The 57,671-nt window shown below is 41.5% G+C and carries 51 protein-coding genes (2 of these 51 running past the window's edge); 31 read left to right on the forward strand and 20 right to left on the reverse strand.

The genetic code is table 11. The features are described 5' to 3' along the window. From SY85_RS18875 to rsfS, 6 genes are all read right to left on the reverse strand, one after another. Positions 1-734, reverse strand: the 5' portion of a protein-coding gene (locus SY85_RS18875) for a mechanosensitive ion channel family protein (protein WP_066406502.1). 346 nt of this gene lie to the left of the window's left edge; the window shows 734 of its 1,080 coding nt (coding positions 1-734); its start codon is at positions 732-734; the stop codon falls past the left edge of the window. 46 nt (positions 735-780) lie between these two features. Next, positions 781-1,590 carry a hypothetical protein gene (locus SY85_RS18880; protein ID WP_066406503.1) on the reverse strand — a complete coding sequence of 270 codons (810 nt, stop codon included), beginning with the start codon at positions 1,588-1,590 and terminating at the stop codon, positions 781-783. After that, on the reverse strand, positions 1,587-2,372 hold the full coding sequence (locus tag SY85_RS18885) for a UDP-2,3-diacylglucosamine diphosphatase (RefSeq protein ID WP_066406504.1): 786 nt from the start codon (positions 2,370-2,372) through the stop codon (positions 1,587-1,589). Before SY85_RS18885 ends, SY85_RS18880 begins: the two co-directional genes overlap by 4 nt. A gap of 8 nt (positions 2,373-2,380) precedes the next feature. After that, positions 2,381-3,004 carry a LutC/YkgG family protein gene (locus SY85_RS18890; protein ID WP_066406505.1) on the reverse strand — a complete coding sequence of 208 codons (624 nt, stop codon included), beginning with the start codon at positions 3,002-3,004 and terminating at the stop codon, positions 2,381-2,383. Then, entirely contained in the window at positions 3,001-5,091 is a 2,091-nt protein-coding gene (gene ftsH / locus SY85_RS18895) for an ATP-dependent zinc metalloprotease FtsH (RefSeq protein WP_066406507.1), read from the reverse strand. Before ftsH ends, SY85_RS18890 begins: the two co-directional genes overlap by 4 nt. An 87-nt stretch (positions 5,092-5,178) precedes the next feature. Further along, positions 5,179-5,580, reverse strand: coding sequence for a ribosome silencing factor (gene rsfS, locus SY85_RS18900; RefSeq protein WP_082886600.1), 402 nt, complete (start codon positions 5,578-5,580; stop codon positions 5,179-5,181). A 95-nt stretch (positions 5,581-5,675) separates the two neighbouring features. Here rsfS and SY85_RS18905 point away from each other — a divergent pair, with 95 nt between their 5' ends. Continuing rightward, positions 5,676-6,431: a biotin--[acetyl-CoA-carboxylase] ligase gene (locus tag SY85_RS18905; protein WP_082886602.1), complete on the forward strand. Its 756-nt coding sequence runs from the start codon at positions 5,676-5,678 to the stop codon at positions 6,429-6,431. Positions 6,432-6,485: 54 nt separating this feature from the next. Here the strand turns inward: SY85_RS18905 and SY85_RS18910 are convergent, their stop codons facing one another. The 3 genes from SY85_RS18910 to SY85_RS18920 form a co-directional block, all read right to left on the reverse strand. Beyond that, positions 6,486-6,896, reverse strand: a complete 411-nt coding sequence (locus SY85_RS18910; protein ID WP_066406509.1) for a hypothetical protein — start codon at positions 6,894-6,896, stop codon at positions 6,486-6,488. Between the two features lie 30 nt (positions 6,897-6,926). Continuing rightward, on the reverse strand, positions 6,927-7,382 hold the full coding sequence (gene bcp, locus SY85_RS18915; RefSeq protein ID WP_066406510.1) for a thioredoxin-dependent thiol peroxidase: 456 nt from the start codon (positions 7,380-7,382) through the stop codon (positions 6,927-6,929). Between the two features lie 518 nt (positions 7,383-7,900). Then, positions 7,901-9,622 carry a peptidoglycan DD-metalloendopeptidase family protein gene (locus tag SY85_RS18920; protein WP_158513005.1) on the reverse strand — a complete coding sequence of 574 codons (1,722 nt, stop codon included), beginning with the start codon at positions 9,620-9,622 and terminating at the stop codon, positions 7,901-7,903. A 366-nt stretch (positions 9,623-9,988) separates the two neighbouring features. Between SY85_RS18920 and SY85_RS18925 the strand changes: the two genes are divergently transcribed. The 3 genes from SY85_RS18925 (at position 9,989) to SY85_RS18935 (ending at position 13,872) form a co-directional block, all read left to right on the forward strand. Then, on the forward strand, positions 9,989-10,213 hold the full coding sequence (locus tag SY85_RS18925) for a hypothetical protein (RefSeq protein ID WP_066406512.1): 225 nt from the start codon (positions 9,989-9,991) through the stop codon (positions 10,211-10,213). Positions 10,214-10,485: 272 nt separating this feature from the next. After that, positions 10,486-13,308, forward strand: coding sequence for a carbamoyl-phosphate synthase large subunit (gene carB, locus SY85_RS18930; protein WP_066406514.1), 2,823 nt, complete (start codon positions 10,486-10,488; stop codon positions 13,306-13,308). Positions 13,309-13,389: 81 nt separating this feature from the next. Further along, complete coding sequence (locus SY85_RS18935; protein WP_066406515.1) at positions 13,390-13,872, forward strand: DinB family protein; 483 nt, start codon at positions 13,390-13,392, stop codon at positions 13,870-13,872. 229 nt (positions 13,873-14,101) lie between these two features. Here SY85_RS18935 and SY85_RS18940 read toward each other — a convergent pair whose 3' ends face one another. The 5 genes from SY85_RS18940 to SY85_RS18960 all read right to left on the reverse strand — a co-directional run bounded on the left by SY85_RS18940 (position 14,102) and on the right by SY85_RS18960 (position 17,610). Continuing rightward, positions 14,102-14,524, reverse strand: coding sequence for a hypothetical protein (locus SY85_RS18940; RefSeq protein WP_066406517.1), 423 nt, complete (start codon positions 14,522-14,524; stop codon positions 14,102-14,104). A 27-nt stretch (positions 14,525-14,551) separates the two neighbouring features. After that, the gene (locus SY85_RS18945) at positions 14,552-15,292 is read right to left on the reverse strand and encodes a hypothetical protein (RefSeq protein ID WP_066406519.1); all 741 of its coding nucleotides are present in this window, start codon (positions 15,290-15,292) and stop codon (positions 14,552-14,554) included. A 35-nt stretch (positions 15,293-15,327) separates the two neighbouring features. Next, a complete protein-coding gene (locus SY85_RS18950; RefSeq protein ID WP_082886605.1) occupies positions 15,328-15,882 on the reverse strand; it encodes an RNA polymerase sigma factor in 555 nt (184 codons plus the stop codon). 145 nt (positions 15,883-16,027) lie between these two features. Next, positions 16,028-16,987, reverse strand: a complete 960-nt coding sequence (locus SY85_RS18955; RefSeq protein WP_066406521.1) for a transketolase family protein — start codon at positions 16,985-16,987, stop codon at positions 16,028-16,030. A gap of 206 nt (positions 16,988-17,193) precedes the next feature. Then, positions 17,194-17,610: a response regulator gene (locus SY85_RS18960; RefSeq protein WP_066406522.1), complete on the reverse strand. Its 417-nt coding sequence runs from the start codon at positions 17,608-17,610 to the stop codon at positions 17,194-17,196. Between the two features lie 344 nt (positions 17,611-17,954). Between SY85_RS18960 and SY85_RS18965 the strand changes: the two genes are divergently transcribed. The 5 genes from SY85_RS18965 (at position 17,955) to SY85_RS18985 (ending at position 21,016) form a co-directional block, all read left to right on the forward strand. Continuing rightward, on the forward strand, positions 17,955-18,329 hold the full coding sequence (locus SY85_RS18965; RefSeq protein ID WP_066406524.1) for a hypothetical protein: 375 nt from the start codon (positions 17,955-17,957) through the stop codon (positions 18,327-18,329). Between the two features lie 20 nt (positions 18,330-18,349). Further along, a complete protein-coding gene (locus SY85_RS18970) occupies positions 18,350-18,997 on the forward strand; it encodes a hypothetical protein (RefSeq protein ID WP_066406526.1) in 648 nt (215 codons plus the stop codon). After that, positions 18,958-19,704: a sensor histidine kinase gene (locus SY85_RS18975; RefSeq protein ID WP_066406527.1), complete on the forward strand. Its 747-nt coding sequence runs from the start codon at positions 18,958-18,960 to the stop codon at positions 19,702-19,704. Before SY85_RS18970 ends, SY85_RS18975 begins: the two co-directional genes overlap by 40 nt. Then, positions 19,701-20,366: a response regulator transcription factor gene (locus SY85_RS18980; protein WP_066406528.1), complete on the forward strand. Its 666-nt coding sequence runs from the start codon at positions 19,701-19,703 to the stop codon at positions 20,364-20,366. The genes SY85_RS18975 and SY85_RS18980 overlap by 4 nt, the downstream gene beginning before the upstream one ends. Before the next feature lie 215 nt (positions 20,367-20,581). Further along, positions 20,582-21,016, forward strand: coding sequence for a hypothetical protein (locus tag SY85_RS18985; protein ID WP_066406530.1), 435 nt, complete (start codon positions 20,582-20,584; stop codon positions 21,014-21,016). 174 nt (positions 21,017-21,190) lie between these two features. On the opposite strand, the gene galE is transcribed toward SY85_RS18985, so the two are convergent. The 3 genes from galE to SY85_RS19000 all read right to left on the reverse strand — a co-directional run bounded on the left by galE (position 21,191) and on the right by SY85_RS19000 (position 24,288). Next, complete coding sequence (galE, locus tag SY85_RS18990) at positions 21,191-22,246, reverse strand: UDP-glucose 4-epimerase GalE (RefSeq protein WP_066406531.1); 1,056 nt, start codon at positions 22,244-22,246, stop codon at positions 21,191-21,193. A gap of 120 nt (positions 22,247-22,366) precedes the next feature. Continuing rightward, positions 22,367-23,575: an inorganic phosphate transporter gene (locus tag SY85_RS18995; RefSeq protein WP_335583206.1), complete on the reverse strand. Its 1,209-nt coding sequence runs from the start codon at positions 23,573-23,575 to the stop codon at positions 22,367-22,369. Between the two features lie 68 nt (positions 23,576-23,643). Further along, on the reverse strand, positions 23,644-24,288 hold the full coding sequence (locus SY85_RS19000) for a DUF47 domain-containing protein (RefSeq protein WP_066406539.1): 645 nt from the start codon (positions 24,286-24,288) through the stop codon (positions 23,644-23,646). A 148-nt stretch (positions 24,289-24,436) separates the two neighbouring features. On the opposite strand from SY85_RS19000, the gene SY85_RS19005 reads away from it, so the two are divergent. The 4 genes from SY85_RS19005 to SY85_RS19020 all read left to right on the forward strand — a co-directional run bounded on the left by SY85_RS19005 (position 24,437) and on the right by SY85_RS19020 (position 30,646). Beyond that, a complete protein-coding gene (locus tag SY85_RS19005; RefSeq protein ID WP_099459397.1) occupies positions 24,437-25,777 on the forward strand; it encodes a porin in 1,341 nt (446 codons plus the stop codon). Positions 25,778-25,905: 128 nt separating this feature from the next. Continuing rightward, a complete protein-coding gene (locus tag SY85_RS19010; protein ID WP_066406542.1) occupies positions 25,906-28,689 on the forward strand; it encodes a TonB-dependent receptor in 2,784 nt (927 codons plus the stop codon). 33 nt (positions 28,690-28,722) lie between these two features. Then, the gene (locus SY85_RS19015) at positions 28,723-30,171 is read left to right on the forward strand and encodes a hypothetical protein (protein ID WP_066406544.1); all 1,449 of its coding nucleotides are present in this window, start codon (positions 28,723-28,725) and stop codon (positions 30,169-30,171) included. Between the two features lie 76 nt (positions 30,172-30,247). Next, entirely contained in the window at positions 30,248-30,646 is a 399-nt protein-coding gene (locus SY85_RS19020; RefSeq protein WP_066406545.1) for a hypothetical protein, read from the forward strand. Between the two features lie 151 nt (positions 30,647-30,797). On the opposite strand, the gene SY85_RS19025 is transcribed toward SY85_RS19020, so the two are convergent. Both SY85_RS19025 and SY85_RS19030 read right to left on the reverse strand, forming a co-directional pair. Next, positions 30,798-31,850, reverse strand: a complete 1,053-nt coding sequence (locus SY85_RS19025) for a sensor histidine kinase (protein ID WP_066406546.1) — start codon at positions 31,848-31,850, stop codon at positions 30,798-30,800. Next, positions 31,844-32,527, reverse strand: coding sequence for a response regulator transcription factor (locus SY85_RS19030; RefSeq protein ID WP_066406548.1), 684 nt, complete (start codon positions 32,525-32,527; stop codon positions 31,844-31,846). Before SY85_RS19030 ends, SY85_RS19025 begins: the two co-directional genes overlap by 7 nt. Positions 32,528-32,847: 320 nt before the next feature. On the opposite strand from SY85_RS19030, the gene SY85_RS19035 reads away from it, so the two are divergent. The 18 genes from SY85_RS19035 (at position 32,848) to SY85_RS19125 (ending at position 56,632) form a co-directional block, all read left to right on the forward strand. Next, positions 32,848-33,261 (forward strand): DUF7793 family protein, encoded by a 414-nt coding sequence (locus tag SY85_RS19035; protein ID WP_066406549.1) that lies wholly within the window; start codon positions 32,848-32,850, stop codon positions 33,259-33,261. A 602-nt stretch (positions 33,262-33,863) separates the two neighbouring features. Continuing rightward, entirely contained in the window at positions 33,864-36,098 is a 2,235-nt protein-coding gene (locus SY85_RS19045) for a hypothetical protein (protein WP_082886607.1), read from the forward strand. Between the two features lie 19 nt (positions 36,099-36,117). Continuing rightward, positions 36,118-37,887 (forward strand): ABC transporter ATP-binding protein, encoded by a 1,770-nt coding sequence (locus tag SY85_RS19050; RefSeq protein WP_066406552.1) that lies wholly within the window; start codon positions 36,118-36,120, stop codon positions 37,885-37,887. After that, a complete protein-coding gene (locus SY85_RS19055; RefSeq protein WP_066406554.1) occupies positions 37,887-38,075 on the forward strand; it encodes a hypothetical protein in 189 nt (62 codons plus the stop codon). Before SY85_RS19050 ends, SY85_RS19055 begins: the two co-directional genes overlap by 1 nt. 5 nt (positions 38,076-38,080) lie before the next feature. Further along, entirely contained in the window at positions 38,081-38,578 is a 498-nt protein-coding gene (locus SY85_RS19060; protein ID WP_066406558.1) for a nucleotidyltransferase, read from the forward strand. 57 nt (positions 38,579-38,635) lie between these two features. Continuing rightward, positions 38,636-39,802 (forward strand): F0F1 ATP synthase subunit A, encoded by a 1,167-nt coding sequence (gene atpB / locus SY85_RS19065; protein ID WP_066406559.1) that lies wholly within the window; start codon positions 38,636-38,638, stop codon positions 39,800-39,802. A gap of 111 nt (positions 39,803-39,913) precedes the next feature. After that, positions 39,914-40,162 carry an ATP synthase F0 subunit C gene (gene atpE, locus SY85_RS19070; RefSeq protein WP_066406560.1) on the forward strand — a complete coding sequence of 83 codons (249 nt, stop codon included), beginning with the start codon at positions 39,914-39,916 and terminating at the stop codon, positions 40,160-40,162. Between the two features lie 228 nt (positions 40,163-40,390). Beyond that, a complete protein-coding gene (gene atpF / locus SY85_RS19075) occupies positions 40,391-40,885 on the forward strand; it encodes a F0F1 ATP synthase subunit B (protein WP_066406561.1) in 495 nt (164 codons plus the stop codon). 72 nt (positions 40,886-40,957) lie between these two features. Then, complete coding sequence (gene atpH, locus SY85_RS19080) at positions 40,958-41,521, forward strand: ATP synthase F1 subunit delta (RefSeq protein WP_066409996.1); 564 nt, start codon at positions 40,958-40,960, stop codon at positions 41,519-41,521. Between the two features lie 304 nt (positions 41,522-41,825). After that, positions 41,826-45,014: a SusC/RagA family TonB-linked outer membrane protein gene (locus tag SY85_RS19085; protein WP_066406563.1), complete on the forward strand. Its 3,189-nt coding sequence runs from the start codon at positions 41,826-41,828 to the stop codon at positions 45,012-45,014. 21 nt (positions 45,015-45,035) lie between these two features. After that, positions 45,036-46,556 (forward strand): SusD/RagB family nutrient-binding outer membrane lipoprotein, encoded by a 1,521-nt coding sequence (locus tag SY85_RS19090; RefSeq protein ID WP_066406564.1) that lies wholly within the window; start codon positions 45,036-45,038, stop codon positions 46,554-46,556. A gap of 223 nt (positions 46,557-46,779) precedes the next feature. After that, positions 46,780-48,357, forward strand: coding sequence for a F0F1 ATP synthase subunit alpha (atpA, locus tag SY85_RS19095; RefSeq protein ID WP_066406565.1), 1,578 nt, complete (start codon positions 46,780-46,782; stop codon positions 48,355-48,357). 272 nt (positions 48,358-48,629) lie between these two features. Beyond that, on the forward strand, positions 48,630-51,986 hold the full coding sequence (locus SY85_RS19100; protein ID WP_066406566.1) for a T9SS type A sorting domain-containing protein: 3,357 nt from the start codon (positions 48,630-48,632) through the stop codon (positions 51,984-51,986). A gap of 96 nt (positions 51,987-52,082) precedes the next feature. Then, positions 52,083-54,329 carry a TonB-dependent receptor gene (locus tag SY85_RS19105; RefSeq protein ID WP_082886609.1) on the forward strand — a complete coding sequence of 749 codons (2,247 nt, stop codon included), beginning with the start codon at positions 52,083-52,085 and terminating at the stop codon, positions 54,327-54,329. A 140-nt stretch (positions 54,330-54,469) separates the two neighbouring features. Then, positions 54,470-55,126, forward strand: a complete 657-nt coding sequence (locus SY85_RS19110; RefSeq protein ID WP_066406575.1) for a tetratricopeptide repeat protein — start codon at positions 54,470-54,472, stop codon at positions 55,124-55,126. Positions 55,127-55,146: 20 nt separating this feature from the next. Further along, positions 55,147-55,722, forward strand: a complete 576-nt coding sequence (locus SY85_RS19115; RefSeq protein WP_066406577.1) for a hypothetical protein — start codon at positions 55,147-55,149, stop codon at positions 55,720-55,722. A 6-nt stretch (positions 55,723-55,728) separates the two neighbouring features. Beyond that, positions 55,729-56,349 carry a hypothetical protein gene (locus SY85_RS19120; protein ID WP_066406579.1) on the forward strand — a complete coding sequence of 207 codons (621 nt, stop codon included), beginning with the start codon at positions 55,729-55,731 and terminating at the stop codon, positions 56,347-56,349. Continuing rightward, a complete protein-coding gene (locus SY85_RS19125; protein WP_066406580.1) occupies positions 56,342-56,632 on the forward strand; it encodes a winged helix-turn-helix domain-containing protein in 291 nt (96 codons plus the stop codon). The genes SY85_RS19120 and SY85_RS19125 overlap by 8 nt, the downstream gene beginning before the upstream one ends. Positions 56,633-56,707: 75 nt before the next feature. On the opposite strand, the gene SY85_RS19130 is transcribed toward SY85_RS19125, so the two are convergent. Continuing rightward, positions 56,708-57,671, reverse strand: partial view of an Ig-like domain-containing protein gene (locus SY85_RS19130; protein WP_066406581.1) — the 3' portion only. It continues 413 nt past the right edge of the window; only the last 964 of its 1,377 coding nucleotides appear in the window; its start codon lies off the right edge, out of view; the stop codon is at positions 56,708-56,710.

Raw genomic sequence — 57,671 nt, forward strand, 5'->3', positions numbered from 1 at the left:
ATTTGTTTATTGGGAACAGTTACATAGGTTTTTTGTTCCGTACGTATACGTGTGCTGCGTAAGCCAATGCGTTCTACGTTGCCGGTAATGTTTTGCACTTTCACCAGGTCGCCGGTAGTAAAGGGCTTATCAAAGAATATGACAAACGAGGCTATCAGGTTTTCCAGGCTTTCTCGTAAGGCTAAGGCTACCGCCGCACCCACTATACTCAGGCCGGTAAGTAATGTTCCAATGTTGTAACTAAATGCAAAGTGCAGTACCATTAAAAAACCAATGATTCCCACCAATACTTTAAAGAAGTCTTTAAAGAAAAGAATCAGCTGGTTATCACTTTGATCTGCCGATACCATAGCACGTCGTTCCAGCACTGATGCAAAGAAATCAATCAGGCGGATAAGCATCCAGATGAAAGTGATAATCATTGCCGCGGTGCCAATGGTTTGAATAATTTGGGCAAGCGTATATTTATAAATGGTAACATTAATGCTCTTAGGAAACTCAAGCCTATAAAGAGCAACGATTGATGTAAACACCACTAGAAAACGACTTAGGGGCTTGACCACTAAGGCTACAAATGTTTGCTGATCAAACGCTTTCCAGTTGCGTTGAAAAGCTTGAAAAGTAAACTGTGCTATATGACGCGAGAGAACACGGTTACTTAATAAGATCAGGAAAATAATGCCTGCCGTTATTATATACTCTTCTACCGGATTATTTAGAAAAACCTCTTTCATAGCTGATCGCCTTCAAATGGTTCATAAAATTAGGAACCCATATGCACTAAAATTGAAAAGAATACACCTGTACACTCTCTTTCCCCAAGCCAAACAACGCTGTATTACCAATGATATACTGTGAAAAGGAGCCAAATGAAGAAGGAAACTGATACTGTTGCTGTAATAATGTAGATGTATTAAAAGCATGCAGAGCGCTACCCGTAATGCCCACAATATGCTTACCTACAACAGCAATGTTTTGCCACTTGGTAATTGGATATTTCTTTTGAAATGTACCAAAATGATCAAACTGATAGACACCTATTGCCGGATCGTACAGATATAAACTGTTGTTTTGGTCAATGATAGTGGTGGGTTGAAAGCTGGTATTAAACAAGGCTCTGAAATCTTCAGTCTCCATGAGTTGATTGCCTTGCTCGTCTACTTTTTTCAGTTTATAATTCAGTGCATCAAATACCCATATATTGTTATCGTAGGAAAGACCAATAGCGCTAGCCTGTTGAATATTATGGCGTCGCAGGTCAAGGCTGGCGCGTAGGCCTAGCACACGATCTAAAATAACAACGGTTGCAAAATCTTTGTAATAAAGCAATAGCTTCAGTGGGTTGGTGGCATCCAGGGTATGTAGCTTGCCAAAGCGCTTTACCTCATTGTAAACAGCAATGGAATCTCCATTGGGACTATACTTCTTTAATTGCTCATTGTTGCTTAGTACATAAAGATTATCCAGGTTATCGACAGCCAGTTGTGCTCCGGTAATCTTTAATGTTTTACGCAAACGAAACAGGCTGTCCTGTGCTTTAACAGTACTGGTACAGAGCAGGAAAAGAAATATGTAGGAAAGCGTTCTCAATTAACGGTTACTATTTTATGATCCAAACCTGTATATGACTTAAGGCTGATATCCAAACCATCAAATACCGCATAGGTGAAATAGTTGATCCAGTCTCCTAAGTTAATATACCGGCTGTTATTGGGTAGACGAAAATCAATGGGTAAATGTCTATGACCAAACACAAAGAAGTCAACTTTCTTTTGCTCCAGTACTTCTTTACTATATATAATTAACCATTCTTTGTCTTCACCGTGGAATTCTTCCTCGGAGTGACCTGTTGCTTTACGGCTGCGACGGCTAAAGTAATCGGCCGTACCAATGCCAACTCGAGAAGGCACAATACCAAACAGCCACTGGCACACTGGGTTACGGAAGATCTTTTTTAGAAACTTGTATTTATGGTCACCTGGTCCTAATCCATCACCATGGGCTACATGAAACAGTTTGTTGTTAAATATAAATTCATGTGCCTCGTAATACACTTGAATATTGAGTTCTTTCTGGAAGTAATCCCGCATCCACATATCATGGTTGCCTACAAAGAAGTGTACAGGAATACCAGCATCTGTGAATTCAGCCAGTTTACCAAATAAGCGTACATAACCGCGGGGAACCACCTTCCGGTATTCATACCAGAAGTCAAACATATCTCCAACAATGAACAGAACGGCTGTTTCATGTTGAATTTCATTCAGAAACTTTATAACCAGGCGCTCCCGCTCCAAGCTGGCTTCAGCATTGGGGGCACCCAAGTGAAAATCAGATAAGAAATAAACTTTTTTGCCGGCCGGAATTTGCATGCGCAAGATTAGGATATATCATCTACCAAAAAAACATAAACTTCTTTAGGGCCGTGCACGCCAACTACCAGGGTCTTCTCAATATCGGCCGTACGGCTAGGGCCTGTAGCCAGCGTAATAAACGAAGGCAGCTTACCCTTATACTTCTGTTTAAGTTGTACCAATCCATCCTTAATATCGTACACAAGCTGTGAAGTAAAGGCAATACAGATGTGTACAGGAGCATAAACACTGGTAATGCGGCCGCTATTTTTGCTGCTCAAGATTATACTGCCAGTACGGGCTACTAATAATTCGCAGGAAGTAATAGAGGCGTCGCAGGTAACGATATCATCGGTCCACACGCGTTCCTGTACCAGGCTTTTCCATTGTTCATCTTCACAATACACTTTTGTCCACTCATGTTGCGTCACTAAAACAGCAAGATTATGATGTAGCTCCGATGCATCCGTACAAAACTGGAATTTGCCTTGGAGGTTGGTAAACTGCTCGGCAAATTCAACTACGATGTCTTGTTGTAAGGGCTGTACTACAGGGCTTGTGCCCTCACTTTGCGGAAAAGGAATTGGCGTTGAGTGTGTCAACGCCAATCGTATTTTTTTTAAGATGTTGTTTTTTGAAGTGGTGCTCATTTAGCAGCGGGTTGTTGATTTAAAACATCCGGATCGTATGGTGGAACGCCCTCGCTGATACCACCACTGTGTGGGTGTGGAATATCATCATCTACATCCAAGGATTTTTTCTCTTCAAATGGGCGTTTGCCAATCAGCGCTTCCACATCGCTTTGGAATAGTACCTCTTTATCTAATAAGGCTTCTGCCAGTTTCTCCACGTCGGCGCGCTTTTCAGTCAGCAGCTTAATGGTGTTAGCATAAGCATCATCAATCAAGGCACGTACTTCTTCATCAATGATCTTAGCCGTTTCATCTGAATAAGGCTTAGTGAAGGAGTTGTCTTGTTGAGGATCGTAGAAACTGATGTTACCCACTTTATTGTTCATACCGTATACCGTTACCATTGAATAGGCAATGCGGGTAATCTGCTGCAGGTCGTTCTGTGCACCGGTAGAAATCTTACCAAAGAAGATCTGCTCAGAAGCACGACCGCCAAGGGTCATACAAATCTGATCCAACAACTGGTCTGTGTTATACAGGTATTGCTCTTTTGGAGTGTATTGCGCATAACCCAACGCCGCTGTACCTCTTGGTACGATTGTTACTTTCAGCAGCGGATAAGCATGTTCCAGGTACCAACCACAGATCGCGTGACCCGCTTCGTGATAAGCAATGATCTTTTTCTCTTCTGGAGAAATGATCTTGTTTTTCTTTTCCAAACCACCTATCACACGATCAACCGCATCCTGGAAGTCGCTCATATCTACAGCGCTCTTTCCTTTACGTGCGGCAATCAGGGCTGCCTCGTTACATACGTTGGCAATATCAGCACCAGCAAAGCCAGGTGTTTGTTCTGCCAGTTTATGAATATCTACATGTTCAGAAACCTTAATAGGCTTCAGGTGTACTTTAAAGATCGCTTCACGGCCTTTTACGTCTGGTTTATCAATAGAGATCTGTCTGTCAAAACGACCAGGACGCAGTAAGGCAGTATCCAATACATCTGGACGGTTAGTAGCCGCCAGAACGATGATGCCACTTTCACCGCTAAAGCCATCCATTTCTACCAGCAACTGGTTCAGGGTGCTTTCACGTTCGTCATTGCTCATCATCATGTTCTTACCACGGGCACGACCAATTGCATCAATTTCATCGATGAAGATTACGCAAGGTGATTTTTCGCGGGCTTGTTTGAACAGGTCACGTACACGGCTGGCACCCACACCCACAAACATTTCTACGAAGTCTGAACCACTCAAGCTAAAGAACGGAACCTGGGCTTCACCAGCCATAGCTTTAGCCAAAAGGGTTTTACCAGTTCCCGGAGGGCCTACCAATAAGGCGCCTTTTGGAATCTTACCACCTAAGGATGTATATTTTTTAGGATTACGCAGGAAGTCTACGATCTCCATTACTTCTACTTTGGCTTCATCTAGACCAGCTACGTCGGCAAACGTAATATTTACACGAGTGCCTTTGTCGAAAAGGGTAGCACGAGATTTACCAATATTAAAAATGCCTCCGGGGCCGCCACCACTGGCAGCACCACCACCCATCTTGCGCATCAGCAGAATCCAGATACCAATAAAGATCAGGATCGGCAGAATGGTTTGCAGAATAGGACTGAACCAGTTGGTTTCATTCTCTACATCTGAAGAGGGCTGATTTTGCACGGGTATGTTAGCCTGAGCATAATAATCGCTCATTTCTTTTCTAACATCCTCGTTAGAAGCTATTTTAAAATACAATTGCGGGCCTTCTTCGTTGAGCTTGCCGGAAGAGGTGTTGCTATTGTTGGCGTATTTGCTAACACGGTCTGGTTTTAAATAAACCCGTACCATATCGCGGTTATCTACGATGACATATTTTTCTACATCACCAGCCGCTACCATTTGTTTGAACTGCTCAATATTGGTTTTACCAGAAGTAGCACCAAATGGGTTCATGAACTGAAAGCCAATCAATACAGCAAAGATGATAGCGTATACCCAATAGATACTGAACTTCGGACCTTTGCGAGATCCGTTGTCGCCGTTTTCGCCGCTAGGACGCGAGAACTTAGGAAGCCGGGATCTGTTGTCTTGTTTATATGGATCTTGTGACATTGTGCTAAAAATAATTGAATGCTTCTAAATAATAACTTTTATCTAATACTAGGATCGTCTGTGTATGTAATTAACAATTCTGAGTTGTTAATCCTTATGCTCTTCTAACGCGGCATCACTCCACATATCTTCCAACTTGTAAAACTTACGGCTATCCGGCAGCATGACGTGTACCACAACGTTGACATAGTCGATCAGCACCCACTGAAGTTTATCCTTTCCTTCATGGTGATAAGGATATTCTCCACATTGGCTTTTTACTTCATCTTCTATATTGTCGGCTATGGCTCTTACTTGTGGTTGGTTAGTGGCTTCGCAAATGATAAAGAAGTCGGCTACTGCTTCCGGAATTTTACGTAAGTCCAGTGAAACAATGTTTTCGCCTTTTTTATCCTGTATAGCGTTTATAATAGTTTTAATAATCTTAGAACTGCGGGTTAACCGGGTAACACCTTTTTTTCTTTTCGATAAAACACCTATTCGTTCCAAATACTACTTCATTTATGGTTTAAAAATGGGCTGCGGTTCTTTAAAAGATATGGAATAAAATGGAATTATAGCTTTGTGCCAAAAGTAAGTACAAATTGGCACCTATCAACACTACTACTATTGGTAATCCATTTATAGAACTGCAACAGGTAGATAGCACCAACAACTATGCCACCGCCCTAGCGCATGCGGGTATGGCACAATCAGGTACCGTTGTGCTGGCACACCATCAAACTAAGGGCAAGGGGCAGCGCACAAAAGCCTGGGAAACGGCTGCCGGGCAGAACATAACGCTCAGTATTCTTCTGCAGCCGCAGGGCTTGGTTTTATCGGAAGCTTTCTTTCTAAGTATGGCTGTGGCATTAGGTGTGCAGCGCTTTTATAGCCGCTACGCTATAGAAGATGTATATATTAAGTGGCCCAATGATCTATACTGGCGTGACAGAAAGGCAGGAGGGATATTAATTGAGAATATATTAACAGGTGCCACCTGGAAATACGCCATAATTGGGATTGGTATAAATATTAATCAAACCGATTTTGGTGAATTGGGCCTGCGGGCTACTTCTTTAAAGCAAATCACCGGCAAACAGTATGACATCGTGGCCTTGGCCAAGGAACTATGTAGCTCCATTGAGGCAACTGTCAGGCAATTGCAGGTAAACAAACAGCAAGTGGTGGATGATTTCCATGCCGTATTATACAAGCGATTTGAGAAAGTAAAGCTGCGCAAAGATGCCCGTGTGTTCGAAACTTACATTCAAGGGGTGTCTACTGCTGGTGAGCTCATCACCGGGCAGGCTGTAGAAGAGCGCTTTTCAGTAGGGGAGGTGGAATGGGTGTTTGAGTAAGGGAAGCTGCAAGCTATACGCTGCACGCATAAGGCCAATAGGAGTTATTACATCTCAATATTTTCTAGCAAAAAAGTCAGAACAGCCTTCGCGACAGTACAGCTGATGAATTTTTAGCTCTTTACCTAGTTCAATATCACAAATGAATTCCTCTTTGTTAGTGCTGCTATAAAAACGAATTTGATTATTAGGAAGTAATTGATATCGGTCATAGTGATCTTCATTTAACCTAACTTGAAAAGAGGTTAAACGAGGTAGTTCATCTATAAAAAAAGAACCGTCCTTTCTAAATAACAATTTTACCGGATGAGCTGGATCTGCCTTGATTGGTGTAGTGGGAGGGCCTCCCGTACCATATATTCCTTCTTTAAAAAACCAGGTACCTGTTACCTGGCCTTCAGTGGATTGGTCTTTCTTACAACCAAGAAATACAAATAGAATCAGTAAATAGAATATTGTTCTCATAGCAGTATAGGATACCACCAAGATACTCCATTACTTCATGATTTCTTCTGCATGCATCTTCGTCCTGGGCTTTTTAAAGATCTTATGTATAATACCTTTTTCATCTATGACAAACGTGGTGCGGAGTAGACCCATGAACTTGTTGCCATACATATTTTTTTCACCCCAAACACCGTATTGGTTAATTATGGTATGATCCGGGTCGGCAATAAGGGTATAAGGCAATTGGAATTTGGCTTGAAACTTTGCATGGCTGGCGCTATCATCTGGGCTGACGCCAATCACTACATAACCTTTCTCTTGCAACACCTCAAAATTATCGCGCAGGTTGCAGGCCTGTACCGTACACACTGGAGTATCGTCTTGAGGGTAGAAGAAGACCACTACTTTCTTTCCTTTGAAATCGGTAAGGGATACTTTGTTACCGTTTTGATCTTTTCCTTTGAATACCGGTGCTTTCTCACCCACTGTTAAATGCGTAGCCATATCATCTAATAATTAAGGATCGCAAAGATAATCGCAGATTAAGGGATTTGAGATTTGAGGTTTAGAATTTGAAATTGGTTTGAGATCGGGATAGCTTTTTGTATCTTTATCGTCTTCTCTTTCAGAGCAATTTCGGCTCTTCTTATTACACTTTTCTTTACTATTTCTGATTGGATTTCTACCGGCTTTGGGGTGGGATGATACGGGTGAGGTATCGGGTGGGGAGGGGGTGATATACGGGTGAGGTACGGGTGAACCTACAGGACACCCACAGGTTAGTATGACGTTACTGGGAAGAGTCCCTGAAGGAACCATGAAGAAAGAACGGTAAAAGGGAGAAATTTAAGGGAAATATTAGGGGTGTTGGTCCTGTAATAGATTGGGGTTGTCTATAAAAAAAAGCACTCCTTTTACGGGAATGCTTTTTTATTTTAAAGCGGTTGATCTACGGGTTGCGTGCGCTGGGCCCCTTTTCACGTTTGACGTTTGACGTTTCACGTGTAGGAGCTGCTTAGCCTTTATCGAGTCACTTGCCAGCTTTGTGTAGTCACATTACCTGCTTCATCTTCCACAGTTACTTTTAGCTCGTGCTGACCGGCAGGGAACTTTTCGTCAAACTTGTAGCTCCACACCTTACCCTTATCGTTAGTAAAGCGTAGCCATTGGCCATCCACTTCGGCGCGGAAGCTCTTGATCTCATTAAAGTTGTCCTTAGGTGTAAATACCAAACGCGTAGCACGGGAAAGATCGGCCTGTGGCGCATTGATAGTAGGAGGAATGGTATCCAGAAATGCCTGGAACGTACCAAACTGCCGGAACTTGGCTGAAACCCAATCCCCTCGTTGGGGCAAGGCTTTAGCTACGTACGTACGGCTGCCCGATACATTCTTGATCACAATGCGGTCCATGGCTTCACTACTAAGTGGAGAAGTGATCTTTAGCCGCACAGTGATATTGTCGTGCGATGGGATCGAAGGTTGTAAAAACGTATGTAACGGAGAAATAGAGGCACTGCTAGAAGCATAGGTCGCCGTGTTAGCATTATAGGCTACGTTCACGGTATCATATAATGTGTTTTCTGTAGAAAAAACCTCAAAGTCAGTGGCCTCAAATACATTCACCTGTTGCGGGTACCATTTTTCACCTGTAACAGCGGTAGTCCTGGCAAGGCGGGCATCGTACTGCACATCAAAGTTTAGTGTAGAAAGATTTTGTGCAGCATCGCGCACTTCTATGCGTACAGTATGTACTGCTGTATCATTCAGCTGCAGTACACCTTCTGTTGGGGTAACTGTATAGATGTTTGTGATATCGCCCGGCATGCGGCTTAAGTGCTGCAGGTAAGGACCCACTAAAGCTTCGTAACGATAATCTATATGCGCATTCATATAGCGCGTGTCATTATAGCTGATAGTGTCTAGAATAAATTCTGACTGCAATACATTATCTAATAAAATGCGGGCACTATAAATACCATTCGGGTTGGTAGAACCTGTAAAATAATCGACTGCGCCCAAAGCAAAGCTGATTCTATCCGTGCCCACTTTAATGGGAGCTGCTTTTACCAGGTTATAGAGTCCTGTACCTGTTTTGCGCAAGCCAATCAATTGCGGTGACTGGGCATATACACTACGATTGCGGTCATACATACCCAACCGTACCAATGATGGTGGTACTGCGTCGGCAATGGGGAAACCAAACAACAAAGGATTCAAACATTTTTCAGTAGCTGTCTCACGGATCTCAAAATGCACATGTGGCCCTTGAGAGCCACCCGTATTACCACTATAAGCAATAAAATCGCCTTTGGCTAATTTAAACAGAGAGGGAGGAGGCGTTAACTCTACCGCCCAGCTTTGTTGCTTATACTGTTGTTCTTTTACCCATTGCTCAATAGCGGGCGCAAAATCGTTCAGGTGCGCATACAAGGTGGTCAACCCATTGGGGTGATTAATATAGATGGCCCTTCCAAAACCAAAGGGTTCAATCTTAATGCGGGCAATGTAGCCATCGGCAGCAGCGTATACTGGTAAGTTTTCCTTTTGCTGCGTACGTATGTCTAGCCCCATGTGCCAGTGGTTGGTGCGCAACTCTCCAAAGTTGGCTACCAGCTGCATGGGTATATTCAGTGGGTTTCTAAAATAACCCTTTGGATAATTGGCAACCTGGGCCTGTAAGGTAGCCGAAAATAGAAGGCAACCTGCCAAACAGCTTTTCAACATCGTCATCATCGTTTTCATACGTGTGGACCTCATTTTGCGAAGCCTGAAAATTACACTAACAAACGCTATTCCAGCGGAGGTTGGCCTAAGATTAAAAGGATTTTAAGAACTAGGATTAGCGGGATTGTATAAGATTAGGAGGAGAATGGAGATGAATGCTTGATGAAAATCATGATGAATTAATGGTAGAGCTTAAATAAAATGGGGTAAAAAAATAAGTGCCATTTAAGCTGTGGTCAGAAATGCGGCAAATGCTACCCTAAAGCTGAAAAGCAAATTGGAGTTATCGGCAAATGCCAATTTTAAAGCCCTGCTGAATACGGTACGATATTTTATTGCTAATAGATGTAGATAATAATTTTATAACCTAATAAACGTATAATTATGGCACGTAGAGGATTAGGCATCGGCTCATTATTGGTAGCTGGTGCGGCTGCTTATGCTTACTACAAGTATTCTCAAATGAGCGAACAACAAAGAAAGGATATGGTCAGTAACTGGAAAGAGAAAGGACAAAAATTGTACGACGAGTATGTTCCAGACAACATTAAAAATATGGTAGCTAAAAAGCAGGGAGCCGGTAACGGACATCCGCATGCAAGTGTATAAGCTTAATGTTTCAAATATAGATGAAGGCCCTGCTTAGCAGGGCTTTTTTGTTTGAGAAGTTGAAGGCGTTAGTGGGCTAGTTAAAAATAAAGCACAGGTATTAACGAATTTCTCTACATAAAACAATTTCAATTCATTTACATTTGCACCCCGGGCATCGTCCCGGTTTTTTTGTATCTACTAATTCGAGTTTACGGGTTTATAAGTTTGCAAGTTTGCAAGTTCACCATGAGAAAAAACGGAAAGCCCGTGAACAGTAAACTTACTATTCAATGCCAAAAGACGCATCTATCAAATCAGTTCTCATTATTGGTTCCGGTCCTATTATTATTGGTCAAGCTGCCGAATTTGATTATTCCGGTACGCAGGCTGCCCGCAGTTTACGGGAAGAAGGTGTAAAAGTGATTTTGATCAACAGCAATCCCGCTACGATCATGACCGACCCAATGATGGCGGACCGTGTGTACCTCCTGCCATTGACCGTTGAGAGCATAGAGCAGATCTTGGAAGAAAACCAGATCGATGCCGTGCTGCCTACCATGGGTGGTCAAACAGCCTTGAACCTGGCTAAAGAAGCCGAGGATCTGGGTATATGGGAGAAGTATGGTATACGCCTGGTAGGTGTAGATATTAAAGCAATTGATAAAGCGGAAGACCGTGAGAAATTCCGCCAGTGGATGATTGAGCTGGGTGTACCTGTAGCGCCGGCCCGTACCGCTAACTCCTTCCTGGAAGGAAAGGAATTTGCACAGGAAATCGGCTTCCCGCTGGTCATTCGTCCTTCATTTACCCTGGGTGGTACAGGTGGTGGTTTTGTACACGGACCAGAAGATCTGGATGAAGCTTTGCAGCGTGGTTTACAGGCCTCTCCAATTCATGAGGTGCTGGTAGAAAAAGCAGTACTGGGTTGGAAAGAGTATGAGCTGGAGTTGTTGCGCGATGCAAATGACAACGTAGTTATCATCTGTACAGTAGAGAACTTTGACCCAATGGGGGTGCATACCGGCGACTCTATTACAGTAGCGCCAGCTATGACACTGAGCGATACTGCGTTTCAGCTGATGCGTAATACCGCTATTAAAATGATGCGCGACCTGGGCAACTTTGCCGGTGGTTGTAACGTGCAGTTCTCTTTAAATCCTGATACTGAAGAGATCATTGCCATTGAGATCAACCCTCGTGTGAGCCGTTCTTCAGCCTTAGCTTCTAAAGCAACTGGTTATCCAATTGCCAAGATTGCTGCTAAGCTGGCTATTGGTTATACACTCGATGAATTAAAGAACCCTATTGTACAAACTACCTCTGCCTACTTTGAGCCTGCGCTGGATTACGTAATTGTAAAAATCCCTCGCTGGAACTTTGATAAGTTCAAAGGTGCTAACGATACACTAGGCTTGCAAATGAAGAGCGTAGGTGAGGTAATGGCCATTGGCCGCAGCTTCACAGAAGCGGTACAAAAAGCTTGTCAGAGTTTAGAAAACAACGCTGTTGGTTTGGGTTATTATGGAAAGAGCCAAATGCATGCAGAAGCGTTGTTGGAATATATTAAAACACCGAAATGGGATCGCATCTTCCGTATTAAGGATGCACTTATGTTAGGTGTGAGTGTCAATACCATTGCAAAAGCTACTGGTATTGACCGTTGGTTTATCTATGAGATCCAAAAGCTCTGCAACATTGAAAAAGAGCTGGATAAATACTACCTGGGTGATGTACCTGCTGAGTTGCTGAAAGAAGCAAAAGTGCATGGCTTCAGCGATGAGCAGATTGCCCGCATCATTACAGATGGTGATGAGGAAGAAGTATATGAAAAGCGCAAGGCTTTGGGTATTACCCGCGTATATAAAATGGTAGATACGTGTAGTGCTGAGTTTGAAGCTCAGACACCCTACTTCTATAGCACTTTTGAGGAAGGACATAGCAATGAATCAAAAGTTACAGACAAGAAGAAAGTCATAGTATTAGGCTCTGGTCCTAATAGAATTGGTCAAGGGATTGAGTTTGACTACTGCTGTGTACATGGCTTACTGGCTATTAAAGAGTGTGGTTATGAAGCTATCATGATCAACTGTAACCCAGAGACCGTGTCTACTGATTTTGACATGGCTGACAAGCTCTACTTTGAGCCTGTATTTTGGGAGCATCTGTGGGAGATCATTGAACTGGAGAAGCCTGAAGGTGTTATTGTACAGTTAGGTGGCCAAACAGCCCTGAAACTGGCGGAGCGCCTGCATGAAAAGGGTATTAAGATCATGGGGACCTCTTTTGACAGCATGGACATTGCTGAAGATAGAGGCCGTTTCTCTGACCTGTTGAAAGAACTGAATATTCCTTACCCTGCTTATGGTACAGCCTATAATGTAGATGATGCAATAGAGGTAGCCAACAAAGTAGGCTATCCTGTACTGGTGCGCCCAAGCTATGTATTGGGTGGTCAGCGCATGCGGATTGTGATCAACGACGAAGAGGTAGAAAAGGCAGTGATCAGCCTGTTGAAACATATTCCGGGTAACAAGATCCTTATTGATCACTTCCTGGATCGCTGCCAAGAGGCCGAGATCGATGGCATCTTTGACGGTGAGAACTTCCACGTAATGGGTGTAATGGAGCATATTGAGCCTGCCGGTATACACAGTGGCGACAGTAACGCTGTATTGCCAGCCTTTAACCTGCCGCCTATGACCGTTACAACCATGGAATACTACGCTGAGAAGATTGCTCGCGCCTTGAATATCAAGGGTTTGATCAATATTCAGTTTGCTATTAAAGATGGTAAAGTATATGTAATTGAAGCGAATCCAAGAGCTTCCCGCACTACGCCATTCATAGCCAAAGCGTATGGCATTCCTTATCTGAACATTGCTACTAAAGTAATGTTGGGTGTAAACAAACTGACCGACTTCAAATTTGAGAAAAAGCTTGACGGCTTTGCCATTAAAGAGCCTGTGTTCTCATTCAATAAATTCCCGAATGTTAATAAAGAACTGGGCCCTGAAATGAAGTCGACCGGTGAGGCTATCCGCTTTATCAAAGATCTGCGTGATCCTTACTTCCGTCAATTGTATAAGGACAGAAGCATGTATTTGAGCAAGTAGTCTGAACCGGGATTTGGGTAGATGAAAGGATTAGGAAGAGAAGAAAGAAGGGAGGATACGCTCAATAATCTATAATGGGTAATGAATAATAAAGAGCTATCAAATATCATCAGCCAGCTAAAGGACGCCTATGAAGGCGATCCTTGGTTTGGCAGGGCGGTGTTGAATATACTGGCAGAGGTAGATGAACGTATTGTTTTTGAAAAGCCGGGTGGACAGCATAGTATAGTAGAACTGCTGTGGCATATGATCACTTGGCGGGAGTTTACCATAGATCGGTTACAGCACTCTCCACAGATGACCTTGGCTTATTTTGAAGAAATGGACTGGCGCGAGCTGGATCATTCGGATAGGACACTCTGGAAGCAAGGTCTGGAACGTTTACAAGAGACCCAGGCGCAGCTTCTAGCCCTATTAAAAGATTGTACAGATGAGTTGCTGGATCAGGACGTAAGAGAGCGAAATTATCCGTTTAGGAAGCTCTTATACGGCATTATCCAGCACGATATCTACCACTTGGGGCAGGTTGCCTATATTCAAAAATTGCTGAAAGCAACCGCTTAAAACCTGAAGAAATAAGCTTTTATATTGTTGAGCTGATTAAATGTGAAAAGGCTGGAACGTAGTTCCAGCCTTTGTTTTATAGGGATAATATTTTAAAATTCGTTTTAATAGTAGAGTCGCAAAAACAAAAAAGGCCTGCCCTAAAAAGAGCCGGCCGTTGCTAACCTATGAAAAACACCAAGCTCAAATATAGAAGAAATTGTGATTCCCAACAACTTGGCATTCTTTTTTAGGGCAACAGGCCACCTCCACGGCGTCCGGGAGCCTTGTCAAATTTGTTTTGCATGCGGTCTTGGCGTAGACGTTTTAGCTCTTCAACAAAATCGTGCTCATAATTAAAAACATCATTACTACGCTTTTCACCCATAATAGGCTTAAACTGATCGCGGTAACGAAGTCTTAGATCAACGATCTTTTGTTGCAATACCAGGCGATCGCCACGGTATTGTTGGTTGGTTTGTCTCAGTTCCTTGAAATAGTTCAAGAAAACCGGAGAAAAACGCTCGGCTTCAGACTTGCTTAAATTCAGTCGTTTTTGGATATACTCGTTCATCCGCTCCTGAATGCGATCACCAGGTTGTTCTGCATCCTGGGCAAACACAGCAGTTGTGAATGTCAAGAAAAATCCAAGTATGTATAAAATACGTTTCATAAGTAATACGATTTCCCAAGGGTTAGCTTAATTAATAATAGATAATTCTTCGTCGTCTGTTGGTATCTGGGCTAAAAATGCGTCTATCTCTTTTACCGACACATCAGTCAGCATCTTGCTAACCTCAGCAGAGTTTGTTTTGGCTATCTGTTCTGTTGATGTAGCGTCTGTAGACTCAATAAACGAATCCAGATCTTTATTGCTGATGTTTTTCAGCTTGCTGGCAATCCAGGCTTCAGGAGACGAGGACGGATTAATGCTACTGGGGCGGCTGTTGTAGTAAACCAAGCCACTGATTGCGATGACACCGGCTACTAAAGCGGCGGCAGCCACCCTCATCCAGCGGGTACGGTTAAAAGAAACAACTTTTGCTTGCTTCGGAGCTACTTTAGACAATACCTGTGCGGGTAAGTTGTCAAAATAACCCATTGGTATGTCATAGGGGTTTGTTTTCGGATGCTCTGCTAAAATAGCAGGTAATTCATCTTCCTGAATCAAAGTCGGAACATCACCTGATAGGGTTGAGAAATAGTTGGAAGGTAGATCGTACGGCATCTTTTTGGAAAGACCAGCCAGTAAGGGCGATAAAGAGGCCAGCTCATCTGCCGCTGAATCCACTGCTTCCTCTTGTTTTAGCCTCATAAGTACGGATGCGGCAAAGTTTTCAAAATAACCTTGAGGCACGCTAAAAACGGGCTCCTTTACGTGTGAGGGTAGGGTACTGTTAAGTTCCCTCAATTCATCGTGTATGTACTTACGGCTGCTCATTTTCAAGATTTAAGACGAAAAAAGAGAGATAAGGTTTAATGATTCTTTATATATTCTTCAATTTTTTTTACGGCATGGTGGTAACTGGCTTTAAGCGCTCCTTCACTGGTTTCCAGCACCTTGCTCATCTCTTCATAAGGCATTTCATCGTAGTAACGCAGGGTAAATACAAGACGTTGCTTTTCAGGGAGTTGTTGAATAGCCAATTGGAGCTTCCATTCCAATTTGTTAGCATCAAAGCTCTGATCGGCCTTTACTTTGTTTTCCAGCCCGCTTTCCACATCACTAAGGCTTATAGCTCCGCGTTTTTTGGCGTTGTCTAAAAAGGTCAGGGATTCATTGGTAGCAATACGATAGAGCCAGGTATACAGCTGCGATTCTTCCTTGAAATTCTCCAGACCTCGCCATACCCTTATAAAGACATTTTGTAGTACATCATTGGCGTCATCGTGGTCTACCACCAGCCGGCGAATGTGCCAGTACAAGCGCTCTTGGTATTTTTTTATGATCGCTGTATAGGCGGCTTCTTTGGTGGTTGGCTCCCGAAAACGTATTAAGAGTTCGGCATCATCTAGTCCTGTCAAAGCCATTCGTGTTTGTTTAATTAAGAAGTAAAGATACTTGGTAAGCTACAAAGAATCGTGCCTTGATGAGCTTTACCAAACCGTTAAAAACAATAATAGCCTCCTTAGAGGCTATTATTACGATAAGTTGAAAAGAGAATAGTTTGACCTATTATCCGTTTTTACGGGCAATTACCTTTTCAGCGGCTGCAATGATATCAGGAACATCCAGACCGTATTTTTTTAACAATTGGTCTGGTGTACCGCTTTCACCAAAAGTGTCTTTAGTGCCAACAAATTCAATTGGTACAGGGAAATTACGGGAAGCTACCTGGGCAATGGCATCGCCTAGGCCACCGATAATATTGTGCTCTTCTACAGTAACCGCGCAACGGGTTTTGCGTAGGGAGTTTATTACAGCCTCATCATCTAAGGGTTTGATAGTGTGAATGTTGATCACTTCTACACTCAGACCTTTCTCTTCTAATGCTACACCGGCTTGAATGGCATTCCATACCATGTGACCGCAGGCAAACAGCGTTACATCGGTACCTTCAGAGAAATATTGTGCTTTCCCAATTACAAAGTCTTCGGGCTTGCTAAAGATGGGCCAGGCCGGGCGACCAAAGCGCAGGTATACAGGACCATGGAATTCGGCAATAGCCATGGTAGCAGCCTTGGTTTGGTTGTAGTCACAAGGTACAATCACGGTCATGTGAGGCAGCATTTTCATCAGTCCTATATCTTCCAGGATCTGGTGAGTAGCGCCATCTTCACCCAAGGTTAAACCTGCGTGCGAAGCGCAGATCTTTACATTTTTACCGCTATAAGCCACACTCTGACGTATCTGGTCGTAAACGCGGCCAGTAGAGAAGTTGGCAAATGTGGTAGTGAAGGGAATCTTGCCGCCAATGGTCAGTCCTGCTGCAATACCAATCATATTGGCTTCAGCAATACCGCATTGGATAAAGCGCTCTGGAAACTCTTTAATAAATTGATTCAGCTTTAAGGAGCCTGCCAGGTCGGCGGTCAGGGCTACTACATCGCTATTCTTACGGGCTGCTTCTACGATACCGTCGCCAAAGCCGCTACGGGTATCTTTTTTTCCGGTGGATTGAATATCTTTCAGCATACGCTTTATTGTGCCGCAAAAGTAATTCTCTCACAAATAAGATAAAAAAGATAAATAATAAGCGGTTGTTTAAAATCCCAAGTGTTTGAATACTATAGTTTTAAACGAACTCCTGTGGGGTGATTTTCTCATATTATTAAACTGATTACAACTTAACCAAGTATGTTCACACAAACTAGTGTTGTGAAGTAACATTGGTAATTAGCCTATTGCGGAGGACAATAGCTTAGTAGCTCGGAAGCAGCCGCCAGCAATTGCTCAAAACGGATAGGCTTGGTAATAAAAGCTGCTCCTTTACTTTGAAAAAAAAGCTTATCCATAGCGGAGGAGGAAGTGGAGAAAACAACAACGGGTAATTTTGAAAAGGTAGGGTCGGCTTGTAAGCGTACAAAGGTTTGTTTGCCATCCAGTTTAGGCATATTGATATCCATTACAATGAGGCAGGGCAGTTGTTGTGCTGCATGCATTTCCTGAAGAATAGAAATGCCATGTAGGCCATCAAAGGCTTTAATGATCAGGCATTGGGGATCAACCTGTTGTACAGCTTCAGTAAGAAGTTGTAGATCGTCTGCATCATCGTCAATACACAAAATTGTTCTCGGCTTATTTAACACTTGGGCCATAGTCACAGGGGCAATTCTTTTAAGCTAATAAATAAATGAACAGTTTCTCAGACTGGGCAGTACAACTCTTTTTCTCGGAAGCAGAAGAATGGATGGTAAAGGTAGATAGATATAGACCGGCCTATTATTTATATCGGTGAGGAGGAGCAAACTATCGGTGAGGCGTAATAGAAAAGGGGGCGAAGTGTTTTCTATTGTAGAACTGTGTGAAGATTTTTAAATAAAAGCCATTTAAAGCAGAGTGTTGACAAATAAATACTTTAATTAGATCGTAGAAATACGGTTGTTATTTTAGTAAAAAAGAATCATTTTGCAGGATTCAACACTACCTAAAACCGAACCTTATGAGTACAGAATTTTTACAGGCTACTAATCTCATTCCCCTGTCCAAAGCCAAAAAGCTCAAGGATAATTTTAAACTGAAAAAAAAGGACTTAATTAATCCTAAGATCTCTGTTAAAGATGTAATCCCTGATTCCGAAACCTTTAATCGATCTGCTATTGACAAGTTGTTGGCCTTGCCTGGTTGCGTAGGTATTCGCATCTATACAGGTATGGATGATGAGGATAAACTCCATTCCATTCTTGTGGGTGTAAATGATAAAGGAGAAGATCTAATTATTCCAAGTACTACTGCCAGTTTAGCTGGTGAAGAAGGAGAAGTCGTGGAGGATGCTGTTCGCTGTCCGCCCAATTGCCCTCCTTCAACAAATCCTTAGTTGGCGCATAACTAGCTAATATGAACTTCTACATCAGTGCTTTACTAAGCGCTACAATTTTAATAGCTGGCATAATTGGTGGTGTACGCTTCAATCGTGTACACCATACCTATTATCCTTTATTGTATTTTTTTTGGTTTGCCGGATTTAATGAGTTGTTGAGCACAGGATTGGCAATCAATCATGTGAATACAATATTAAATGGGAACGTTTATGTACTATTAGAATCCTTCCTTATTACATGGTACTTTAAAAAAACAGGCATCTTTAAAAAGCCTGTGTTGTTTTATTGCATACTAACTGCATTTGGTGTGTTTTGGGTTTTGGAAAATTTTATTTTCAGTACGATACATCAGATGGCTATTTACTATCGTATTTTTTACTCCTTTGTTATTGTACTAATGAGTATTCATGCCATCAACCAGTTAATTACAACTAGCCGTGGTTTATTACTTAAAAACTCGTCATTTTTAGTTTGTATTGGATTTATTGCCTTTTACACTTATAAAGTTATAATTGAGGCCTTTTTCCTTTATGGGCTTTCATCAATTCGATTTCAAATAGTTGTTTTCGATATTTTAGTTTACATCAATCTAGTTGTTAACTTCATTTATGCATTAGCTGCTTTATGGATGCCCAAGAGACAAGCCTTTACACTGCCATCGTAATAGCCAGTATTATCATTGGTGTGATTATTATTTATTTCGTTGTTTCTATTATTAGTCAACAACGTAAAAACTTAGCCTTACATAAACAAAACATCCTAACTGAAATTACGGCTCTTGAAAAAGAACGGGCTCGCATAGCCGCTGATCTACATGATGAATTAGGGCCACTATTGTCGGCAGTAAAAATGAAGATCAACAGTTTTGAATTGGCTGATGAGGATGATCAGGTGGAGATCGCTAAAACCAACCAGCATATTGACTCCATGGTTAAGCGGGTGCGCGAAATATCGTTTGACCTGATGCCAAGCGCCTTGTTACGTAAGGGCCTTATTGTGGCCATTAAGGAGTTTGCCGATTACATTATGAAGAGCCATGCTTTGCATGTGGAAGTCCGCGCAACAGATTCCTTGAGTCTAGCCGAGCAAAAAGCGGTTAACCTGTACCGTATTATTCAAGAGGTGATCCATAATACGTTAAAACACGCCAAGGCTAGCCACCTTTCCATTGAGCTACATACTGAAAAAAATAAGCTAGTGTTGAAAACACAAGATGATGGCGTTGGCTTTAACCCCGATGCCCTAGGTGCCAATACCGGCCTTGGTTTACGCAGTCTGTTGAGCCGTACCGAGATCATGAATGGCACTATGTATTTAGATTCTAAAATTGGAGATGGAACATCCTTTACATTTGAAATACCATTAGCATGACCCCCACACAAAACCCTATTCGCATATTACTGGCTGATGATCATGAGATATTCAGAGATGGATTTCGAGTAATGCTGAAGAAGCAAAAAGAGTTTCAGCTGATTGCTGAAGCCGGTAATGGAAAAGAACTGATAGAAACGGCCCTGCAATGCCAGCCCGACGTAATCGTTACCGATATCAAGATGCCCGAGATGGATGGTATTGAGGCAACTAAAAAGCTACAGGCCATACTGCCACAAACAAACGTTATTGCACTCTCTATGTTTGAAGATGAGCACCTGATCGTAGATATGTTAGAGGCAGGGGCTAAAGGGTATTTATTAAAAAATGCCAATAAAGAAGAGGTATTTGAAGCCCTTAAAACAGTAGCAGATAACGGTACTTATTATTGCAATCATACTACACAGAAACTAGCTCAGCTGATTGCAAATAGTGACTACAAACCTGAAAAGAAGTCCGAGAAAATAGTCTTTACAGAGAGAGAGCTGGATGTGATCAAATTGATTTGTCAGCAATATGTATCAAAAGAAATTGCTGATAAACTGGGTTTAAGCCCGCGCACCGTTGAGTCGCACCGTGTCAAGATCATGGAAAAGATGGATGTGAAAAATACGGCTGGTATTGTTATTTATGCGATACGCGATGGTATTTTTACTATTTAAGCCCCTAGGTGTCTCGTAATAGCGTTTTGATGAAACACTGACCTGTATTGTATGGCAGGCGCTTCATATTTTTTCTCTTTTAATATTTTTTTCCCAGATTTGAATGATACATCCGTATAAATACGGTTGATTACCTTTTGCTTTCTACTTAATATAGCATTCTGTTTTAGTTAGTCCAATAGCTGTTGAAAAGCCCTTAATCAAATTACCTGCACATGAACACACAAATAGAAGCCACTCCATGTCTGGCTTTACAGGAAGGAATTGTAGGCTGTATAGTAGGTGCAATATATTCTAACGGGCATCCGGTAGCAGAAGACTATGATCGAATGTTGGATGCGCTAGCTGGCAGAGAACTTTTTTTGGAAACAGATATTCTCAAACTGATAAAAAGCCAGGCAGGCTTGCGGTATATATTAGACGAAGATGATTTTTTAAAGTCCTGCTGTGAAAAAATAACAGAAGAGTGGAAGCGGGCTGTTTTTACGATGGTTTGCCACCTTCTGATTGATGGAGGGTTTTCCATTGCTTCCGTATCTTATTTAAAAGCATTGAAGAAACAATTGAATCTTGCCAACGTAAAAGATATTGTTGAGGTTTTAAAGGAATTACATAAAGATCGCATTACGGAATTGCTTTTTTCGGTTTAGCAGCATCCGTATAAATACGGTTGTTTGGTTTAAAGAAAGCGCTTAACTATGCCCTGAAAATAGTAGTACAGATCTTAAGCAACAATCTCGAATACCAAAACTAACTGTACTCTTATACAAAAAGCCAAGTGCATCTGCACTTGGCTTTCTTATTATGAGGCTTACATTTCTAAATTAATTGAGCTGAGACGGTGTAGAGGTAAATAACTTTTCGTCGTCTTTTAGTTTTACTTCCCATTTCCAGGCGGTACTCATCATTTCATCTAATGAGCGTTGTGGATTCCAGCCCAGTTGAGTTTTTGCTTTGTCGTTATTGGCATAAATAGCTACTACGTCGCCTGGGCGGCGAGGTCCTATTTCATAATTCAATTTCTGACCACTTACTTTTTCAAAGGCTTTAATAGCTTCCAGTACGGTTACGCCATTCCCTGTTCCCAGGTTAAAGATCTCGCACCCCTCTGTATTACGCTGTTCCTGCAGGTATTTGATAGATAGCGTATGTGCGTGGGCTATATCCATTACATGTATGTAATCGCGTACGCAGCTGCCATCACGGGTAGGGTAGTCGTCGCCAAATACGGTTAATTTAGGAAGCTTACCTATTGCTGTTTGTGTAATAGCAGGCACAAGGTTTTGCGGCTTACCTATAGGAAGCTCTCCAATAAGAGCAGAAGGATGGGCGCCTACAGGGTTGAAGTAGCGCAATAAAATACACTGTGTGGTACTTGTTTTCTGGAAATCGGTAACAATGCGTTCGCCCATTTGTTTGGTGGCGCCATAGGGCGACTCTGCCGGCTTCTGTGGCGTAGCCTCAGTTACCATTTGCTCATCCGGGTTACCATAAACGGTACAAGAGGAAGAGAAAACAAACCACTTGGTATTAAACTCTTGTACACACTTGAGCAAGTTGGTCAAGGATAGCAAGTTGTTTTCATAATACATTAAAGGTTGCTCTACTGATTCGCCAACCGCTTTATAGGCAGCAAAATGAATGATCCCGTCTATATCTTCATTTTCTTGAAAAATGGCGAAGGTGTCATCATAATTACAAAGGTCAACTTTGTAATTCTTTATCGGTTTGCCTGTGATTTTTTCTACCCCTTTAAGTATAGCTGCGTTTGACCGAACGTTGTTGTCAACACAGATCACCTCATATCCATTGTCAACTAAATCGACTAATGTGTGCGAGCCAATGTACCCGCAGCCTCCTGTAACTAATATTTTTGCCATGCTCGTAGGATTAAGTTTAACAAAACTCGGAAATTCTCCCCAGTTTAAAGGTGCTACTTAAGGGTTATCCATAAAAAAACACAGCTGTTAAGCTGTGTTTTTTGGGGGGGGCAATTTATTTTAAATAAAAAGTTTAGCTATAAAGTAAACAAGGGCGGCCAATAATGCACTGACCGGTATGGTTAGTATCCAGGCCCATAATAGGTTAATGGTAACACCCCAGCGTACGGCTGATAGGCGCTTTGTGGCACCTACACCAATAATAGAACCTGTAATGGTATGAGTGGTACTAACTGGAATTTTGAGTGCCTCAGTAACAAACAGCGTAATAGCACCTGCTGTTTCAGCAGCAACCCCTTCAAAAGGCGTAACCTTGGTAATGCGTGTACCCATGGTTTTAATGATCTTCCAACCACCACTCATAGTTCCCAAGCCGATGGCTGTATAACAGGCCAGTGGCACCCAGGTTGGCATTTCATGGAAACTGGCAATGTCGCCATTGGCAATAAGCGCTGCCGTAATAATACCCATTACTTTTTGGGCATCGTTACCACCGTGACCAATACTAAAGGCGGCTGATGACACCAGCTGCAAGCGTTTGAACCAGTCGGTTGATTTAGTGGCGTTCAAGGTGTTCAACCAAAACGTAAAAATGGCCAGGCATATTAAGATTAGTGAAAGCAGGATCCATTTGAAATTGGAAGAGAAAAACACCACTTTCCAGAAATAAGACTCATAGTGAGACTTTAGCTTGGCTGGGTCGGTTTCCAGATGCGTATACAGGAAGTAGAGTACGCCCCCAATGATCAATAGGGAAACTAGTTTGGGCATCAATCCTTTCCGGAAAGAGAAAATAAACCAGAGCGAAATAATAAAGGCGATGATCATACCTACTACCGGGGCCAGGATAATAAAGCTGGCAGTACGGATAATAGGGGCGGAGTTTACAGCGTCCCAACCACCTGCAGCTATACCAGCGCCGGCAAAACCACCGATCAGGGTGTGGGAAGATGAAGACGGAATACCAAACCACCACGTTAATAGGTTCCAGGCTATGGCAGCTATCAAACCGGAAAATACAACGGTCAGCATGCCTACCTTATCTACGGCATCAGGCTTTACGGTTTTGGCAACCGTATCTGCCACCCCGTGATCTTTAAAAATAAAGAAGGCGGCAAAGTTGAAAACCGCTGCCCAAATTACAGCTTGAAAGGGTGTTAACACCTTTGTGGAAACAACTGTTGCTATAGAGTTGGCCGCATCGTGAAAGCCGTTGATATAATCAAATATTAACGCCAGTGCTATAATGACAATAAGAAAACTCATAATTGTGAATTGAAGAATAAGCTATCGTACAGGTGGTACGCGCTTATATAAGCTGTCAACTGTTATAGGGTTTAAGAGTACTTGACAATAATAGATTCAATAACATTGGCAGCGTCTTCGCACTTATCTGTTACATCTTCTAATACCTGGTAGATCTCACGTTTCTTGATAATTTCTTTAGCATCAGGTTCCATACTGAACAGGCGCTCAATAAACATATCGCTGATATCATCTGCCTGGTTTTCAATGCTGTTAATTTTTACCAAAGCATCTGTGATCTGACGGATGTTTTTCATGTTGCGTAATTCCGAAACAGCCTGCTGTACCGCCTTGGTACTTTGGATCACCAGTTCAGATAGACGTTGAATGCCATCGTCTGTTGGGTTGATGTGGTAGAGTTTAATTTTCTTGGCTGAGGCATAAATGTAATCTGCAATATCATCTAAAGCGCTAGCCAGTAAGTGTATGTCTTCGCGGTCAAAAGGTGTAATGAAATTGCGACCTAGCTCAGTAAATATGCGATGTGTTAGCTCGTCATTAGCGTGTTCCAGATCTTCAATTGGCTTGATTAATGTAGACCTTTTTTGGTAGTCTGTCTCTGCAACCAGGGCAGCTAATTTTTCAGCCATAAGTGCGCCGTTGTTCGCTACCTCTTCAAATAAACCGTAAAACACCTTGTCTTTTGGACTGAAAAACTTGGTCAATGAAAATGCCATATACTAGATTTTAAATCGTATGCGAAATTAAACTCTTCTGCATGCGATGATTTTGTTTACAGAGAATTAATATTAAATTAATATTGCCTCTGGTTTTTCAAGGTAATATTGCCCGCCTTTTCTTAATCTACTTCAATTTTACAGGGCTATGTTGAGCAACAACCATAATCAGACCAAGGTTAATCGTGTTTTTGGAAAACTGACTTGTTGGCTACTCTTTTTCCTGATTTTCAAAGCAGATGTTTTTGCTCAACGCTACCTATCCGATTACGATTCTACCTTATTTATAAAAGATACCTTACGGCCTTTAGCCAAGCGATTCAATAATATTAGTTTCAGTGGTTACATACAGCCGCAGTTTCAAGTAGCTCAGAAAAAAGGTACACAAACGTATGAGGGTGGCAACTTTCAGGAATTTGCTGATAGCCGGTTTATGTTACGCCGGGCCCGGGTAAAGCTTGATTATGCTATGCCAGGTAAGCAGGGTGACTTTCCTGCCGCTTTGTTTACGTTTCAAATTGAGGCCACGGAGCGAGACGTAAATATCAGGGACGTATTTGTTAGAGTCTATGAGCCTACCAAACACAATGCTTCATTAACGGCTGGTTTGTTTGCCCGCCCATTTGGTTATGAAGTGAACTTATCTTCCTCTTACCGCGAAACGCCAGAAAGAGGGCGCATGTCGCAAATACTAATGCCGAGCGAGCGCGACTTGGGTGCTATGGTATCTTATGAATCGCAAAAGCCAGAACGTAAGCAGTTTCAGGTAAAATATGATATCGGTTTGTTTAACGGACAGGGGAAATCGGGGCCGGCAGAGTTTGATTCTTATAAAGATTTGATCAGCCGTCTTACTATAAAGCCAGTTACTTTTTCAAAGCATTATACAATAAGCGGCGGCTTGTCATTTTTGCACGGTGGTTGGGTACAGACCACTAAATACCGTTATGAAATGGGTTTCAAGGATGGCTCTGACATGTTCTTAATCGATTCAAATACGGAAAATTTAGGAGGAAAGGCTCCCTGCGAATATTATGGCGCAGATATGCAACTGGCGTATAAACATGCCTGGGGTAAAACCGAAATACGCGGTGAATATTGGGCAGGTAAACAGCCTGGTACAGCTACTACCACCGTAAATCCTGGAACAGTGCCTACAGGACCTACCTATATCCGCCACTTTGATGGAGCCTTCTTTTACTTTTTGCAAAATATAATAAACGAAAAGTGGGAGATCATGGCCAAATACGACTGGTACGATCCTAATACTGATGTGGCTGGAAACTCTATTGGCAAGGCCGGTACCAATATGACGGCAGCCGATGTACGTTACGATACATGGGGCTTTGGCGCAACACACTATTTCAATGCCAACCTTAAAGTATTAGCCTATTATAGCCTGGCAAAAAATGAAACCACACAACTAGCCGGCTTTACTGACGATATAAAGGATAACGTGTTTACGTTCCGTATACAAATGCGCTTCTAATAAACAGTGAACATTTAAAAACAGGGTTAGTAACATTGCGGTAACATTAGGTTTACCTTTCCTTAATATTCGCGTAACATACCAGTAATATCTCAACTGTTCTTTTGCTAAAACTTTAGAACGAGATTATGTTCCGCTGTATTCTATCCCTGTTCATCTTACTACTATCCTTTACTTCTTCCTTTGCTCAAAATGTGAAATTGAGTGGTAAGGTTAGTAATGATAAGAATGAGCCTTTACCAGGTGTATCTATTAAAGCTACAACTGGCCCAGGTACTACTTCAGATGTTAATGGAAACTTCACATTAAGCTTAACTATTGGTCAGAAATATGAGCTAACGCTATCGGCTGTAGGCTATGCTACAAAAACAGTTAGTGATGTAGAAGTGGTAGCTGGACAAGTAAACGAGTTAAACATTACACTAGCTGTTGCTGCTAAAGACCTTGGTGGTGTAACTGTTACGGCCCAGGCCAGTAGTGCGCGTAAAGAAAACGTGGCTTCACTGATTCAATTCCAGAAGAATACGAATACAGTTGCTTCTGTTATTTCGGCTGAAAGCATTCGCCGTTCTCCAGATAGAAATACTGGTGAAGTATTAAAGCGTACACCTGGTGCTTCTATTCAGGATGGCCGCTTCCTTGTGGTTCGTGGATTGGCTGACCGCTATAACCAAGCCATGTTAAACGGCATCTTGTTAACCAGCACAGAGCCCGATCGTAAAACTTTCTCTTTTGATTTGATTCCTGCGCCGATGATTGATAATATTATTATCAATAAGGCCTTTGTACCCGAGTATCCTGGCGAATGGGCTGGTGGCTTGATCCAGGTAAATACAAAAGATATTCCTACCAGGAACTTCTTTAACATCCAGGTAGGTACTGGTTTTAATTCACAAACCATTGGTAAAAGCTTTTATAAAGACAGGGGTGGAGATTTTGATTGGCTGGGTATTGATGATGGCACTCGTGCACTGCCTAATACTTATACTACAAAGTCTGGTTTTGATGCATTGACACCTGCAGAAAAAACAGCTATTGGTAAACAACTGCGTACTGACTGGACGCCTCTTAAAACCACAGCGCCTTTAAACGTATCATTACAAACAAACGCAGGCTTTACTACCAACATCTTTAATAAGAAGCTGGGTGGTACATTCGGTTTACTATACAACAAAAGCAATCGCTACCAGCAACTATTGAACCGTTCTAATAACCTGGCGAATGGTGTATTTAGTATTAACTCCAGCTACGACGATGCTAAATACATTCAGGATGTAACCCTAGGTGCTTTAGGTAGCTTGAGCTTACAGCTGAATCCGTTAAACCGCATTTCGGTACGTACGTTAGTAAACTTAAATAACCCCAACTCAGTTACTCAGCGTGAAGGTTATGACGTTAACCGTGCTGAAGATCTAACAGGTTCAGAATTTACCTTTAAGCAAAACACCTTCTTTACTGTTCAGGCTACAGGCGATCACAATCCAATGACCAACCTGAAATTAAAATGGTATGGATCATTTAATATCCTGGACTCTTATATTCCTGATCAGCGTCGTATTGTTTATTCAAGACCTACAGGTTCATCAGATCCTTATTTACTGCTGATCTCTAATTCACTCTCTCAACAGAGTGGTAGCCGTATCTTCCAAAACCTGAGCGATTATATTTATACCGCTGGTGGAGATGCTGCTTATAACTTTAATCTGTTTGATAAAAAGCAAACTGTAAAAGGCGGTTATATGCTGCAGATCAAGGACCGTTTGTATGATGGTAAGTTCTTTGCCAATTACCTGCCTACTGATAATAAAACATTACGCCTGTTGCCAGCTGATCAAGTTTTTGCTGCTGAGAACTTTGGCGGTGGTACAGGTAATAAGTTTGGCTTTGATGCCATCAAGAATAAGGCGTTCCGTTATATGGCTAATACCATCCTGAATGCCGGCTATATCCAGTTCGATAATCAACTGTCTAATGCATTCAGAGTTGTTTGGGGTGTAAGAGCAGAACACTACGATCAACTGGTAGGTAGTGTGAAAGCTTCAGATCCTCGTCATACTTATTCTAAAGTAATAGACTTCCTTCCTGGTTTAAATGCTACCTATAAGTTGAATAACAAAACCAATATTCGCTTATCAGGTTCTCAAACCGTTATTCGCCCAGAGCTGCGCGAATTGGCTTCTCTGAATATTTATGACTTTGAATTAAACGCTTCTGTACAAGGTTATCCTGAACTAAAGCGTACAAAGATCACCAATGCTGATTTACGTTATGAACTTTATCCAAGAGCAGGAGAGACGTTTAGCGCCGGTGTATTTTATAAATACTTCAGCGACCCTATTGAACAACTGTTTGATGAAGCTGCTGGAGGTGCCAGTACCTTTACGTTCCGTAACACAGAAAAAGCTACTTCTTATGGCGTAGAAATGGAATTACGCAAGCGCCTGGATTTTGTAAACGCGCTGAAAAATTTCACTTTCCAAACAAACGCTACCTACATCTATAGTAAAGTAGAAAGTAAAGAGTTTGATGTTGCTCGTCCATTGCAGGGACAGTCGCCTTACTTAATAAACGTAGGCTTGTTGTACGATCTGCCTAAGCAAGGCTTAAACGCTACATTGCTATACAACCAGATTGGACGCCGTTTGTACTTCGTGGGTCAAGGTAACCTGGCCATTGGTGGTTCTCCTGATATTTATGAGGCTTCACGTCCGCTGTTAGACTTCCAGGTAAGTAAAAGAATTATCAATAATAAAGGTGAGATCAAGTTAAATGTATCGGACATCCTTAACCGTACACAGTATTTCTATCAGAATGCAGATGACAATTCTAAGTTCAATAAGAATGCAGATGCGTATCGCTTTACTAGAAAGTTCGGTACCAACTTCGGTGTAACATTCAACTATTCCTTATAACAAAACGTATAAAAAAATAAAACGAACAGATCAATGAAAAAGAACATTTTTTGCATAGCCGCACTTGCCGCACTAGTATTTGCTGGCTGCCGCAAAATAGAAATGGACGGAGAAACAGTTTACGTTCCTGTAAACGGAGGTAGCTCAGAAGCGGGTAAGCGTGTAGAATTAACAGGCCGGATCACTAAAGACACTATTTTACGTAAAGGCAACGAAAACATCCTGAAAGGCATTGTTTATATTACCAATGGCGCTACGTTAACTGTAGAAGCTGGCGCTACTGTTAAAGGTTCTTTCTCTGGTACAGATGTAGCCGCACTGGTTATTACCCGTGGTGCTAAAATCAATGCAGTAGGTACGCCAGAAGCGCCTATTGTGTTTACATCTGCAGCTCAAAACCCACAGTCTGGCGACTGGGGTGGCATTATCCTATTAGGTAAAGCAGCTATCAATACATCTTATTTAAGTAAAGCTGGCTTATACCAGGTAGAAGGTGGTGTTGATAATGCCGAGGGCGATGGTCTGGCCGGTTCAGGTGATGCTGTAGCCCCAACTCCGGTAAACAATGACAACTCTGGCCGTATGAGCTATGTGCGTATTGAGTATGCCGGCTACGCTTTTCAACCTGATAAAGAAATCAACAGCTTAACCCTGGCTGCTGTAGGTAGTGGTACTACTATTGATCACATACAAGTAAGCTATGCGAAAGATGATGCATTTGAGTGGTTTGGTGGTACGGTGAATGCTAAATACCTGATTGCCTGGAAAACACAGGATGATGATTTTGATACAGATAACGGTTATAGCGGTAAAGTACAGTATGGTTTAATTCTGCGTGATTCAGTTATAGCGGATATCTCTAACTCAGAAGCTTTTGAAAGTGATAACAATGCTACAGGAACAGCAGTAAGTCCTAAAACCACTGCTATCTTCAGTAATATCACGGCTATTGGACCAAGAGCTACTCTAAACAACATAGGCAGCACTTTATTTAGAGGTGCAGCACATATCAGAAGAAATACAGGTATCTCATTATTCAACTCTATCATCATGGGATGGCCTAGAGGTGTAGAAATTGATGCATCTACTGGTGTTTCTACTGCATTAAACATTGAAGACAGCACCATCCGTTTGCGTAATGTTACCTTCGCCGGTAACACCGTTAACTATCGCTTTACAGGTGTAGCTGGTACTACAATTAAGGATGACGCTTCATTAGGTGCATGGTTGTCTAACAGCTTTTATAACAACACCTTCCTGACAAACGCTAGTGAGGCAAAACTGATTCAGCCATTTAATTATACAGCTTGGGATCCAACACCGTTTGCTAACGGTAACGACGGAATTATTAAAGGCGCCAGCTTCTCTGACAGCAAATTCAACGGAGATAGTTTCTTTGATAAAACGGTTACTTTTCGTGGTGGTGTAGCACCTGCTGGTACTGATGCCTCTTGGTGGAAAGGTTGGACTTCATTCAAATAATTACAACGACGTCTATCCGTATAAAACCGCTGGTAATAGCCAGCGGTTTTTTTTATTTTTAAATAAAAGATCAATCATGCGATTACTGACTGGAATTTTAGGATTGTTACTGATTGTTAGTTGCCAACAGAAGAGCGCGATTACAACTACATTAGAGAAAGCCGATAGCATGACTATCCAGTTTTCCAACTCCACTACCAATAATTTAACAACGGATAAAACAGCTATTCAAAAGCTGGCCAATTTTATAGGGCATAAGGAAAAAGCATTGCCGCTGGAGTGTGAAGTAAAACCCAATGGTATGATCTTCTTTTATCAGAATGGGCAGCTGCAGGAGCAAGTGGCTTTTACCGATCTCTCACAAAAATGTCGCTACTTTATCATTACCATAAATGGCAAAACTATATATTCAGAAGTAGGGCATGAAGCGGCCGATCTTTTAACGGCAATACAGCAGGGGAAGAGCTCGTACTGAACCTCACCCCGGCCCTCTCCTAAAGGAGAGGGAGCGCCACCGCGCTGTGCCAGAAAATCAAACCTTTAATAAAGTAATGTCTTGTTGCCAAGCGGGCCTTTGTGCCACAGGTTTCTTCCCCTTCGGGGAGGCCGGCAGGGGCCGCTCACGTTTATGTCTCTCTACGCGCCCTTAGGGTAAAGCCAATCGTAGTCCCCACGCCTTCAGAGCTTCGTACATGAATGCTGTGGCCATGGGCCTCTATAATGTGTTTACAAATGGCGAGTCCCAAGCCGCTGCCCGCTACATCGCGGTTGCGGCCTGCATCTGTACGATAGAAACGTTCAAATATGCGGGGTAGGTGAGCGTCCGGAATACCCATACCATCATCACTGATCTCTATTAATATATTCTTGCCATCAGTATTGTACATACTGGCGGTGGTAGTGCCACCTTCTTTGCCATACTTAATGGAGTTGTCTACCAAGTTGGTAATAACCTGCCGGATCTTTTCCTTATCGGCGTATACGCCCAATGGCTGTTCACATCCTTTCTTAAAGGTGAAAGTAATATGGTGTTGTTCGGCTTTTAATGAAAGGGATTCAAATACTTCTTTTACCACATCCTGGATTACAAAGCCTTGTTTGTTAAGCTTGAGCTCACCACGCTCCAGGCGGGAGATCTCATCCAGATCTTGTATCAGGTTAACCAAACGCTCTACGTTGCGCGAGGCTTTCTGTAAAAAACGCGCATTGGTTTGCGGGTCTTCCATAGCACCTTGTAACAAGGTTTCAATGTATCCCTGAATGGCAAATACGGGTGTTTTAAATTCATGGGAGAGGTTCTGCAAAAACTCCTTGCGAAAGGACTCATTCCTTTTTAATATCTCAATCTCACGGCGTTGCTGCTCTCCCCAGGCTTCCACATCTTGGCGTACCTCGTCAATACTTTTTTGAGGCAGAATATGCTTGTAATACATTTCCTGCTTTTTGCTTGCCTTGGTGCGATAGATAAACTTATAGATGAGTTTTAACTTGCGGTAAATGAATTGCTGAATGATAGTGAAGATGAGGAAATAACTACCAGTAGTAATTAATACAAACGACACCGCAGCTTCAACCCAGTTTCCCTGCAGAAACCAGATACCCAGACTAATAGGGACAGAAAGTACAAAGGCGGTAAATGCCGCCAGCTGTTTAGGAGTTAGATTTTTTGTATTTAGCATGTAAGCTCAAACTTGTAGCCAACGCCTTTGACGGTGGTAATGCAATCTACACCCAATTTTTGTCTGATCTTACGAATGTGCACATCGATAGTGCGATCGCCTACAATTACATCATTACCCCATACCTGGCTCAGGATCTCATTGCGTAGAAACACACGCCCTGGCTTGGAAGCTAATAGATATAGCAGTTCAAACTCTTTCTTGGCCAATGTAAACTCCTGACCGTTATAGATAATAATAAAGCGTTCGGGGTCAATTTTCAGACCGTTCACTTCCACCACCTTGCTATCTGGTGTCTTAGCACGACGTAGTAAAGATTGCACCTTGGTAATGAAAACATTCGGACTTACTGGCTTGCTGATATAATCATCTGCTCCTGTAGTTAAGCCCTTTATTTGGGTGGCTTCATCATTCAATGCCGTAAGAAACATGATAAGGGTGTCCTTAAACTGGGGCTGGGCACGCATTATTTCGCACACCTGCATACCTGTTTTTCCCGGCATCATCATATCCAGCACTACCAGGTCGGGTTGTGTTTGTTGGGCCTTTATTATAGCCTCATCGCCATTTTGTGCTGTAATAACCTGGTAGCCTTCTTTGATCAGGTTGTATTTGAGAATTTCTAAAATATCAGGTTCGTCGTCCGCTATCAACACTTTCCTTGAGTGATTATCCATACAAGCGTTCTTTGCCGCAAACCTAAACAAAAAGCAGTTGGGGGCTTGTGTATTACAGCTCAGTTCACAAAGACTTAATGAAAATTTAATGGTAAAAGCTACTGATGAGGTTGGGGCTGGTGTGGTGAGGCACTGCTCTCGAAAGCATAGGAGTGGAGTAATATATACACGTGAAATTGGTCGTTTTGTTCCTGCCCACTCTTTTCTACCATACCGCCTATCTTTAACTTTTGAATAGTAAAGAACTTGCTGTTGCGAATAGCAAATCCTGTTCTTTTAAATCATGCGCTTTTTGCACATATTTCTATAATCATTGAATAATGCCAGCAACAACGAATAAGATAGAAGTTCCCACTGACCGACAAATATGGGAGGGTGAAATTGCCACCTACTGGTTTGATGAAGGGATATTGGTTTCACTTTCTAAAAGCCCAAAACGGACGGTGGAGAATATTTCCAGGAATGTGGCCTTTGTAAAACAAATCACCAACAATCAAAGAACACCACTTCTCATTTACCTGGCCAATTCGCCGGTGCCGGATAAGCAAACCCGCCAATTTTCAACGGCGCAATTACCAACCATTTATTCTGCCATGGCCATGGTTTCGAAACCTGGCCTGTCGAAGTTGATCATGAATATCTTGTTCTCACTCAAGCCACCACCCATTCCCATGAAAAGTTTTACAGATGACAAACAGGCGAAAGAGTGGTTGAAACAGTTTGTTGAAAAATAGCCAGCACACCGGCCCCTCAAGAGGAGAAGGCTAATGCACAGAAGATTAAACACTCTCATATAATAATCGCACTCCTTAGGGAGTGTTTTTTGTTTTAGTGAGCCTTCCCTTTATAATGTCAAATCTTCTGAAAAAAGAAAAACAGTTAGGTAAGCTAGGGACGGCTACTTATTAAAGATTATAACCATATTTGGCTTGGTCCTTTTTCAGGTTTTGTTCGATATTCCTTCGATTCTTCTTCGATATTCCTTCGATATTGCTTCGATAGCTAGAATCGAACAACTATCGAATCAGATAGGAATAAAATGTGTTGTATCCTGTCTCTTGCGCCTTGTTTTTGGATCATTCCCCATCTCTTCTTCCTTCATCATTCCTTGGTCCATATCCTTCTCCTTTTCCACTTTCCTCTGTGCGAAACCTATACTTTGTGTTCCTCCGTGTCTTTGTGCCTCCGTGGTTCTCTCCTTCCTCTGCGCCCTCAGCGCCTCTGCGTGAAACAAAATAGCGCGAAGCGCTCCCTATGCAACATTGCAGGTAATGTTTTGGTCTTAGTTAAACCATCTATAACGAAAGTTTAGGGAAGTGGGTACTAAATTTGCACTATGCGCCTCATGCACACGACCTTACGATTACTCCCCATAGCTATATTTACTCTTTTGGGGTCTTACGCCTTTGCGCAAAAAAGCACAGACAAAGGATGCAAACCTCCTATTAACCGTGCTCGCTGGCACGATCTTATAGATAAAGAGCAACGCTTGCTGCTGCAAGCCGATGGAAAAGCGGATAATGTTTTTGATGCACCGGGAGATGATGATGTGAACTATCTGGTAACGCAAGCTGCTACTCGTCGGGTGGATGAATTGCAATGTAAAATTGAACAGGATTCCACGGTTAGTCATCAGAAAAAAGTAGCCTACCTGAGTGGTATTGAAAAGTCGCTGCGCAGCTTTACAACCCTTTACCGTGCTCGTAGGGTGCCCATTAGCCAGTTACCGAACCTGGTAAATAGCTATGAAGCGGCTATGGAAAAAGACAAAGTAGGTGCTTCAATAGAAGGCATCATTGCTGGCAATACGTATGAGGTAGCCAATATGATCATGAGTTGTGGTGCCTTTAATGGTAATCCGCACTTTACAGCAGCACGCAACATACTGGTAATGAAGTATAGCATTACTTATCCCAGCCGCACTTTCCAAATATTACGAGATAATCCAGATGTACCGTTTCGCGACAGCCTGATACGCATTGCTGCTTACAAACATCCTAATCTTTTATATGATTATGCCGCGGCTAACAATAAGCTGGGTTACGCTATCCGTAAGATCGATGATCCACTTATTAAAACTGTTTCTCGTATTGCTACTAGCGGCGGTAGCGGGCAGATGTACTTTCCTTTTATTGATAACATCATGAGTGGAAAGCAAACGCTGGAGCAGATTGATTCAGTAAAAAACGACGAGGTTAAATACTATAAGCTACTGGTAAAAACGCGTATTGATTACATGGACCGCCTGTTAAACAAGGACACACTGTATGGTATGGCGGCTTTGGATTATCAACTGCGGAAAAAAGCCAGTGAGTACTTTATAAAGACGATCAACGCCTTGCACGAAGAAAGTGATCCGGTACGCTTTCGGATCTTAAACCAATTGACGGCACAGGAGCTTTATTACCTGGCGGTGTTTTCTGAAAGTGAAATTTATACGTCTTCTTATACCCGGGGAGTGTATCCTTACATGATGCAGAAGATTGCCAACCGCGGCGATTCGCTGTTATTATCCGTAAGCTTTGATAAGTTCAGGAAGTTTATTCGCCTGGCTGCAGGTTTCAATACATTAAGTGAATTCTTAAACTCTTTCCCTGATAAGGGACAGGCTGAGCGCCTGATGACGGCTTTTGTAAATGGATTGGAAAAGACCAACAGCCTGGAAGATGGTGTGGATATAGCCGACTCGTATGCCAGCATTTCAGAAAACAACAAACCTCTGGCAAACCGGATGCTGGAAAATGTAAAGAATAATTATGAGCGCAACCTGGCAGAGAATAACCAGCGGGGTATCATTATGTATAACCTGTTGTATAAACTCTTTGAATCTGCCGACTCCAGTTTTCATATTGACCTGTCAAAAGAATTTGGTATTCCTCCGGTATACAGTGTTAGTTATGATGCGTTGACCAGAGACTCTGCTCACCAGGTAGTGATCCAGGTTTTCTTTTATGGCGATCAGGATGGTAAGAATATTTTCCAAGGATACCTGCGCCAATTTGGTAGTGGTTGGAAACGTGCAGACACCAAACAGTGGGTGTCTTTTACCTCTACAAAGGGTAAGCCTATTGTGATCTATGCCAATAAGCCATTGCCTGAAGAAACCGACGAAGATGAAGAAGCGCAAAAAGCCCTGACGGCCTACCTGCAGCAAAATGATATGGAGCCCAGTATTATTATACACCGTGGGCACAGCTATTATGCCGACTATACCATTGACAAGATTCAGCCTTCGGCAAAAATCGTATTCTTGGGTTCTTGTGGTGGTTACCACCTGATCCACAAAGTATTGCAACACGCTCCGGATGCACATATCATTGCTTCCAAACAAATTGGTAAAACGGTGATCAACCAACCTTTTATCAACTTGTTGATGGATAAACTGCAGAAAGGAAGTAACATCGACTGGATTCCGTTTTGGAAAGAATTCAGCCGGCAGGTTACTGATAAAGAAGGGTTGGAAGATTATATTCCACCACATAAAAATTTAGGTGCGCTCTTTATCAAAGCCTATAAACTGCAGACAGGGGAAGATGATGACGATGATGTGGCTACACAGAGTTATTTTTGATCATTAAACTGAAGATTTTTTGTCGAAAGAAAATTCTAAAACCTTTTTTGATATACAGGCGTTGAAGCGGGTGTTGGTTTTTGCCCGTCCTTATAAAAAACAATTCTTTCTCTCCATTTTCCTGGCAGTAGTATTGGCTGCCTTTACACCTATTCGGCCGTATTTAATTCAGCTGACAGTTGATAAATACATCACCAACAAGGTGGTGCAGATGGTGGTTAGTATTACCATTATTCAAATACTGTTTCTCATGCTGGAAACAGGAATACGTTTTTATTTTTCTTACATCACTACCTGGTTAGGGCAGGCTGTGGTAAAGGACCTGCGTACAACCGTATACCGCAAAGTGCTGGGACTCAACCTGCGCCAGTTTGACAAAACACCTATTGGTACGCTTACTACCCGCACCGTAGATGATATAGAACGCATCAACGATATTTTTGCCGATGGTTTGATCCCCATCATTGCTGACCTGCTGTCTATACTATGCATATTGGGTATTATGCTGTGGACCGACTGGCAGCTTACCCTCATTTGCCTGATCCCGTTTCCTATTTTGATTGTGGCCACTTACTATTTTAAGGAAAGTGTCAACAAATCGTTTCATAGCGTTCGGAACGCGGTGACTAACCTGAACTCCTTTGTGCAGGAGCATTTAACAGGGATGTCTATAGTGCAGTCCTTTGCTGCAGAAGATCGCGAGTTTAAAAAGTTTCAAGACATTAATAAAGAACACCGTAACGCTAACATTAAAGCCATCTTTGCGTACTCCGTATTTTTTCCGATTGTGGAAATAGTACTGGCACTGGCGCTGGGTTTGGTAGTTTGGTGGACATCTAAAGAGGCTTTGAAATTAGATATAAGTCAGTTTGGTAAAGTAATGGCCTTTACGCTTTACCTGAACCTGTTGTTCCGCCCGCTGCGTGTGATTGCTGATAAGTTTAACGTACTGCAAATGGGTATCATAGCCAGTGAGCGGGTGTTTAAGGTATTAGAGAACGACGATTATATAAAGACAGAAGGCGACTTTGCTCCTCCGCAAGTGAAGGGCCAGATTGATTTTGAACAGGTAACCTTTGGCTATAATGAAGGGCATCCGGTGCTGAAAGACGTGAGCTTTCACGTAAAGCCCGGGCAAACAGTGGCTATTGTAGGGCATACAGGAAGTGGTAAAACCACTATCATTAGCCTGCTTAACCGACTTTACGAGATTCAGAAAGGAGTCATCAAAATTGATGAAGTGCCAGTAGACCAGTGGCAATTAGATGCCTTGCGTAATAATATAGGAGTGGTGCTGCAGGATGTTTTCCTGTTTTCCGGTTCTGTACTGGATAATATTACATTGCGTAATCCTGAAATTCCTACAGAAAAAGTAGTAGAAGCCGCCAAACTCATTGGTATGCACGATTTTATTATGCGCTTGCCGGGAGGTTACGACTATAATGTAATGGAGCGGGGTGCCACTTTATCGCTGGGGCAGCGGCAGCTTTTGTCGTTCATACGGGCGTTGCTGTATAATCCGGCCATTCTGATTTTGGATGAGGCTACTTCTTCTATTGATACGGAAAGCGAATTGCTGATTGAGCATGCTATTCAAAAACTGATCTCCGATAGGACCTCTATTGTTATTGCCCACCGCCTGTCTACTATCCAGCGCGCCGACCAGATCATTGTATTAGATAAAGGTGAGGTAAAGGAAATAGGTACCCACCGCGAGCTACTGGAAAAGGGCGGGTTTTATAGTAAATTGCATCAGATGCAGTTTGAGAAAAAGACTGCTGTTATATAATGTCTGAGTCTGATAAACATATCATTAAAGAACATGAGCCTGATTATGAAAAGGCGGAAATGGACTTGTTGCGAGATGGTTTGAAAAGAAGCTATAAAGAGCGGTTTCTATTTCTTAATCAGCTCATAAAGATTCAAAGAACGATGCAGCGGGCAAAGATCACACACAAGCCTTATCCTAAATCCTAGCCTCTATGGACATCTTCGATGAAGAAATTTTAATTTTCTGGAAATCACTGCAAGATCATCATGTCCAGTTTATTGTCGTTGGAGGGTACGCTACTAACCTCCATGGCTATCAACGCTTTACAGGGGACATGGATATATGGATAAAAGATACCTTAGAAAATCGTTGGCAATTGCGGATTGCTTTTAAAGATTATGGGATTGGAGATTTTGAAATGATGGAACGAATGCAGTTTGTTCCAGGCTGGACTAATTTTTATCTAAATAATGGTATGCAGCTAGACATAATGGTGAACATGAAAGGCCTAGAAGGATTTTCATTTGATGAATGTTTACAACTTGCTTCTATAGCCGATATTGACGGGGTAGAAGTGCCATTTTTACACATTAATCATCTCATTGCCAATAAAGTAGCTGTCAATCGTCCAAAGGACCAACTGGACGTGATCTATCTGGAAAAAATTAAAAAAATGCTAGAAGATCCAGAATCCGGAACGAAGCTCTGATATTCTTAGGTTTTTCCCCCCACCAGCCCTATCTTTGCGCCAAATTTCAGGGACTATATGACTGTTAGACGTGTCAAAGGCTTACTGGTAGCGGTTTTCAGCGTTTTTGCCCTATCTGTTGCTACTTCTGCAAATGCACAGGAGCACCATGAGGGAAATGAGACCAGCCATGAAACCAGAGAACATCTGGAAGATACCAAAAAAGAGGGTGAAACGAAGTTTGATGCCAATGAGGTGATTTTTGGTCACGTAATGGACGCTCACGAGTTCCATTTCTTCTCATGGGAAGGTTCTGATGGCCATGAACATCATGCCACTATTCCTTTACCTGTTATTTTATACTCTCCTACAAGAGGTTTATCAACCTTTATGTCTTCTGCTTTCGAGCATGGACACAAAGAAGTAAACGGTTATAAATTAGAAGAGAATCATATTGTACCGGTTGATGAAAACGAGAAAGTTTATGATTTATCAATGACCCGCAACGTGGTGCAGATGATCATTGCTTTAACCATCTTAGTTCTATTAATGACTTCTGTAGCCAAGCGTTACAAGCAAGGTCAGGGTACTACCAAAGCGCCTACTGGTTTCCAGAATGCCATTGAGCCCGTAATCATGTTTGTGCGTGATGAGGTAGCCAAGCCAAACCTTGGTCATAAGTACAAGAAGTTCATGCCTTTCTTATTAACGGTATTCTTCTTCATCCTGATCAACAACATCTTTGGTTTGATTCCTGGATCAGCTAACGTAACTGGTAATATTGCCTTTACTGCTGTATTGGGAACCATTTCATTATTGGTGATCAATTTTAGTGGTAACAAACACTACTGGGGACACATTTTTAACCCTCCAGTACCAATGGGTGTGAAGTTGATCATGATCCCTGTGGAGATCCTTTCTATTTTCACAAAGGCCTTTGCCTTGATCATACGTCTTTTCGCCAACATGTTGGCCGGTCACATCATCATTATCTGTTTAGTTTCATTGATCTTTATTTTCAGCGGCATTAGTAAAGTAGCTGGTGTTGGATTTTCTCCAATCTCTGTTGCGTTCGCTGCCTTTATATATGTAATTGAAGTTCTGGTTGCTTTCATCCAAGCTTTCATCTTTACCAACCTGACGGCTGTATTTATTGGCCAGGCGGTAGAAGAAGGTCACCATGGTGAGCATAAGGATGGCCATGTAGAAGATACATTGGCGCCAACAGAACCGGTAATTATTTAATGATCGCTGATGTGATGATGTCTGATTTAAGAAAGACAAAATCATACATCTTCAAATCAGACATCAGCAATTGTAATTAGTCTTTATTTAACCATTTATAAAAGAACAAACATGGATTTTTTATTCGTATTGTTGAGCACAACTGCTTGGGCTAACGCTGGTGGTGCAATCGGTGCTGGTTTAGCAGCTATCGCAGCAGGTATCGGTATCGGTCAAATTGGTAAAGGTGCGGTTGAATCAATCGCTCGTCAGCCAGAAGCTGCTAACGACATCCGTGCAAACATGATCTTAACAGCTGCCTTCATCGAGGGTGTTGCTCTGTTTGCCGTTATCGCTGGTATCTTAGCGATGTTCGTATAAGCTCAATTAAAACACTAAACTGCATCTTAAGCACAGGGCGAGAGGTGCAGTTTACTTTAAAAGTCCACTGTCAACAGACGACAGTCGACAGAAAAAAGTTCTTTACAGGTTAAAAAAGTGTGTTAAACACTAAAACTGTCAGGTTAAGGAGAAAGGGACGGTTTAAAACCGTGGACTGTGGTCCGTCGACCGTTGACATAAACGTTGACTTATAACTTTAGAAACTATATGCAATTATTAACTCCATCGTTAGGTTTGTTGTTTTGGACGCTGCTGGCGTTTTTGATCGTGTTCTTTCTTTTACGCAAGTTTGCTTGGGGACCAATCTTAAGCTCTTTGAATCAACGCGAAAAGACCATTGCTGATTCATTGGAAAGTGCACATCGTGTTAAGGCTGAAATGGCGCAATTGAAAAGTGAGAATGAAGCGTTGATGGTTAAAGCCCGTGAAGAAAGAGCTGTAATGTTGAAAGAGGCTAAAGAAACCAAAGATCGCATTGTAAACGAAGCGAAAGAGCAGGCAAAAACGGAAGCCAACAAAATCATTGCAGAAGCACAGCAAGCGATCAATGCTCAGAAGATGGCTGCTATTACTGAAGTGAAGAACCAAGTAGGTAAGCTGGTAATTGAAGTAACTGAGAAAGTGTTGCGCAAAGAGTTGAGCAGCAAGGAAGCGCAAGAAGCGCATATCCAAGGTTTAGTGAGTGAAGTGAAGATGAATTAATTTGAAGATTTGGCGATTTGAATATGTTTCCATTTTCAAATCTTCAGATTGGTAAATTTCCAAATTGAAAAAATGCAGAATCCACGTTTAGGAACCCGTTATGCTAAATCACTGATTGACCTTTCTTCTGAAAGAGGTCAATTGGAAACAGCTTATGCGGATATGTTATATCTGCAGGATGTAACAAAGCAAAGTCGCGACTTTTTAAACCTGCTTCGTAGTCCTGTAGTTAAAGGTGATACCAAGTTAAAGATTGTAACAGCTGTTACTGCTGGCAATATCAGTGAATTGACAGCCGCTTTTATAAAGTTGTTGATCAATAAAGGTCGTGAAAGCAATCTGCCTGAAGTAATTACTGCTTTTATCGACCAGTATAAGAAAGTTAAAGGTATTCATACTGTAAAACTGACGACAGCATTGCCAGTTAGTGACGCAGTAAAGAATGCAATTGTAGCTCAAGTAAAAAATACCAGCGATATGAAAAACATTGAGCTGGAAACAGAAGTTGATCCAAATATCATTGGTGGCTTTGTATTGCAGGCTGGTGATAAGATGGTAGACGCCAGCATTGCTCACGAACTACGCGATGTCGCCAAGCAGTTTGAGAATAATGATTTCATTTATAAAGTGAGATAATTAGAAGTCAAGCGTATAAAAATTACTTATTTAATAGTGAAACCCCTCAGTCGAGGGGTTTTTTATTTTATGTCAATCAAGTAAATAGATTAAAACTATCAGGTAAGTCTAATAGAAATGAGCTTCATTATTAAATGCTTTACTACTTTTTTAAATATGAGAATGACTCTAAATGTGCTGTTTTTATTAAATTAATGTTAATAAAATGTTTTAAATTGGTGAAGCATAACTCTAACAGCTAGTGTCAGGACTAGGTTTATGTTATTGGAGTAATCCTATTTTTTAATTAAAAACAACCATGCACATGAGGAAAATTGCATCGATGTGTGCAATGTTAATGCTATGTGGTACATTAACATTTGCGCAGAACCGGACTATTACAGGTCAGGTAAAAGATGAAAAAGGAAGCCCCATTCCTTTTGCTACTATTTCAGAAACACGAACTAACAGGGCGGTCACTGCAGATGCTAACGGTAACTTTACCATCAGTGTCGGTGAAAATGCCCGTCTCTCCATCACTGCTACAGGATATCAGGCCCAGGAAGTAGCCTCTAACAACGCATCAAGCATTATGTTGGTAAGAGGAGAAAAACAGCTTGACGAAGTAGTGGTAACTGCACAAGGTATTAGAAGAAAAGCAAAAGAACTCGGTTATTCAGTAGGTAGAGTTTCAAACGACGAACTTACCAATGGTCGCTCCCCGCAAATTGCACAGGGCTTGGCTGGTAAAGTTTCTGGTTTGGCCGTATTTAATGTAAACCAATCCGTAGACCCTTCCGTAAAAATTACATTAAGAGGTTACCGTTCATTAACAGGAAACAATGATGCCTTAATTGTAATTGATGGTTTACAACAACCTCCGGGTTCTTCAACCATGTTGAACCTTTTAAACCCCAATGACATTGAAAGCATCACCATATTAAAAGGTGGTCAGGCCGCTACACTATATGGTTCTGATGGGGTGAATGGGGCTCTGGTTATTACCACTAAAAAAGGTAGTGCAGGAAAGGTTCGCATTTCTTATAGTAATTCAACAAATATAGAGAAGCTTAATCAGCTAGCACAATTCCAGGATAAATTCGGTAGTGGATCTCACTATGCCACTAGTTATGGAGCTGCTGGATATAAGACCGATTACCTAGCGCGTATGAAAGACAACTGGCGTTCTTACGAGAACCAACAGTTTGGTGATCAATACGATGGTTCTATGCGTCCTGCTGGTCGTACACTGGAGGATGGTAGTGTGCTTATGTTGCCTTATTCGGCCATTAAGGGTGAAAGAGAAAGAATCTGGAATACAGGTTTTACTACCAACAACCAGGTATCTGTAAGCGGTGGTAGCAATCAGACAACGTTCTTCCTTTCTGGTGAACATAATATCACACATGGTATTGTACCTAGTGATAAAAGTAATAGGACAGGTATTCGTTTTGCTGCTTCAACTGAAGCGGGTCGTTTACGTGCCGGATTTAATGCCAACTATGTGCAAGCTAACTATGATAGAACGACTTTCGACTTTTACAATGAGACTATCAACCAGGCAGCACATATTCCTTTGTCTGATTTCAGAGATTGGAGAAACAACAAGTTTGCTAGTCCAAATGCCTATTACAATGACTACTTTACAAACCCATTCTTCCGTTTAGATAACGATCGTACTAAATATGGCGATAACAATATTAACGGTAATGTGGAGTTGAATTTTAAAGTGGCTCCTTGGTTGAACCTGTATAACCGCTTGGGTGCTATGAGCAATAACCGCCAGCGCACTTCTACAGTGGCTCAATACATCCATAGCGATTGGGCAAAGTCTAAAGCTAAAGTGCCTGCACCATTTGATCAAGGAGATGGAAGTGGTATTACACGTGCTTTGACAGATCTTCAGGGTAGTGTATTGGACCAAACAACTGTTGAAACTGTATTAAGTAATGATTTTCAGGCTCAAATGAACCATGACTTTGGTGTGTTTAGCGCCAGAGGTTTAGTAGGGTTCAGTAGCTATGAGCGTAAAAACAGAGTCGTATCTGTTAGTTCAAATTCAATTGTAATCCCAGAGGTTTATAATGTCGGCAATAGAAGAGGTGAGCTTGGGGGAAGTGAAGACAATGTTCAATACAGAAAGTTTGGCTATTATGCTGATGGTACCTTAGGCTGGAATGAAAAAATCTTCTTGCATGGTACTGCGCGCTACGATGGAACATCTAAGTTTTATAAACCAGAACGCGATAGAGGCATGTACCAATATGCCTACTATGGTGCAGACCTTTCAGCTGTTATGACTGAATTGGTGCCTTCTATTAAGGGCGATATTTTAAGTTATGCTAAGCTAAGGGCAGGTTATAGCAAAAACGGTAATGATAACTTAGGTACAGGCGTGAATTATGGCTTAGATGCTGTATTTACGAATGCTCCAGGCTTCCCTTATGGCAATACCGTTGGTTATACTGTTGACGATGTACTGCCTGATGCCAACTTAAAACCTGAGTTTGTAAAATCTTGGGAAGTAGGTGGTGAGTTCCAGTTTTTAAATAATCGCATCAGTCTGGATTTGACACACTATAATCAAAAAAGTGAAGGTCAGGTATTGACTGTAAAAATTCCTAATACTACCGGTTATCCAAATTTACGCATCAACGTAGGTGATACTAAGAACTGGGGTTACGAGGCAGATCTGCGTGGTCAGATCATCCATGGTAAAAACTTTAACTGGGATATGAGTGTTCGCTACTCCTATAATGAGAACAAAGTGTTGAAGTTGTACCAAGGCGTGCCTGAGTTTTCTTATGGTGCCTTTACATATGCAGCTCCTTATGTAATCTTAGGCGAATCTTTCCCTGCGTTGAAAGCAATCTCTTATGTACGTGACGATGCTGGACACGTAATTGTAAATAGTAGCACAGGTTATCCTTTAACTACTGGCCCTTTGAAAAACTTCGGTTCTACTATTCCTAAGCACATCTTAGGTTGGGGTACTAAGTTGAACTTTAAAGAGTTTACATTAAACACCAACTTTGAATACCGTGGTGGTAACGTGATCTATAGTGACCTCGGTCGCCAAATGACCTTTACCGGTTCTGGTAAATGGACAGAAGACAGAGCACCGCATATTTTCCCTAATTCAGCTTACTACGATGCTGCTGGTAAATCAGTTGTTAATACGACTGTTATGACAAGAGAAGCTGAGTATGCTTTATGGGTAGACTCTTATCGTTTGATCGCTGAAAACTTCGTTGCACCAGGTTGGTTTATTAAACTAAGAGATATCAATCTTTCGTACGATGTTCCAAGTAGCTTAATTACTAAGACGCGTATTTTCTCAGGAGCTACTGTTTCTTTATATGGTCGTAACCTGATCACAATTGTTGACGAGAAAAATCAATTTACAGACCCCGAGTTCAGTTTTACCAATAATAATGGCGTGGGCGTAAGCACTACTGGTCAAACACCTCCAGTGCGTCAATATGGTATTAATCTGAACATCAATTTCAAATAATAAACCTAGAACTGAGAAATTATGAAATTCAAAATAAGTTTATATATAGCGGCTTTTACGCTGGTATTTTCCAGTTGTAAAAAGGAATGGTTGGATGTAAATACCAATCCCAACGAAATCCTTACATCAACACCAGACTATGTATTTACAGCTGGTGCGGCACGTACGGTAGCTTTTTTAACACCCAATGAATTGGGCTCTTACTGGTCTGGACAGTGGACACAGTCCAACACTTATATCATTGACCCTGCTCGTTTTTCGTATACGTTCAATAATACGAACTTCAACTTCTGGGATACCTGGTATGATGTAATTGCCGATTTTCAATATGTTATTAATGCAGAGGGTGAAAAAGCCCAGCCTTTCTTTAAAGGTCCTGCCAGAGTGATGAAAACATACATCATGCAACAAATTGTAGATGTGTATGGTAATGCGCCTTATACAGATGCTTTCAAAGGCTTAGGAAACATTGCGCCTAAGTTTGATGATCAAAAAGCTATCTATGAAGACCTGATTAAGCAATTGGATCAGGCAATAGCAGATCTGAAGGCTAATCCATTTACGGGTTCTTATGCCGGAAGTATTTCATCTGCCGATATTATCTTCAAAGGCAATACGACAAACTGGATCAAGTTTGCCAATAGCTTAAAACTTCGCATGTTAATTCGCCAAAGCATGATTCCGGGTCGTGATGCTTATATTACTACCGAAATCAATAAAGCGGCGGCTGTAACTGAAGGATTTATGACAAGCGTAGATGCCTCAGTAAACCCTGGTTATATCGCTTCTACAGGAAAAATGAATCCTTTTTATGAGAACTGGGGTTATAATGCATCGGGTGGTGTACAAGCGTTGGGCCGTTTCCCGAGACCAACCACTTTCTTGTTTACTACTCTTGCAAATTCCAATGATACCTTCCGCTTAAAACGTTTGGCTTATCCAAAAGGTGGACAGGCAGCCGGTGAGGCAGAACTTGTTGCCAACTATGTTGCTGTACCTTATGGGGCATCATCTGGATACTTATCGCAAAACACTTCTTATTTAGGACCATCTGTACTTGTTAAAGGAGAATATAACAGGCCTATGTACCTAATGTTAGCTGCAGAAACTAATTTCTTATTAGCTGAAGCCAAACAACGCTATGGTGCTGCTGTTAATTTAACCGGAACTGCGCAGGAATACTATGAGCAGGGTGTAAAAGAGTCGTTTCGTATTACCGGCGCTACAGCTACCTATGGTGCTGATAAAGCGACTGCGCTGTTAACTAGCGGTAAAGACCTTGCTGATTGGACTGCCTCGCCAGATAAGTTTAAAGCTATCTGGATGCAAAAATGGCTAGCTCTTGTTAATTTCAGCGGCCTTGAAGCATGGAGTGAATATCGTAGAACTGATTTTCCAGCTATTCCACTATCTGCTTCTGCGCCTGCGGGTCAAAAGAGAGCAGTTCGCTTATTCTATCCTAGTACCGAAGGCGGCTCAAATCCTAATGTGCCAACCGGTATTGATGTATTTACCTCTAAAATTTTCTGGGATATAAACTAAAAATAAGATCTTCCCATTTATAAGGCTACCTTTTAGGTAGCCTTTTTTCGTTTCAGGAACCAAACGCACTTAACAAAGAAGAGGAAGCTATTTAATAGGTCCTATTTATACCATGAAATTCAAAAATCATTGATAAATCGGCCTTTCTTCCTTAAAAAAAACGCCTTTTCTCCTGCCAAATCCACATTCAACCCTTACCTTTGCGCCACAAAAAAAGAGTAGAATGCCAGAAATAAAACCAGATGAAATAAGTGCCATACTTCGCCAGCAGTTGAGCAACTTTAACGCTGTTGCTGATTTGGAAGAAGTAGGAACCGTATTACAAATGGGCGATGGTATTGCCCGTGTTTATGGTTTAGGAAATGTTCGCTTCGGTGAACTGGTAGAGTTTGAGAACGGCGTACGTGGTATTGCCCTAAACCTTGAAGAAGATAACGTGGGTGTGGTATTGATGGGTGAAATGGGAGTTTTACAAGAAGGTGCTAAAGTGCGTCGTACCGGTCAGATTGCCTCTATTAAAGTAGGCGAGGGCATGGTAGGACGTGTGGTAAATACATTAGGTGAGCCTATTGATGGTAAAGGCCCTATTACTGGAGAGCGCTATGAAATGCCATTGGAGCGTAAAGCGCCAGGCGTTATCTATCGTGAGCCAGTAAAAGAACCATTACAAACAGGTATCAAAGCGATCGACGCGATGATTCCAATTGGTCGTGGTCAGCGTGAATTGATCATTGGTGACCGTCAGACTGGTAAGACCGCTATTGCGATCGATACCATTATCAACCAGAAAGAATTCTTCCAAGCTGGTAAGCCTGTGTACTGTATCTATGTTGCGATTGGACAAAAGGCTTCTACTATTGCTGGTGTAATGAAAACCTTGCAAGACGCTGGTGCTATGGAGTACACTACCATCGTAGCGGCTTCTGCATCTGATCCAGCTCCATTGCAGTTCTACGCTCCATTTGCGGGTGCTGCCATTGGTGAATTCTTCCGCGATACCGGACGTCCTGCATTGATCATCTATGATGACCTTTCTAAGCAGGCAGTAGCTTATCGCGAAGTATCTCTTTTATTACGTCGTCCACCGGGCCGCGAAGCATATCCTGGTGACGTATTCTACCTGCACAGCCGTTTATTAGAGCGCGCCGCTAAAGTTATCGCTAACGACAGCGTAGCAAAAGAAATGAACGACTTACCTGAAAGCATTAAGCATTTAGTGAAAGGTGGTGGTTCTTTAACAGCGCTGCCAATCATTGAAACACAAGCGGGTGACGTATCTGCCTATATCCCAACGAACGTAATCTCTATTACTGACGGTCAGATCTTCTTGGAAGGTAACCTGTTCAACGCAGGTATTCGTCCGGCGATCAACGTAGGTATCTCTGTAAGCCGTGTGGGTGGTAACGCGCAGATCAAATCCATGAAAAAAGTATCTGGTACATTGAAGCTTGACCAGGCTCTTTATCGTGAGATGGAAGCCTTCTCTAAGTTTGGTGGTGATCTTGACCCAGCTACTAAACTGGTTATTGACAAAGGTGCTCGTAACGTGGAAATCCTGAAACAGCCTCAATATGCTCCAGTACCTGTAGAAAAGCAAGTAGCAATTATCTACTTAGGTACACAAGGTTTACTGCGTGATGTACCTGTACGTCGTGTAAAAGAATTTGAAGAGAATTTCTTGTTAGAAATGGAAAACAAATTACCTGAAGTATTAGCGCAGTTCAAGCAAGGCAACCTACCTGACGAAGGCATGAAGAAGATGGTAGACCTGGCAAACAGCTTGATTCCTCAGTACAAGTAAGAGTCTATAACTCCTTATATGAGGCAGCACGGAAGTGCTGCCTTTTTTTGTTTAGGGATTACGGTTAGCGTTTTAGACGTCTGGAGGCGTTTTCAATACTGAAATATTCGGGACCCCGGGGTTCATTTTTTAAGATTTATAAAGAATTCTACCGAATAAATAAGTGCTTTTAGCGAATAGGGCATCTGTAATTACCCTGTAGCGAATACATTACAAAAAATATGTGTTTCTTTGCGGCTCACTAAGTGCAACCACCTAACTACCACGCCGCTATGAGAACTTTTTACTCTCGGGCCCTATGGGTTCTTGTTCTTTTATTTCTGTTATCTACAGCTGTATCTGCTCAATATGTTACTGGTCAAATTATACGTCCCTGTACATCTTCAACCGGTAAAAATATTTTAGATCCTAATAACGCTACAGATGGCTCATCGAATGACTATGCATCAAAAGCAATAACCGGATTTGGAACCACAACAGCCATTCCTGATATTGATAACTCAGAGATACCGTATAAGCCTGTTCCTCCTTACGCGTTAGAACCATATTCTGATTTGAGGAGAGGCCCGGATCACTTATTTAGTGATTATGTGCCTGATGTAAATGGCGGCGCATATTACATGCATTATGACGGAACAAACTTCTTGTTTCGATTTCGTATGGGTACCATCATACCTGGAGCTAAAGGATATAGCTTGTTGTTTGATACAGATGGTAAGTTTGGACCAACGGGTCCTAATGCTGACCCCAACTATGTGCCGGCCACTACAGGAACAGGAGGAAATCCTGGTTTTGAAATAGAAATTGTTTTGTGTACAGGCGGTGCTAACGATGGCATACAGGTTTATAATGTTGATGGTACCGATAAGCCTGGAGCTTCAGTAGTAACCAACTTAACTAACTGGCTGAACTACTCGCAAATTGCCATAGCTGCAACAGCGGATAATGGCGATCCTGATTTCTTGTTAGATTTTTATGTGCCGAAGACTGTTTTTACTGGCGCTCCCTTTAATTTGGATTTAACAACAACGCGTTTGAGGGTTATCCCTACCACTGTTATGTCTCCACAGGGTGCCATTGGCGGACCTAAATCTGATATCTATGGTTTGAATGACGATGCCTATCCAAACACCAACGTGGAATATGAAACATTGTTAGGAGCGCAGCCTGGGCTTTTAATTTCGGATTGGGGTGGTACCAGTACAGCAACTCCTTCAAAGCAGTGTACAGCACCACCAACGATTACGAATAGCTCTCTTGCGGCAGGCAATGTTACTATAACAGGAAGCTGGACAAAAGGGAGCCTAACCGGATTAGAGCAAACTACTGCTACGATTAAAGTGTATAAGATACCTTCCGGTTCTACTACTGGTACTTTAGTAGCTACCATTCCTAACATTACTTCAGGGATTAACAACTGGTCAACGGCTAGTATAACACCAGCTATAAATGTGAGTGCAGGAGATGTTATCTATGCTACTGCAGTAGCAACAAATGAAAGCGAATGCTTGAAGAGTAATACACTACAAGTACCCCCAACATGTAATGCTTCAAATAGGCCAAGTATACCTACGTTTGATGCTACATGTACGAGTACAAATAAAGGTATTTCTGGTACTAATTATACTAATACCAATTGGACAATCCATATTGATAATTTATCTACTAATACGTTTTATAGTAGTAAAAATGCTGCTGATCAAACAAGCGCTGGCTTTGGGACAGCAGCAATAACTGGTCCCAATTGGACTTTCTCTGGTGGTTGTAAAACAGGTAGTCCAATGAGCGAAGGTGCATACAAAATATATTATACTGATGACAATAATGGAGGTTGTGCGTCTGAACCACTTTATTTGTGCGTTGGAGCTGGTAGTAATAAAATAGCAGGAACATTAACAGCACCTGCCATTACAACTCCAAGTGGTGCTGTATTTAATACAGCTACCAGAACTATTTCAGGGACAACTGATGCAACTACAAATGGGACCTCTTTAGTTTTATACGTAGACGGCGTTCCAAGCGCAAGTACAACGGCTACAGCTGCTGGGGCATTTACATTCTCAAACTTCAATATGCTTGCAGGTTCTCCAGGCCTAAGCTTCTCGTCAGGTCAAAAGTTGTATATCACAAGTGAGTATAATGCCGGTACGGCTAAAACCAGCTATTGTGCGGCACAAACACCGACATATAATATAAGCTGTTATACAGCACCTCCAATTATTAATACTAATAGTCTTGGTTCTTTAACTATAGGACAAGCCATTACTGGCACTTCTATTAGCCCCGCCGGAACTACAATAAAAATATATACAGCAACTAGTCCAACTACTCCAGTAGCTACTATAACTGTTCAAAACGATGGCACTTGGACAACAGGTTCATATGTTGCTTTAGCAAACACTACTTATTATGCAACTGCGCAGGATGGCTCTTGTGGAGTAAGTATACAAACCGGTAGTATCACTACAGCCTCTGGAGCTACCACTGGTCGATGTGCCGCGGCATCTATTACTACCAGCCCTTTGTATTCTTCTACAACAAGTGTTGGTGGTGCAATTGGGAGTTCCGCAACTGCAGCCAAGATTATGCTTTATGAGGATGGTAATCTGCTAGATTCTTCAGCTTCATTAACTAGCGTATCAACATGGACCATTTCTAATTTAAAATTGTATGCCGGAAATGGGGCTACTACTGGTAAATTGACGCTAGCTGTAAAAGAAGGTATTAAAGAGGCAGAAGTGTGTTCAAATTCATACTTTGTGTTGCCATCTGGATGTGTAACACCTTCAACCGGATCGCTTACTATCACTCCTGCGGGTAGTCAAACAATTGCTGCTGGACAATCTGCCACTTATGGCTTTCAGTCACCAACAAGTGGTGTATTCTATTCAATAGTAGATCAAAGTTCTGGTGGCTCTTTGGCATCAGGTGTATGGTCGACAGGTACTGATTTTTCAGTTATAACAAGACCGCTGACCACAAATACGGTTGCAGTTGTAAAAGGCGCGAGTCTTACAGCAAACGGCGAATCGTGTTCGGCAACTATAGCTTCACGTTCTGTATCCGTGACACCAGCACCACTGCCTATACATTTACTAGAATTCAATGGTAGCCATAAAGAAAATGGGAATGTATTGTTTTGGAGAACTGCATTGGAAGTGAATGCGAGTCATTTTGAAGTGGAACGTAGCACTACGGCTTCTAATTTTAGTAAAATCGGAAGGGTTAATCTTCAGGGATCCGGCTCTGTATATAGGTTTACTGATAATCAGCTGTCGTCGGCAACAAATTATTATCGCTTGAAAATGGTAGATACTGATGGTACATTTAGTTATAGCAGAATCATTGCCATACATAGTGAAGGAATGCTGCAATCAACAGCTGTATGGCCTAATCCGTTCAGTGAAGAACTAAATATTGAAACCTATTTAAGCGAAAGCGGAAGGATTAATATTCGCTTATTGAATGAAAGCGGTAGCCAGGTAGGTTTTAAACAAGCAGGAGGTCATCAAGGCATCAATAACATCAAGTTTGAATGCCCTAAAAACTTACCTCCAGGCATTTATATCTTGCAACTTCAAACCAATGAAGGGATGAGCCAGCAAAAGCTGATCCGTATAAATAACTGATAATCAATAATAGTCAGTAAATATTACTGGCTATTTATTTTATAGTTTGGTTTATAAAATAAACCAGTTTATGTTTGCGGTACAATAGTTATCCAAATGCGACTGCTACTTTCTAGTTTTATTTTCTTCTTCTGTCAGACTCTTTTAGCACAAACCACTTTAACAGGGATCGTAAAAGATGCAAAGCAAAATGCTATTCCCGGAGCCAGTATTTCATTGAAAGAAACATATGATGGGGCTACCAGTGATTCAACGGGGCGTTTCTCCTTTAAATCAACAGAAAAAGGAGAGCAGGTGCTAGTAGTAACAGCCATTGGCTATAAGCCATTTGAACAAAAGCTTTTGCTGCAAGGAAGCAATCAGCAAGTAACTATTACCTTAAAGGAAGATGTAACCGAATTAAAAGCCGTAGTGATCTCTGCTGGAGCATTCGAGGCCAGCGATCGTAAAAAAACAACAGTACTAAATCCCATTGATATTGTTACCACAGCTTCAGCCAATGCAGATGTAACAGGTGCCTTAAAAACGCTACCAGGGGCACAGCAGGTAGGTGAAAGCGAAGGTTTGTTTGTAAGAGGTGGAACGGCTGCAGAAACCAAAACATTTATAGATGGTACATTGGTCAATAACTTTTTCTATAGCAGCATTCCTAATGTAGCTACACGTGGGCGCTTTAATCCTTTCATATTTAAGGGTACCGTTTTTAGTACCGGGGGGTATTCCGCCTTATATGGTCAAGCGCTTTCTTCAGCAGTCATTCTGGAGTCTATTGATCTACCAGAACAGAGTTCTGCAAATTTGGGTGTTTCAGTAATAGGATTATCAGGAGGATATCAGCAATTAGCAAAAGATAAACGATCATCCTGGGGCGTAAGCTATGGATATACCAATCTCTGGCTGGCATTTAAGGCCATTAAGCAGAGACAGGATTTTTCTCAAATACCTATTTACCATACGGCAGATGCCAATTTTCGTATTAAAACGTCCCGTACAGGTATGTTGAAGTACTATGGCTATTTTAGTACAAACAAGCTAGGTTTCACAGAACCAAGCATCGATACATTGGGTTTTAATGATGCATTCCGCCTTTCCAATTTCAATATGTATCATAACCTGTCTTATAAGGAGAGTTTAAATAATGGTTGGAAAATCATTGTTGGTACCTCTTTTACAAACAATAAGGATGATATAGAAGGATACCTGCAAAATGGTGAAGACAAGAAAGTTGTAGTAGAAGAATTAGAGAGAAAGAATTTTGCATTAGATAGCAAGAGTAGTTTTGTTAATGGCAGGCTGGTATTGGAGAAAAAGCTGCAGGGACTAAGCATGTTGCGCTTTGGAGGTGAATATAACTATAGTAATGAAAAGCCTATTATTACTACTTATAATGGTGCCGCCTATAAAAATAGTTTAGTGCAAAACGTTAGTGCGGCATTTGCTGAAAGCGATATTTACATCACCAATAATATGGCAGCAAAGATTGGTACGCGTGCAGAGTATGCTTCTGTAATTGATAAAATTAATATCGCTCCAAGAGTTTCATTAGCCTACAAGCTGGGCACAAATAGCCAGGCATCGGTAGCATACGGCATCTTTTATCAGAATCCTGAAAACCGTTATTTGCCTGCTATAACAGATTTACAGTTTGCAAAAGCCACACACTACATAGCGCAATATCAAAAAATAGCAAGCGACAGAACACTGCGTGCGGAAGTCTTTTATAAGAAATATGATAACCTAATTAAAACAGATTATCGAAATAATAGAGAAGTTGCTATTAATAGTAAAGGCTATGGTGAAGCCAGTGGATTTGACTTTTTCTGGCGCGATAAGAAGACATTCAAGCAATTTGACTATTGGATATCTTATTCATATCTTGATACAAAGCGTGATTTTATAAATTATCCTCAGGCTATTCAGCCTTCCTTTGCAGCAAGGCATACAGGGTCGTTAGTAGTAAAGAAATTTGTAAGCAAATTAAAAACGCAGTTCAATGGTTCTTATACCTATGCTTCTGGCCGCCCTTACTACAATATAAGCTATGATAATACAACAAGTAAGTTTAGTATAATGGATCAAGGTAGAACTATTGATTATAATAGTTTGAGCTTAAGTGTAAACTATTTGCCCAATGTGTTTAAGCAAGGCGGAAACAAATTCACTGTACTGGTATTCTCGATTAATAATGTATTAAACAGCAAACAGGTTTACGGTTACAAATACTCGTATAATGGATATCGAAAGGAAGCGATTACTCCATCGTCAAAGATGTTTGTTTTCATTGGTGCCTTTATTTCATTTGGCGTAGATCGTACGCAGGATGTGATCAATAACAACTTGTAATGGTGTTGTCACTGTCTTAGGTAAATTAAAACCATCGACAATTGTAAAGATTAACTATCCGCCTATGACAACGCTACATCCTATGGAAATAGAGAACGTAAAGCTTAATTGATTTAAAAATATATAATCAAACATTCGTTATGAAAAAGATAGCCTTATTTGTTATTAGTAGCTTCATTGTGGCTAAGTCGTTCGCACAAAGTGAAAAATATCTTAAAGCCATGGAAGCTAAAGTCGCTATTGTAGAAACCATGCGCAGTCCAGATGAATTAAGGGACTTAGCCAATACTTTTGAGCGTATTGCTGATGCCGAAAAGAATCAATGGCAACCCTATTACTATGCGGCTTTGGCGCAGGTAAACTCAGGTTATGCTTTAAGCAATGGCCAAATGGGTGGTCTTGCTGATAAGCTGGATCCCATTGCAGACAAAGCAGAAGAGTTGATTAATAAAGCTGAGGCTCTAAGCAAGGATAATTCTGAAATTTTCATTGTAAAGAAAATGATTGCCACACTTCGAATGATGGCCGATCCACAAAATCGTTACATGCAGTATGGGCCCAAAGCACAACAGGCACTAGATGCCGCGAAGAAATTAGATCCTAACAATCCAAGAGTGTATCTGCTGGAAGGGCAGGATAAGTTTTTTACACCAGAACAATTCGGTGGCAGCAAGACTGTGGCAAAACAATTGTTTGAAACAGCCCTCGGTAAATTTGAGACATTCAAGCCGGCATCTTCCATTGACCCAACATGGGGGAAAGGGACAACACAGTATTTTTTAAGCCAGATTAAATAAGTTTGTTACCATTGTAATACATGGAAGATAAATTTTCACCACAGGAAAGTCTGCTCTTAATTCAATCCATGATTGAAAAGACAAAGAGTGGTATTAGCGGAAACCGCTTCTACTTCTTGCTTTGGGGGTGGATCACTTTTATTAGTATTCTGATCCAATTCTTCTTAAAAGTAGTAGTTGGTTATAAGCACCATTACCTGGTATGGTTTATTACTGTTGTGCCGATAGTGATTACTATTTTACACACCAGGAGGAAGGGGCGAAAACATGGTGTGCGTACCTATGTTGGGGAAAGCATGGGAAACTTGTGGACAGGTATTGGCATATCTTTCTTTGTATTAGTTTTTCTGATTTCAAATACAGCGCAGGGATGGCTCATTGGCTATCCCTTCTTTATACTTTTCTATGGGTTAGGAACTTTTATTTCCGGAAAGATCCTGCAATTCAAACCTTTTGTTATTGGCGGAATTATTAATTGGATACTGGCTTGTGGTGCTATATTAGTGCACTTTGATTACCAGATGTTATTTGCTGCAGCAGCTATCCTAATTAGCTATCTCATCCCGGCCTATTTAATAAAGTCAGAAGCTAAATAATATTTCATGGAAGAAAGAAGAATGACGGAGCAGGAAAGTATGTTGATCATTCAGCAAATGATTCATACCGCTAAAAACGAACAAAAAGACAATGGTAAAGGTTGGATTCTTTGGGGTTGGCTTTTATTGGCTGCTTCAATCTTAACCTTTTTTAATATTCAGTTCCGCTGGTTCTCCACTTTTTTCTTTTGGAACGCATTTGGTGGTATAGCCTTACTCTTTTTTATTTATACGGTGATGCGATTTTTTTTTGGTAAAGGACAGGAGCCAGTTCGTACGTACACTGGAGACTTATTTGAAAGACTAAATATTGGTTTTTTTATTTTTCTGGCTTTTATTATTGTATCGATCAATATGGGAGTTGGTCCTGAAAAGGGTTTTTCTATATTGATTGGGTTATATGGTTTTTGGGTGCTCATATATGGTACAGCGCTTAATTTTAAGCCTTCCATAATAGGAGCATATATTACCTGGGCTATTGCATTCGTAAGCCTGTTCATCAGAGAGTTTCAATGGATCATGCTGTTGCATGGGGTGGCCGTTTTATGCGGTTACATAATACCTGGCCATTTAGCTAATGTCGAGTTTAATAAAATTCAAAAAGAGACGAGTCTGAAAAGTGTTTAAAGATCTTGATCCTATATTACATTCTCAGTTGCGCTTAGCCGTTATTTCTCTGCTTATAGGAGTGAAAGAAGCGGAGTTTACGTTTATTAAAGAAAAAACAGGCGCTACTGCTGGGAACTTAAGTGTGCAAGTACAAAAGCTAAAAGAGGCTGGCTATATTGAAGTGGTTAAACAGTTTAAGGATAATTACCCGCAGACCATTTGTAAAATTACCCAAACGGGTATAGCTGCTTTTGAGCAGTATGTGAAAGATCTACAGGCCTATATAAATAAAAGCCCCTGAAAAGGGGCTTCGGTAATAGTTCGTGCCTGAAGAAAACGAACGATCGTTTGTTGTTTTTATTAAAGTGTCAACGTATTATTTAAAAAATTTTATTCTTTGAGTAGCGGTGTTGCTACTTACTTCCAAAATATACAAGCCTTTCGGTAATGTGTTTATATCGAGTGCAGCAGCGTTTATGCCTTTGACTGTACTAAGCTGTTGGCTAAATATTTTACTGCCATTTATAGTATAAATGTGAGCAAATGTTTGTTCGACTACTTCTGTATTAAAAGTAAAGCGGAGTGTTGATTGGCTGGGATTTATTGCCAGGAAAATAGAGTTGTTTGTATTGGCTATTTGTTGTTTTATCAGTACTGTTTTAGAATAGGCTGAGGGCGCATCATTATTAATGATTTGCAGCCGATAATAAACTCCTGTCCCTGATGTTAAAGACTCTCTGTAGGTATACTCTTGTTTGCCTTTGTTTGTTGATGTAAGAACAACTCCAGCTTCTTTAAACGTTTTACCATCACTACTTTTCTCAACCTTAAAGTATTCACCTGTTTCATTATCATCTACTGACCAATGTAATATCGCTTGGTTGTTTGATGCCTGGCCAGTAAAACTCAAGAGCTTAATAGGCAATGGGGCTGTTGCAGTAGGATAGTTGATCGTTACGGTAGCAGTAGAAGTAAGTGGTGCGTATCCGTCGTCACTAATAGTATATGTAAATGTTACCGGACCACCAGTAAAGCCTGCATTGGGCGTAAAGGTAAAGGCACCGTTTGAATTGTAGCTAACTGTACCATCAGTAGGTTGAACAACATTGGTTAAACTGATTTTTTCAAAATAGGGTGTAATGCTGTTGGGGTCGGTATCATTGGTTAATAAGTTGCCTGAATATGCAACTATTGTGGGACTGATATAGGAGTCGTTATTTGCATTCGGAGCACTGTTACAAAAGCTGGCATAATGAAAAGAACCATCAACATCGAAGTTGTCAATAAGAATATAGTTAGTGCTAGGGGAGCCTGCCGTACTAGTATAGCTTAAAGATACC

This window comes from Flavisolibacter tropicus (assembly GCF_001644645.1).
Taxonomy (GTDB): Bacteria; Bacteroidota; Bacteroidia; order Chitinophagales; family Chitinophagaceae; genus Flavisolibacter; species Flavisolibacter tropicus.

Bases quoted from the DNA above. Each gene is read 5' to 3' on its own strand.
- SY85_RS18885 (WP_066406504.1), bottom strand. From the start codon at position 2,372: ATGCAAATTCCGGCCGGCAAAAAAGTTTATTTCTTATCTGATTTTCAC.
- SY85_RS18890 (WP_066406505.1), bottom strand. From the start codon at position 3,004: ATGAGCACCACTTCAAAAAACAACATCTTAAAAAAAATACGATTGGCG.
- ftsH (WP_066406507.1), bottom strand. From the start codon at position 5,091: ATGTCACAAGATCCATATAAACAAGACAACAGATCCCGGCTTCCTAAG.
- SY85_RS18910 (WP_066406509.1), bottom strand. From the start codon at position 6,896: ATGAGAACAATATTCTATTTACTGATTCTATTTGTATTTCTTGGTTGT.
- bcp (WP_066406510.1), bottom strand. From the start codon at position 7,382: ATGGCTACGCATTTAACAGTGGGTGAGAAAGCACCGGTATTCAAAGGA.
- SY85_RS18920 (WP_158513005.1), bottom strand. From the start codon at position 9,622: ATGAAAACGATGATGACGATGTTGAAAAGCTGTTTGGCAGGTTGCCTT.
- SY85_RS18925 (WP_066406512.1), top strand. From the start codon at position 9,989: ATGGCACGTAGAGGATTAGGCATCGGCTCATTATTGGTAGCTGGTGCG.
- carB (WP_066406514.1), top strand. From the start codon at position 10,486: ATGCCAAAAGACGCATCTATCAAATCAGTTCTCATTATTGGTTCCGGT.
- SY85_RS18935 (WP_066406515.1), top strand. From the start codon at position 13,390: ATGAATAATAAAGAGCTATCAAATATCATCAGCCAGCTAAAGGACGCC.
- SY85_RS18940 (WP_066406517.1), bottom strand. From the start codon at position 14,524: ATGAAACGTATTTTATACATACTTGGATTTTTCTTGACATTCACAACT.
- SY85_RS18945 (WP_066406519.1), bottom strand. From the start codon at position 15,292: ATGAGCAGCCGTAAGTACATACACGATGAATTGAGGGAACTTAACAGT.
- SY85_RS18950 (WP_082886605.1), bottom strand. From the start codon at position 15,882: ATGGCTTTGACAGGACTAGATGATGCCGAACTCTTAATACGTTTTCGG.
- SY85_RS18955 (WP_066406521.1), bottom strand. From the start codon at position 16,987: ATGCTGAAAGATATTCAATCCACCGGAAAAAAAGATACCCGTAGCGGC.
- SY85_RS18960 (WP_066406522.1), bottom strand. From the start codon at position 17,610: ATGGCCCAAGTGTTAAATAAGCCGAGAACAATTTTGTGTATTGACGAT.
- SY85_RS18965 (WP_066406524.1), top strand. From the start codon at position 17,955: ATGAGTACAGAATTTTTACAGGCTACTAATCTCATTCCCCTGTCCAAA.
- SY85_RS18970 (WP_066406526.1), top strand. From the start codon at position 18,350: ATGAACTTCTACATCAGTGCTTTACTAAGCGCTACAATTTTAATAGCT.
- SY85_RS18975 (WP_066406527.1), top strand. From the start codon at position 18,958: ATGGATGCCCAAGAGACAAGCCTTTACACTGCCATCGTAATAGCCAGT.
- SY85_RS18980 (WP_066406528.1), top strand. From the start codon at position 19,701: ATGACCCCCACACAAAACCCTATTCGCATATTACTGGCTGATGATCAT.
- SY85_RS18985 (WP_066406530.1), top strand. From the start codon at position 20,582: ATGAACACACAAATAGAAGCCACTCCATGTCTGGCTTTACAGGAAGGA.
- galE (WP_066406531.1), bottom strand. From the start codon at position 22,246: ATGGCAAAAATATTAGTTACAGGAGGCTGCGGGTACATTGGCTCGCAC.
- SY85_RS19000 (WP_066406539.1), bottom strand. From the start codon at position 24,288: ATGGCATTTTCATTGACCAAGTTTTTCAGTCCAAAAGACAAGGTGTTT.
- SY85_RS19005 (WP_099459397.1), top strand. From the start codon at position 24,437: ATGTTGAGCAACAACCATAATCAGACCAAGGTTAATCGTGTTTTTGGA.
- SY85_RS19010 (WP_066406542.1), top strand. From the start codon at position 25,906: ATGTTCCGCTGTATTCTATCCCTGTTCATCTTACTACTATCCTTTACT.
- SY85_RS19015 (WP_066406544.1), top strand. From the start codon at position 28,723: ATGAAAAAGAACATTTTTTGCATAGCCGCACTTGCCGCACTAGTATTT.
- SY85_RS19020 (WP_066406545.1), top strand. From the start codon at position 30,248: ATGCGATTACTGACTGGAATTTTAGGATTGTTACTGATTGTTAGTTGC.
- SY85_RS19025 (WP_066406546.1), bottom strand. From the start codon at position 31,850: ATGCTAAATACAAAAAATCTAACTCCTAAACAGCTGGCGGCATTTACC.
- SY85_RS19030 (WP_066406548.1), bottom strand. From the start codon at position 32,527: ATGGATAATCACTCAAGGAAAGTGTTGATAGCGGACGACGAACCTGAT.
- SY85_RS19035 (WP_066406549.1), top strand. From the start codon at position 32,848: ATGCCAGCAACAACGAATAAGATAGAAGTTCCCACTGACCGACAAATA.
- SY85_RS19045 (WP_082886607.1), top strand. From the start codon at position 33,864: ATGCGCCTCATGCACACGACCTTACGATTACTCCCCATAGCTATATTT.
- SY85_RS19055 (WP_066406554.1), top strand. From the start codon at position 37,887: ATGTCTGAGTCTGATAAACATATCATTAAAGAACATGAGCCTGATTAT.
- SY85_RS19060 (WP_066406558.1), top strand. From the start codon at position 38,081: ATGGACATCTTCGATGAAGAAATTTTAATTTTCTGGAAATCACTGCAA.
- atpB (WP_066406559.1), top strand. From the start codon at position 38,636: ATGACTGTTAGACGTGTCAAAGGCTTACTGGTAGCGGTTTTCAGCGTT.
- atpE (WP_066406560.1), top strand. From the start codon at position 39,914: ATGGATTTTTTATTCGTATTGTTGAGCACAACTGCTTGGGCTAACGCT.
- atpF (WP_066406561.1), top strand. From the start codon at position 40,391: ATGCAATTATTAACTCCATCGTTAGGTTTGTTGTTTTGGACGCTGCTG.
- atpH (WP_066409996.1), top strand. From the start codon at position 40,958: ATGCAGAATCCACGTTTAGGAACCCGTTATGCTAAATCACTGATTGAC.
- SY85_RS19085 (WP_066406563.1), top strand. From the start codon at position 41,826: ATGAGGAAAATTGCATCGATGTGTGCAATGTTAATGCTATGTGGTACA.
- SY85_RS19090 (WP_066406564.1), top strand. From the start codon at position 45,036: ATGAAATTCAAAATAAGTTTATATATAGCGGCTTTTACGCTGGTATTT.
- atpA (WP_066406565.1), top strand. From the start codon at position 46,780: ATGCCAGAAATAAAACCAGATGAAATAAGTGCCATACTTCGCCAGCAG.
- SY85_RS19100 (WP_066406566.1), top strand. From the start codon at position 48,630: ATGAGAACTTTTTACTCTCGGGCCCTATGGGTTCTTGTTCTTTTATTT.
- SY85_RS19105 (WP_082886609.1), top strand. From the start codon at position 52,083: ATGCGACTGCTACTTTCTAGTTTTATTTTCTTCTTCTGTCAGACTCTT.
- SY85_RS19110 (WP_066406575.1), top strand. From the start codon at position 54,470: ATGAAAAAGATAGCCTTATTTGTTATTAGTAGCTTCATTGTGGCTAAG.
- SY85_RS19115 (WP_066406577.1), top strand. From the start codon at position 55,147: ATGGAAGATAAATTTTCACCACAGGAAAGTCTGCTCTTAATTCAATCC.
- SY85_RS19120 (WP_066406579.1), top strand. From the start codon at position 55,729: ATGGAAGAAAGAAGAATGACGGAGCAGGAAAGTATGTTGATCATTCAG.